The following is a 57,671-nucleotide window of genomic DNA, read 5'->3' on the forward strand; positions in this document are numbered from 1 at the left end:
GACACACGTTGCAGATGGCGCAGGTGATCCAGGCGCAGCGCGATGACCGGCGTGCGTCAGGCTCGCCATCGAGGACCAACCAGGGCGAGGCAGCACGTCCGAAGGAGCGCAAGGTGGGCACCCGCAAGCAGCGTGAACTGACGCTTGAAGACCTGAATGCAGCGGTCCTCAGAACTGCCGGAACGCGGGCAGGCTCGGTGTTTAAAAGCCCTTGAAAGTAGAGATTTCTGAACCTCAAAACCGGACATTTCTAAAAAGTCCAAACCCGGACATTTAAAACCAGCCTCGACATTGGGTGTTAGTCCAAAGTTCAGATGTCGTGTTTCCGCTAAATTGAAATGTCGTGTTTCTGAACGCTGGCATGCTGGTCGGTCCGTTGCGAGATTTCGGAGTCGACCATGTGTCCAGCCACACTGCATCGGGTTCGCCGTCGCGCACGAACCGTGGTGAGGCGGTCCAGCCCGACCAGCGCAAAAGTGGCACGAAGAAGCAGCGCGAGTTCACACAGGCCGATGTTGATGGTGTGATCGTGCAGTTGGCGCAGTAGCACGGACAGACACACAAACCACCAGCCAACCAGCAGGCGCGAACGCCAGATGTGCGGCTTTCGCAATGCGCGTCGCACGCAGGCATTCCTCTCATACTTCGGGCCCATCCGGCAGTACTTCGCGCTGCCCAGACATCAGATGAACGCGGCATGTCATCGTGTCGTACTCCACGAACGCTTCGTCACATGGAACGGTTGGACTGTCACTGCCGCATCCGAGAAAGCTATCTAATAAGGAAAACTACTCTTTTACCAAACAGGTAGTCTGCAGCCGTCAACTTGACAAAGCCGGACCGCGTCATCTAATGGCGCGTTTGCCTCAGCATCGCCGTATCGTAACCGAGCACCGCAACCCGCCTTACCAGTTCAGCACGCAGTACCGGGTCGGGGTGCTCGGCACGCGTGAGAATCCAGAGATAGCGGCCACTGGGCTCGCCGACGATCGACCAGCTATAGTCGTCCGCATGGTCGAGCACCCAGTAATTCCCCAGATAAAACGGTCCGAAGAACGACACCTTGAGTTTGGCGTTTGCCGAATCCGGCACGATCTTCGCGCGTCCTTCTGAAACGCGGAGTGGTCCGTCTGTACCGCCGTCGCGGCAACGGTTCGTTACGGCAATCAGTCCGTCGCTGCGCTTTGCGTACTCCGCGGTCACGCTTTCACAGCCCTTTTCGAAGCGGTTTTCATAGCGCGCGAACTCGTACCATCGGCCTGTGTAGCGATCCAGATCAACTGGCTTCGCGGGCTGCGGCACCTGCGCATTGCCACTCTTGCCGCCGGTGAGCGATGCGCACGCGGCCAACAGTCCAAGCGCGCAAACAGCGAGGACCGTTGCGGCGATCGCCGTTGAGCGGCGCTGCTTCGGTCGCGTCGAGGGGCTCTGATTTTGCGTTTCTGGTTGCATCGGGAGGGCTGGCTCAGGTTTATATCGGGTCATGTTCATTTAGACCGGTGCATGCGCTGCGTCGATCGTGAGAATTTTATTCTTCACGCCGTGCTCGTGCGGTTCGCTTCGGGTATCGACCGGCCGCGCTCACATTTTCGCTCCGGCACGCGCGGCATGGATGTCGCCAGTTTTTGGCTCAGTCGAATAGTCAGCATTCGACGTGGGAACGGTCGTGCCTTCGAGCTGTACTTTGAGAAAGCTCAGTGCTCGCCGTATCCACGACTTTGCGGTCCCGACAGGAACATTCAGTGTATCGGCGACTTCGGCGTGGCTTTGCCCGCGAAAATAGGCGAGAGCAATCGCTTGGCGTTGCATCGGGCTGAGCTGCTGCACTGACGCGCAAAGGCGCGCGATATCAGTCGCCCGCTGCAACTCCGCGTCAGGCCCGGCGTGTTCAAGCTCGCTATCCGCCTCGAAATCGTCCGGCAGTTCGTCTGTTGGCGGCAGCCGGCGCAAGTGGTCGAGAGCCTGGTTTCTGACAACCGTCGCCATCCAGGTCATCGCCGACGAGCGGTTCGGGTCGTAACAGTGGGCGAACCGCCATACCTTGATGAAGCTGTCTTGCAGCACATCCTCTGCCCATTCGCGCTTTCGCGTGACACGCAGCGCGACCCCAAACAACGTCGGCGCGCAGACGCGATAGAGCTTGCCAAGTGCGTCGACATCCCGTTCCGCAACGTGCGCCAGCAAGCTGGCGACATCCGTCTGCCCGCACTTTTGGAGTGGATATACGGCCTCTTCTGCGTTTGAATTCCGATCCTGCATCACGAGACTCTCCGTAAGCATCATCATGCTGCGCGGCGCCTCTGATCAGCACGTCTCGCTTTGCGAGCAGCATGCGCTCGCTGCCGCATTTGACTGACTCAGCTTCTACCGTATAGCAGCCAGCAGACTTAACGCGCCGACCGTCGTCAGTACGATACGCATGCGCACATACCACCCGGGCAATGCGTTGCGACGCCCCGCGCTACGCCTCTGGATTGTCGTTCGCGTGAAAGCGCACGCCGGCGCGGCGCAGCCGCTGACGAATCCGTTGCGACAGCGGCACGCCGACGTCGGAGTCGACACGCTCTGGCACTTCATGCAATCCGGTTTCCATACGTCACTTACCCCGTGGTTTGATCAGCCCCATCGGGTCTTCAACTTCCTCAAATCCCCGAAGGTGCGTGCGAGCGCGAGCGCGCTATTGCTGTGAACGTCTGACGTGAAACGTTGCACGCTCGCGTCAGTCATCGAGCCGCTCCTGTATGAGACCCTCTTCGTTTGCGATCCGCGCGAGCGCCGACTCGAACATCGCGAGCGCGCGGTTTGCCACGTCGCCCAGATTCCGGTGCAGCAAAATGTCTTCGACTGAGCGCGATCCGCACTCATCGCTGTATTTCTCGAACGCCGACAGTTTCATGATGAGTTCGGCCAGGTGCCGCGGACACTCGCACGCAATGGTCGACGAGCGCGCGACCATTCCGGTCAGCGTCTGGTCGTCGAAGCGGCGCGCCGCACGCAGCCATAGGCCGTCCTGCGCCGAGGCGCCCCAGCCTTGGGCCATGCGGGCCAGTTCTTCGAGCACCTGTCGCAACTCGAAGCGGCTGTCGGGCTCGCGGTAGAGCCGCACGCCGGATAGCCGCAGCATCTGGATAGCCCGGCCTGTGCCGAACCCATAGGCCACTGCGATTGCCCTCGCCTGACACGCTTCGCCAAGACTCAGGACTTGCGAGGCCACGTCTTCGTGCAGTGACGTGACTGTGATTATGAGAATGTCCGCCGGCTCGATGGCCGAGCGCGAGGATGCCTCGTCCAGACTCGCAAAGCGCACCATATTGACCACGCCTGCTTCTGCCAGGTCGACATGTTCCGACTCGAGGCGCTGCAAGAATGCGTCGCCGATAACCGCGAGGGAGATGCCGACGGGCAGCGGCGCCGGCCCCGAGGCGATCTGGGTGAACTCCCTGCCGGAGCGACCGAGCGCAAGCTGTTCTAGCTGCGCCCGATCAAGCTTCGCGATCGTGCCGATCGGATGACCGCGTTGCACGAGGCCCTTGAGCAACGACAGCCTGCGCACGTCGTCTTCCGAATACAGGCGCTGCCCCGATTCGCTCTTAGGCGGCGCCACGACCCCATAGCGACGCTCCCAGATACGCAACGTGGTAACTGGCATCTTTGCCAGACGTGCTGCGTCGCCGCTTCGGTAACGCTTATGTGTCTTGTCATCTGTCGCGGACGCCACTGCAACTCCTTTCTCCTAGCATCTGTCTCAAGATGCTAGACGATTTATGGGACATAGTGAATCGATACTTAACAAAATTACGAGTCACTGAAACGATATAGATCCGTTATACGAGACAGTGAAGGCAATCCTGGCGCAACCTGCTGGCCCAGGGAAAAAACCAGTGGACTGGCCGTTCTCATGGTGTAGCATCCAACCGTTACATCAATCAATGTAACAATAAAAAATGTCATCGTGATGGGCCGCCAGACGCCCGTCGGACAGCATATTCGGGAGGCAGGTATGGGTGAGAAGGTCATTCCAGACGTCAACGTGGACGAATTGGCACAGTTCCGCGAAGTCCAGCAACTGGCCTATCAGTGCGTCGAGAGCGTCGGCAATATGCTCCGGCTGGGCATGACGGAAAAAGACGCCGCCCGGCTGCTGACCGAATGGTTGCAGGATCACGGCGTGCGTGACTGGTTGCACAAACCCTTCGCCTGGTTTGGCGACCGTACCGCTTTTGAGGGCTTTTCCGGGCTGTCGCACATGGCCGGCTTTAACCTGGCTTTCTTCCCGAGTTCACGCCGGCTGGAAGAAAACATGCCGGTCATTCTCGACGTGGCACCCGTACTGAATGGTGTGATCGCCGATGTCGGCTACGCCACCTGCATCGGCACGAATCCCATTCTCGAGCAACTGAAAGACGACCTCGCCGAACACCGCGAACTGATAGTCAACATGGTGAAGCAACGGCGCACGCTTGCCGATGTGGCGCGTGCGGTTGACCTGTTGTGCAGGAAACAGGGCGTGGAGCCGCGGCATAAGGCCTATCCGTTCAAGGTGCTTGCCCATCGCGTCGCGAAACTGCACAACCCCGCCAAGCCGCGCTTCGTGGCGCGTTTCGGCCTGAACGCGACGCGCAACCTCGTTCTCGACCAGGTTAGCGCAGGCAAGAAGGAAGGCTGGTCGCCTTTGTGGTCGATCGATCGCCGCTCCGATCATGCACCGACGCCCGGCCTGTGGGCCGTCGAGCCGCATCTCGGCTTTCAGGGTGTGGGCGCCAAATTCGAAGAGTTGCTGGTCATCACCGATGACGACGCCTACTGGCTCGACGACGATCTGCCGCATGTGCGCCGCTGGGCGCAGCGCGGGCGGGCGTTGGTCGCGGCATGATGGAGGCGCACATGCAGCTTTTAACCGACTCCGTATCGTCCACGTTATACGAGGCGCCGTCCGCCACGCATCGCACCGATTTCACGGTGCGCTCAGGCGACGTGACGCTTGCCGCCAAGGCATGGGGCGACCCCGCCCGGCCGACTGTAATCCTGGTGCACGGCTACCCCGACAACAGCGAAGTCTGGGACGCTCTGGCCGGCTTGCTGGCACACGATTTCCATATGGTCGCCTACGATGTTCGCGGTGCGGGGCGATCCACCGCCCCAACCGGCACGAAAGCATATCGCTTAGGAAAACTCACGGACGACTTTGTCGCCGTCATCGATGCCGTCAGCCCCAATCGCGCAGTCCATCTGGTCGCGCACGACTGGGGCTCGATCCAGGGCTGGGAATTCGTCACCGAAGAGCGGTTGCGTGGGCGCATTGCATCGTACACGTCGTGCTCGGGCCCTTGCCTCGACCATGTCGCTTACTGGATGCGAGCGCGGTTGCTGCGTCCCACGCCGCGGTCCATCGGCAAGGTATTGGGCCAGTTGGTACGCTCCTGGTACGTGCTGCTGTTTCACATGCCGGTGCTGCCTGGGTTGACCTGGCGCTTGTGGCTCGGCCGCGCGTGGCCGCGGGTGTTGCGTCGTGTCGAAAAGACCCAGATCGCGCCGCGCCCGACGCAAACGCAGGACGGTATACGCGGTGTGTCGCTGTACCGCGCCAACTTCATCCGCTGCCTGTTCACGCCGCGCAAGCGTTACGCGCACGCGCCGGTCCAGGTGATCGTGCCGACGCTGGACAAATACGTCAGCCCGGCGTTGTCCGAAGATCTTTCTCGATGGGTGCCGAAGTACTGGCGCCGTGAACTGACCGCACGGCACTGGGTGCCGGTCACCCACCCCGAACAGATGGCTCAGATGGTGCGTGAACTCGTCGACCACACCGAAGGCGGTGACGAACCGGACACCCTGCAACGCGCCCGGATGGACTCGGCACGCAACCCGCTCAGTGGCAAGCTCGCGGTCGTGACCGGCGCGGGCAGCGGCATTGGACGTTGCATCGCCCTGGAGTTCGCGAAGCAAGGTGCCGCGGTGGTCTCGGTCGATATCGACACCGCGAGCGCGGAGCGTACCGCTACGCTGGTCAGGTTATTAGGCCCTAACGCATACGCGCGCAAGATCGACGTCGGCAGCGCCGAACAGATGGAAGCGTTGGCCGACTGGATCGGGACGGAACTGGGTGGCGCCGACATCGTGGTCAACAACGCCGGCATTGGCATGGCAGGCGGTGTACTCGACACCTCGGCACAAGACTGGGAACGCATTCTTCACGTCAACCTGTGGGGCGTGATTCACGGCTCACGCCTGTTCGCGCGACAGATGGTAAAGCGCGGCAATGGCGGTCACATCATCAACACGGCGTCAGCCGCGGCCTTCGCCCCCTCGCGCGACCTGCCCGCCTACGCTACGACCAAGGCTGCCGTACTGATGCTCAGCGAGTGCATGCGCGGAGAACTCGCCGGTCTCGGTATCGGTGTCAGCGCAATCTGTCCAGGATTCGCCGAGACCGGGATCATGGCGGCCACTCAATACGTCGGCGCCAGCGCTCAGGATCAGGACCGCATGCGCCAGAAAGCCACCCAGCTATACCAGTTGCGTGGCCTGCAACCTGAGACGGTTGCGAAAGCCGCGCTTAGCGCGGTATTGCGTAACAAGCCTGTCGTCGCCATCGGCATCGAGGCGCATTCAATGCGGTTCATCTCGCGCTACATGCCGTGGCTCAGCCGCGTGATCGCTCGCATCAGCATGGCGCCGCGCTGAACTCACTCAACCGGACGCCGGAGACCGTTATGACCCAAGAGCAATCCCAATACAAGATCAAGGCACGCCATGTGAAGTTCGACTGGAGCCAAACGCCGATTCAGTGGATTCCGGGCGACCCGTCGAGCACGCACGTCATCAACGTGTTGAACCTGCTGTTCCCCGCCGGCGAACTATGGTTCTGCCGCGTCTACAACAAGGCGTTGCCCCTGATCACCGACCCGGCGTTGCGCGACGACGCAGAGGGGTTTCTCAGGCAGGAAGCGGTCCATTCGCGCTCGCACGGCGGTGTGCTCACGCACTACTACAAGGCCCACGGCATCGATACGCAGCCCTTCACAAAGAAACTCGACTGGCTGTTTGGCAAGCTGCTTGGCGAACAACCATTTGGGCTGAAGAAGATCGGCAAAACGCGCTTCTGGCTGCGTCAGCAGCTTGGCGTCATCGCCGCGCTGGAGCACTTTTTCGGTTACCTCGGCAATTGGGTGCTCAATGCCGACGGGCTCGATGCAGCGCACGCGGACCCAACCATGCTTGACCTGCTGCGTTGGCACGGTGCCGAGGAAGTCGAGCATCGCACCGTAGCCTTCGACATCTTCCGGCATATGGGCGGCACCTACTTCGAACGCTGTTTCCACATGCTGTCGACCGTCATGCTTCTGTTGTATTTTCTGACGCGCGGCGCGCGCTTCATGCACCAGCGCGATCCCGATGCCGGTAAGTACCGAGGCTTTATCCTCGCCTGGCGCGCCGGGGCGCGGCGCCGGTGCCTGCCGTCGTTCTGGAAAATGATTGCGGCAGCGCTACGCTATTTCAATCCGCGCTACACACCGCATCACGAAGGCTCCACCGAACAGGCGCTTGCCTATCTTGCCACCTCACCCGCGGCGCAGGCCGCGGCACATGGGGGCAACTGGGTTCGTAATGCGAGTTGATGTGGGCGGGGTGTCTATTGCCAGCGCGCCTTCTTTAAAGCGCGTGTAGCCGCAGCTTTCATTGGTCCGACAAGTACGAGGCCGGCGACGTGGTACATTCACCAACCAATTTATGGTCGACACCCCCGCCACGAACGGCCGATCACATCAGTGCCATGCGCAACACCGATTCCGACACATCGCTCGACCTGCCTGCGCACAGTTCGCCGTGGGCGCTCTTCTGCATTTTTCTACGGCTCGGCCTGACCTCGTTCGGCGGCCCTGCCGCGCATCTCGGCTACTTCCGCGACGAGTTCGTCAAACGCCGCGGCTGGCTCGACGAGCACACCTTTAGCGACGTGGTCGCGCTGTGCCAGTTTCTGCCCGGCCCGGGCAGCAGCCAGGTCGGCATTGCAATCGGCCGGTTTCGTGGCGGCATCGCCGGTGCGCTGGCGGCCTGGCTCGGCTTCACGTTGCCGTCGGTGGTGTTGATGATCGCGTTCGCCTACGGGTTCACCCATCTGGCGGATGCGAGCGCGCTTCACCTGGTGCGCGGCCTCAAGCTGGCGGCGGTCGCCGTTGTCGCGCAGGCCGTCTGGTCGATGGGACGCACGCTCTGCCCCGACCGCGCCCGCGTCACGATCGCAGCGGCATCGGCCATTGCGGTGATCGTATTCGGTGCGGCTTACGGCCAGATCGCGTCGATCGTGGTGGCAGGCATCGCCGGCGCCCTGCTTCTGAAATCGTCAACCGAGGTGCCGCGCGCGCCACTCGGCATGCCCGGCACGAGGACCGGCGCCCTCCTTTGCCTCACCATCTTCGGGCTTCTGCTGTTCGGCCTGCCTGCCGCCGCTGCTTTGTTGCATGCGTATCCGCTCGACCTTTTCTCTGCCTTCTACCGGGTCGGCTCGCTGGTGTTCGGCGGCGGTCATGTGGTGCTGCCTTTGCTGGAAGCGGTCGTGGTGCCGCGCGGCTGGCTCTCGGCCAATTCTTTCATGGCTGGCTACGGCGCAGCCCAGGCGATACCGGGACCGCTGTTCACATTCGCGGCATTTCTCGGCGCCGCCAGCAACGGTTACCCCGCAGGCATCGCCGGTGCGCTGATCGCCACCCTGGCAATTTTTCTGCCGTCGTTTCTGCTGGTCGGCGCGGCGTTGCCGCTGTGGGGCGAATTGCGGGCGTTCGCGTCGATGCGCCGGGCGATGGCCGGCATCAACGCTGCCGTGGTCGGCATTCTGCTCGCTGCGCTCTACGATCCGGTGTGGACCAGCGCGGTGCACAGCGGACGTGATTTCGCGCTGGTTGTTGTGGCGCTCGCGATGCTCGGCTGGTGGCGCGTGCCTTCATGGGCGGTGGTACTGCTCACGGCGCTGCTCGCGTGGTGGGTCGTCTGACCCAACGGGTGGCGTGAGCGGCTCGAGCGTTACACACAGCGCATGCGCACGGAGGATGTGCCGGGCGCGGAATCTGCTACTCGATAGACCCGTTGATGGTGTGGGCTGGATTCATAGGCTGCAACGCCAGTCTGGGCACGCGACTTCAGCAGTTCGATCGTGGCGACCGGTAACGCTTTCCATGGCAGGCAAGCTTGTCCGTCTGTCGAACGAAAAAGGAGAAAGACGATGACCCTGCTCATTTATCTTGCAGGCTGGATCATTCTGATAGGCGGCGTGGCGTGGGGATTGATGGCGCTGCATGTCGCACAACATACGATCGCGATCGTCGCGGTCATCATGCTCGGCGTCGCGGTGATCACGGGCGCCACCCGCGCACGTAACCGCGACCGGCCATAAAAAGGTTCTGGCTCCCCTTCCCGCTCGACCGCGCGGGGGGAGTTCCAAATGGACCAATACCGTGTCGCTGTCCGGCAGCCATACGCAGTCGCTCAAACCGACCCGACGACCGCGCCGCTCGCCTCCGGCGTGACTGAGCGGGGCGAAGAGAAGGAATCTATAACGTACGGGCAGGTCACGTCAGCGAGTGCGAGCGTGAACGTACCGAACAAATCGGTGATGCCTGACCGGACAAGGACGCTACAACACGGGCCGCCGCACCGAGTAAAACTTGAGTGTAAAAACGTAGCGAGTGGTTTTATGAAGCCCGCTTCGGCGCGCGCAGCGCCGCCGGAAGAATGACACCTTTGTCACTAGCGCCGAATGTGGGAGAACACAGATTCCAGATGCACCACTACCCCTAGCAAGCTACGGGACCCGCTTAGTATTGGCGGTTTTAGCCGCTTTCTTTGCTTATCTTTCTTTGCGGCGGCAAAGAAAGTAAGTGCCCCCCGCACAGGGGCGACGCTAATAGACCAATAACAAATCAAGAAAAGGCCAACGCCGCAGGCGAACAAACAAACCAAGAAAACGCCACCACCGCCGGCAACCACCCCCAGCATCAATTAGCCCCCACCCCACCCCCCGCAACCTGCGCCTCCGCCGTCTTAACAGCGCCAGCGCCCTCCCCCCCATGCTGAATGGCATAAATCTCCCGATTCCGAGCGATCTCCGCGTCCGTAGGCGGATAGTCACTATTAGGCGCCGGCACGAGCCCTTCAGCCTGAGCCTGCTGCAACTGCGCCATGACATCGGCGCGCGTCAGACCTGACGGATTAGATTGAGCGAAAGCATTCGCGCCGAACGGCAAACTAAGTGCAGCAACAGCGATAGCGGTAAGCAGTTTCATGATGTCTCTCCGATGGTGAGCAAGAAATGAGTGGCCTGAACCACGCTTCCCATTGTTGTCATTTCAGCTGTCGGAGCACTGACCTTCAGATTACCGTTTTGTTATCTACGCACCGCGCTTAAACCAAACCAAAAAACCCAAACTAAAAAACCCAAACTAAAAAACCCAAACCGAAGATAACAGAACGGTAATCTACCGGACCACCACCGGTAAGCGCCACCCCCCCACACTCCTGACTTACGAAGAAGCCCGCGTCACGCGCCGCCAGGCGCCGAAACAAGACCCGCGCCTCCATCTGCCACTTTTCAGGAAATCGTCATGTGGATCGTCAAGCTCGCGCTGCGCCGCCCATATACATGCGTGGTTCTCGCGGTGTTGATCTTTATCGTCGGTCCGCTCGCGATACTCCGCACGCCCACCGATATCTTTCCGAACATCGACATCCCGGTGGTCAGCATCGTCTGGACATATAACGGCTTTTCCGCCCAGGACATGGCCAACCGCATCACCTCGAATTACGAACGTGCGCTCACCTCCGACGTCGACGATATCGAGCATATCGAGTCACAATCGCTGAACGGCGTCTCGGTGGTGAAGATCTTTTTCCACCCGGGCGCCGACATCAATCGCGCGATTGCGGAGGCCGCCTCCAATTCCGCGTCGATTCTGCGCGTGCTGCCGCCTGGCACGCTGCCGCCGAACATCATTACGTACAACGCGTCGACGGTGCCGATCCTGCAACTCGGACTCTCCAGCGACACGCTGTCCGAACAGCAACTCTACGACCTCGGCAACAGCCAGATCCGCACGCAACTGGCGACGGTGCAAGGCGCGTCGGTGCCGCTGCCGTTCGGTGGCAAGGTGCGGCAGATCATGGTCGATATCGATCCGCACGCGCTGCAGGCCAAAGGCCTTGCCCCGCTCGACGTGGTCAATGCCGTCAACGCGCAGAACCTGATTCTGCCGGGCGGCACCGCCAAAATCGGCACGAAGGAATACAACGTGCAGATGAACGGCAGCACCGACACGGTGGCCGCGCTGAACGACCTGCCCATCAAGACGGTGGCCGGCGGCGTGGTCTATGTGCGCGACGTGGCTCATGTGCGCGACGGCTATGCGCCGCAAACCAACATCGTGCGCAACGACGGCAAACGCGCCGCATTGCTCACCGTCGAAAAATCCGGCAGCACGTCCACGTTGACGATCATCCAGCAGGTCAAGGCGATGCTGCCGCATATTGCGGCGGGTTTGCCGAGCGCGTTGCATATCACTGCGCTGTCCGATCAATCGGTGTTCGTGAAGTCGGCGGTCGTGGGCGTGGCGCGCGAGGCAGTCATCGCCGCTGCGTTGACCGCGTTGATGATCCTGCTGTTTCTCGGCAGCTGGCGCGCCACGCTGATCATCGCGGTGTCGATTCCGCTCGCGGTGCTGACCTCGCTGATCGCGCTTTCCGCGCTCGGCCAGACCATCAACATCATGACGCTCGGCGGCCTTGCGCTCGCGGTGGGTATTCTCGTCGACGATGCCACCGTCGCGATCGAAAACATCACGCATCATCTGGAAAACGGCGAGCCGCTGCACGACGCGATTCTGAACGGCTCGGGTGAAATTGCCGTGCCGACTTTTGTCTCGACACTGTCGATCTGCATCGTGTTCGTGCCGATGTTCCTGCTCTCCGGCGTGGCGCGCTATCTGTTCGTGCCGCTCGCCGAAGCGGTGGTGTTCGCGATGATCGCGTCGTACTTCTTCTCGCGTACGCTGGTGCCGACCCTCGCCATGTATCTGATGCGTGCGCGCAGTAACGCGCCAGTCACGGGCAACGGCCCGATTGCGCGCCTGATCCGCTTCCAGGCCGCCTTCGAACATCACTTTGAGAAGTTGCGCGAACGCTATCGCGGCGTGCTCGGCTCGGCGATCGCGAGACCGCGCCGTTTCATCGCAATCTTCCTGCTGCTGTGTATCGGCTCGCTCGCCCTGGTGCCGTTTGCCGGCCGCGATTTCTTCCCCGCGGTCGATACCGGCGAGATCCGCCTGCATCTGCGTGCGCCCACCGGTACGCGTATCGAAGACACCGCGCGCATCACCGATGAAGTCGAAGCCCGTGTGCGCAGCGTGATCCCGAAGCAGGAACTCGCAGCCATGCTCGACAACATCGGCGTGCCGGTGAGCGGCATCAATCTGACCTACGATTCATCCGACCCGATCGGCCCGGAAGACGCCGACGTGCTGATCACGCTCGCAGCCGGCCACAAGCCCACCGCCGCCTATGTGGCGACGCTGCGCACCACGCTCTCCAGGGATTTCCCCGGCGTCACGTTTGCCTTCCTGCCCGCCGATATCGTCAGCCAGATTCTCAACTTCGGCCTGCCCGCGCCGATCGATATTCAGATCGTCGGCAACAAGCTCGACGCCAATCGCGTCGTGGCGAACCGCTTGCTCGCACAACTGCGCGGTGTGCGCGGCCTCGTCGATGCGCGCATCCAGCAACCGGGCGACGCACCCGCGATCAACGTAAATGTCGACCGTACGCGGGCGATTCAGGCGGGCCTGTTGCAACGTGACGTGTCGCAGAACCTGCTGATCGCGCTCTCAGGCAGTTCGCAGACCTCGCCGAATTTCTGGCTCGATCCGCGCAACGGTGTCAGCTATCCGCTGATGGCGATGATGCCGCAGTACGACGTCAATTCGCTGCAGGCACTGGCCAATATTCCGGTCGCGCAGAGCGGTGGCGCAGGTGCGGGCATGGTGACGGCGTCTGCTGCGGCGAACGGCAACGGCCCCGCCCCGCAGAACCTGCTCGGTGCGCTCAGCACGCTGACACGCGGCACCCAGCAAGCCGTCGTCTCACACTACAACGTGCAGCCGGTGCTCGATATTTTCGCGTCGGCGCAAGGGCGCGACCTCGGCGGCGTGGCAGCCGACGTGACCCGGCTCGTCGATCAGATCCGGCCGCAATTGCCGCCGGGCGCGTCGATCGTGGTGCGTGGCCAGGTGCAGGCGATGCACGATTCGTTCAGCGGTCTTGCAAGCGGCCTTGTGTTCGCGATCGCCCTCGTCTATCTGCTGATGGTTGTCAATTTTCAGTCGTGGCTCGATCCGTTCATCATCATCAGCGGCTTGCCGGGCTCGCTCGCGGGGATTGCGTGGATGCTGTTCAGCACCGGCACGAGCCTGAGCGTGCCGGCACTGACCGGCACCATTCTGTGTATCGGCATTGCCACGGCCAACAGCATTCTCGTGATCAACACCGCGCGTGAATTCCACCACGGCGGCAAGCCGCCGCTGCAGGCCGCGCTCGAAGCGGGCTTCAGCCGCTTCCGTCCGGTGCTGATGACCGCGCTCGCGATGCTGATCGGCATGCTGCCGATGGCGCTCGGCCTCGGCGACGGCGGCGAACAGAACGCGCCGCTCGGCCGCGCGGTGATCGGCGGTCTCGCACTCGGCACAGTGTCTACCTTGCTGTTCGTTCCGGTCGTCTACGGCATGGTGCACGCGTGGCTCGACAAACGCCGCGCGGCTCGCACCGACACACAAGAATCCGGCGTTCCCGCCCGCACACATTGATTCCGACGAGAGCCTGCTCATGAACAATCCATCACTTCCGCCCGATCTTGGCGACAGGTCTGAACCGGCCGTCGAGGCGACCCGCTCAGCCGACATGACCGCAAGCCCGAAGCCGCGCCGCCGCCTATGGCCGCTCGCGTTGACCGGCCTCGCCGCGGCGTTGCTGATCGTCGGCATCGTGCCGCGGCTGCATGCAAGCGCCGCACTGACGCAACAGACGCAAGCGCAAAGCATGCTCAGCGTTGCCGTGGTCACGCCGCGCCCCGCGCCGGCCGTCCACGAACTGCTGCTGCCCGGCGCGGTGACGCCGTTCGCCGAAGCGTCGATCTATGCGCGCACGAGCGGCTATCTGGCGCACTGGAACACCGACATCGGCGCCCAGGTGAAAAGCGGCCAGACGCTCGCCACGATCGACGCGCCCGATCTGGATGCGCAACTGCGCCAGGCCCGTGCCGACGAAGCTACCGCGCAGGCCAACTTCGATTTCGCAAAGACCACCGCGCAGCGCTGGCAGGAGATGCTGAAAACCCAATCGGTCGCGCAGCAGGATGCGGATACGAAAGTCAGCGACATGGAAGCGCGTCGCGCGATGCTGGCGTCGGCGCAGGCCAATGTCGCGCACCTGGCCGAGCTGGTGTCGTACGAGAAGATCACCGCACCGTTCGACGGCGTCATCACTGCGCGCAACGTCGATGTCGGCGCACTCGTGACGGCGGGCGGCACGCCTGGCGCGGCGGGTATGTCGGGCGAGCTGTTTCATATTCAGCAGACCGGCGTGCTGCGCGTGTTCGTCGACGTGCCGCAGAACGACGCGCCCTACGTGACGCCCGACACCGGCGTGTATCTGACCGCCCAGCAGTATCCCGGGCGGCACATCGCCGCAAAGGTGGCGCGTACGACCGGCTCGATCGATCCGTCGAGCCGCACGCTGCGCGTCGAGGTCGACGTCGATAACAAGGATAGCGCGCTGATGCCAGGCGCTTACGCGCAGGTGCATCTGCAGTTGCAGTCGGCCACACCGGCGCTCGATCTACCGGTGAGCGCGCTGCTCTTCCGTCCGGATGGCGTGACGGTCGCCGTGGTCGACGGCAACGGCCGTGCGGCGCTGAAGACGGTGCACATCGGCCGCGATTTCGGCACGCATGTGGAAATCACCACGGGTCTTGCGGCGACCGACCGCGTGATCGATAACCCCGGCGATTCGCTGAGTACCGGCCAGCTTGTGCAGATCGCGCCGGCTGCGAATAGCTGAGCGCCAGTCATCGAAAGGATGAGCCGAATGTCTTCAATGTCTCTTTCACGCCCGTTGCTGCGCCGTTCGTTTGTGGTCACGCTGATCAGCGCACTGCTGAGCGCCTGCTCGACACTGCCGCCGTACCAGCGCCCCACCGCCAAGATCCCTGCGCAGTATGCCGGCGCGGCACCCGGCTGGGCCCAGGCCACCCCTGCCGACACAGCGCCGCGTGGCCCCTGGTGGACGATCTTCAACGATCCAGTGCTGAATCAACTCGAAGCGCGCGTCGACGTCTCGAATCAGACCGTGCGCAAGGCGGTTGCGCAGGTCCAGCAGGCGCGTTCGATGGTGGATTATCAACGCGCCGGTTTTTTCCCGACGATCACCGCCGGTGCCGCACAGGACCGCTCGCGAACGTCGCAGAACGTCGAGGGCAAATCGCTCGCGGGCAAGACCGTGCCGGATTATTCGGGCGGCGTGTCCGCGAGCTGGGAGCCGGATCTGTTCGGCCGCGTGCGCGACACTGTGACCGGCGCGCGAGCCGATGCCGATGCGAGTGCGGCGGATCTCGAAGCCGTGCGCCTGTCGATGAGCGCCGATCTCGCCGTCGACTATTTCGCCCTGCGCTCCCTCGACACGCAAAAGAAGCTGCTCGACGACAGCGTGAGCGCCTACGGCGCTGCCTTGAAGCTGCTGCAGCAGCAACTGAAAGACGGCGCGATCGATGCCTCCGCGGTCGCCCAAGCCACCACCCAACTCGAGGCGACGCGCACGCAAGACACCGACATCGACGTGACGCGCGCGCAGATGCAGCATGCGATTGCCACGCTGATCGGCGAGCCGGCCTCGACCTTCACCCTGCCGCCGAACGGCTCGGCTGCGATGCCGCCGGCGATTCCCGTTGGCGTGCCGTCGCAACTGCTCGAACGACGCCCCGACATCGCCGCCGCCGAACGGCGCGTAGCGTCGGCGAATGCGCAGATCGGCGTGGCGCACGCGGCCTTCTTTCCCGATCTGGTGCTGTCGGCGAGCGCGGGGCTGGAAAGCACCTTCTTCGCGCCGTGGCTAAGCGCCCCGAGTTTGTTCTGGTCGCTCGGCCCGCAACTCGTCGGGACGCTGTTCGACGGCGGCAAGCGCACGGCCAGCCTGCATGGCGCGACCGCGCAGTACGACGGCGCGGTCGCGGATTACCGGCAATCGGTGTTGGTGGCCTTCCAGCAGGTCGAGGACAATCTGTCCGCGCTTCATTCGCTCGCCGACGAAGCTGCCAGCCAGCAGCGCGCGACCACGGCTGCGGATCTGTCGTTGCGGCTCACGACGAACCGCTTCAACGCGGGCGCGGTCAGTTATCTCGACGTGGTGACCGCGCAGACGATTGCGTTGACGAACCAACGCACTGCGGACCAGATAGCAGCGCGGCAGCTGGAGTCGAGTGTGTTGTTGTTGAAGGCGCTGGGCGGGACCTGGCATGACCAGCGCGATGGCGCGACGACGCCGGATGTGGCGGCTGCGAGGACCGCTACAGGGCCTGTCACCACGTCCGCCGCTGAAGCCAGCACCACGCTCGCTACTGAGCCCGCCGCTCAGCCAACCCCTAAACCCGCCGGAACGTAAGAACGAAACAGGTGCTCTGCGCGTCGCTTTCCGCATGCACCGTGCCGCCATGCAACTCCATGATCGTGCGGACAATGGCAAGCCCGAGGCCCGTCGAACCGGTGGACGCTTGCGACAAGCCGGACGAAGGCAAGGAACTGCGCGACGGATCGATTCGATAGAAACGGTCGAAGATCCGTTCGAGATGCTCCGGGGCAATCGGCTGCCCCTGGTTCGACACGGTGACGCGCACCGCGTCGGCCGAAGCGTGAGCATCAAGCGCGATCTCGCCGCCGCGCGGCGTATAGCGGATCGCGTTGGCGAGCAGATTGCTGACGGCGCGGCGAAACAGTTCAAGATCCGCCGTCAGCGTTGCCGCACCGGTGACCTGCAGCCTGACATCCGCATCGTCAGCGATACCTTCGAAGTATTCGGCAATCCGCGTCAGTTCCTGACCGGCATCGAACTCGCGCATGTGTTTGACGAATTGTGGATGCTCAGCGCGTGCAAGAAACAGCACGTTTTCGATCATTCGTGAGAGCCGGTCGCACTCTTCCAGATTCGATGCGAGCACGGATTCATATTCGTCTGCAGAGCGTGGCCGGGCGAGTGCGACTTCGGCGGCGCCGCGCATGTTGCTAAGCGGTGTGCGCATATCGTGCGCGAGGTCGGCGGTGAAACGCGAGAGGCGCTGAAAGCCGCGTTCGACGCGTTCGAGCATGGCATTAAGCGCGTTCACCAGTGCTTCGAGTTCGCTCGGCGCATGCGCCACCGGGATCCGCGTGTTCAGGCGATTGACCGTGACGAGACCCGCACTCGCCGCGATATCGCGCAACGGCCGCAAGGCGGCGCGAATCAGCAGATAGCTCAGCAGCATTGCCAGAATCACGCCGGCCGCACCGGCTAGGTTGAGCTTGTCGCGATAGCGGTCGAGCAGCCGCCAGCGGTCGCTCATGTTGCGCGCGATCAGCACGGTCGCCGTGTCGCCGTCGTGCAGCCGCGCGTCCGCGAGAATGCCGCGGATCGGGGCGCCGTTGTGGCCGGTCCAGGCGCCGATATCCGTATCGGTAATGCGCGCCGAAGCGGGAATACGCGTGAGCGGCGGCAACGCGGCGATCGTCTCGACGCCACCAGCTTCAGCGGTTTCGCCGGGATCCTGAGTATCGCTTGTTACGCTCGTTTCGCTTGCCGCATTGAGTGCAATGGAGGCACCGGACGCATTTGAGGCTGTAGAAGCAGCGCTGCTTGCCGCGCCACCCTGCGCTGCGAACGTTTCCCCCGCGTTGTGCTCGATCGCCATGTGCCCATCGGGACCGAATACCTCCATCGACATCGCTTCATTGCCCAGCACGATGCTGGTCAACCGGTCACCGTGTTCACGAATCCCTTTCGATGTATCGAGTTCCTGGGCGAGCCGCCGTGCATGACGTGCGGCGAGCACGATGTCGAGGTCGTCCTGCGCCTTGATCTGCTTCTCCAGCGCGAGGTACAGAAAACTCCCGACAAGCACGAAAACCGCGAGCGTGGTGACACCGAAGGCAAGCGCGAGCGTCGCGGCGAGCGAGCGGCCGCGCATCAAGCGGCGTCCTTCAGTTCGAGCACATAGCCGACACCGCGCACCGTGTGAATCAGCTTGACGGGAAAGTTATCGTCGATCTTGGTGCGCAGCCGGCGGATCGCGACTTCGACGACATTGGTGTCGCTGTCGAAATTCATGTCCCACACATAGGACGCAATCTGCGTGCGGCTCAACACTTCGCCCTGGCGGCGCGCAAGCAACTGCAGCAGCGAAAACTCGCGCGGCGTGAGATCGATACGTGTGCCGGCGCGTTTCACGCGCCGGCGATTGACGTCCATTTCCAGATCGCCGACCTTGATCAGTTCGCTTTCGCGCGGCGGTCCACGGCGCGCCAGCGTGCGCACCCGGGCCAGCAATTCGACGAAGGCAAAAGGTTTGACGAGGTAATCGTCCGCGCCGAGTTCGAGACCGCGCACGCGGTCGTCGACGTCGTCGCGGGCGGTGAGGAACAGCACCGGCGTGGTACGCGTGCTGCGCAAGGTCTTGACGATGGTCCAGCCATCCATGCCGGGCAGCATCACGTCGAGCACGATCACGTCGTATTCTTCTTCCTGCGCGAGAATCAGCCCTTGTGGGCCGTCGCTCGCGACATCGACCGCGTAGCCGGATTCTTCCAGGCCTTTCTTCAGATAAGCAGCTGTTTTGAGCTCGTCCTCGATCACCAGGATTCGCATGGGAGTGCTCCGCTGTGCTTGATCGTCAAATCATACCGGCAAGCGGAGCGCGTCGTGATTACGATCCGGTAATGTTGGCTGCGCACGCCATGCTGATCGCAAGGGCCTCCGGTCCGATGACCGCCGATCCGGCGACTTGCCGTGGACCCGGCTCGCACCCGGCCGATGGGTGCGCAGTTCGCCGGTTGGGGGACCGGCAAACGTCGCACTCGCCTACTCGACGTTATCCGCCACGTCCGTCATCCGGATCATATGCGGCTTGACGACATCGTCTTCCTCGTCGGCGGCGGTCGTGGGCGGATGAATCAGCGCTTCGAGCCGCGCCTTAGTGGCCAGAAATTCCGCCGACGTGACCTGCGAATAATCCCGCGGACGCGGCACCGGCACCTCGATCAATTCCTGCACCTCGCCGGGATTTGCCTTCAGCACGAGGATGCGGTCGGCGAGAAAAATCGCTTCGTCCAGATCGTGCGTGATGAACAATACGGTCACATCGATATTGCGCCAGATATCGAGCAAATGCGTCTGCATCTTCGCGCGGGTCTGCGCATCGAGCGCGCCGAACGGCTCGTCCATCAGCAGAATGCGCGGCCGGTTCGCGAGCGCGCGAGCAATCGCCACACGCTGCTTCATCCCCCCGGACAATTGATGCGGATACGCATTGGCGAACCGCGTCAGGCCGACCAGATCGAGCCATTGCAGCGCTTCACGCTCGGCGTGCATGCTGCTGTGGCCGTTCATCTTCAAACCGAACATGACGTTTTTCTTGACTGTCAGCCACGGAAACAGCGTGTAGCCCTGAAACACCATGCCGCGATCGGCGCCGGGCCCCTCTACCGGCTTGCCGTCGAGCAGCACGCTGCCGCTCGTCTGCCGTTCGAGGCCCGCGAGAATGCGGATCAAGGTCGACTTGCCGCAGCCCGACGGTCCGATCACGCAGACGAACTCGCGTCGGTGCGTTTTGAAGCTGATGCCGTTCAGCGCGGTGCACTCGCCCTGTGCGCTCTCGAAACGCTTGTCGAGGTCGCGAACTTCGAGGATCACCTCGCGCGACTTCAGACGGTCGAAACGCTCGCGCACCGCTTCGGACTGGATGAGGTACGACGGAATCGGTTGCGGATTTAGCATGATTGAATCCCTTGAGTGCGGTGCAGTGTGGTGCTGTGCAGTGCGATGGTTGGCGACAGGCTGTGGCGCGAACGGTCTCGCTACGCTTTGAGCGTGCGGTCCCACGGAAACAGCTTGCGGCCGACATAAGCCAGCACGAGATCGGTGCCGAGTCCGATGATCCCGATCATCATGATTGCCGCGTAGACGTTCTCGAAATGCTCATAGCGCGCCTGCTGCGTGATGTACCAGGTAATGCCGGAACTGGTGCCGACCAGTTCCGCCACAATCAGATACGTCCACGCCCAGCCGAGCAGAATGCGCTGGTCGCGGTACAGGTCGGGCAGGATGCCGGGAATCACTACATGCGTGAGCAGCTTGAATTTTTTCGTGCCGAGCGTCATGGCCGCTTCGAACAGGCCGTACTCCAGCTTGCGCGTGGTGTTCGCCACGATCAGCACTTGCTGGAACAGCGTGCCGATCACGATGATGGCGATCTTCGGACCGTCATAAATGCCGAGGATCGCCACCATCAGCGCGCCGAACGCAGGCGCCGGCAAGTAGCGGAAGAACTCGAAAAATGGCTCCTGCAGCCGCGCGATCGCGCTGTAGGTTCCGCAGACGATGCCGATCGGCACGCCGATCACCGACGACAGCACGAAGCCCCAGAAGATCACCTGGATGCTGTGCCACAGGCTTTGATGCAACCACACGCCGTCGCGCGACGCGGGGGGCGTCGTGAACGCGGTGTAGAACGCCCGCAGCACTTCGTGGGGCGCGGGCAGATAGACCGGATTGACCGGCTCGCCCGTCGGCAACGCGGTATGGCCCGCTCGCGCATGGCTCAGCTCGTCGGCGAACACGTCCTTGTCGACACGCATGCCGGGCTGGAAATAGTCGACGCTGCCCGGACTCTCGATCAGCACCTGCGGATGCCAGACAAACGGCACGTAGCTGACGATGCACCATACGAAAAGCGGCAACAAAAACGAGCCGAAGCCCAATAGCCACTTGCCGCGTGCGGAGAGTTCGCGGCGCACCGCGAACCAGTCGCTCCTGTTAATGACGGTCATGGGGTTCTCCGAGGCAAAGTTCGGTGCCGAAACTCGATCCGCCTGACGCGCAGCGTGCCTGCAGCGCCGCAATCGACATCGATTCGAACAGATCGTCGTGTTGTTTCATTTGCACGTAGCCTCCTCTGTGGCGTCGGCCGCAACGCCCGCACGCATCACCATCAACCGCTGACCTGCGACGACTGCCGCGCCGGCTGCACAATCGATCGTTTCGATCACGCCGTCTTCCGTGACGGCAACGGACACTTCCATCTTCATCGATTCGACGATTGCCACCACCTGCCCTTCGCTCACACGCTCGCCCTCGCTGACGAGCAGTTTCCAGACGCTGCCCGAGACGTCGGCGACGATGCTCTGCTGACCTGCCGCCAGCGCGTCGTCCGTGCCGTTGCCGGTAGTCGAACCGGCGTCGCTGCCCGGCTCGCCGACGTACTCTGCGTGCCCCGCGGCATTCCAGCGCTCGCGCTCTTCGTCGAACGCTGCCTGTTGCGAGCGCTTGAAGGTGGAGATCGATTCGGCTTCGTCCCTCAGGAAACGGTTGTATGCGCCGAGGTCGAACGTCGACTCCTCGATCTTCAGACTCGCGCGTCCCGCGATGAAGTCGGCGCGCAGCTCGGCCAGCTCGGCCTCGCTGACTTCGTAGAAGCGGATCTCGTCGAAGAAGCGCAGCAGCCACGGTTTGCCGGCTTCGAACTCGCGCGTGGTGCGATAGCGGTTCCACATCTGTACGGTGCGGCCGACAAACTGATAGCCGCCCGGCCCTTCCATGCCATACACGCAAAGGTAGGCACCACCGATCCCCACCGCGTTCTCCGGCGTCCAGGTGCGCGCGGGGTTGTATTTGGTCGTGACGAGCCGGTGACGCGGATCGAGCGGCGTCGCCACCGGTGCGCCGAGATACACGTCGCCGAGACCCATCACCAGGTAGCGCGCGTCGAACACGATGCGCTTCACGTCGTCGATGCTATCCAGACCGTTGATGCGGCGAATGAACTCGATATTGCTCGGACACCACGGTGCATCGGGCCGCACCGATTGCATGTAGCGTTCGATCGCGATTCGTGTCGATGGGTCGTCCCATGACAGTGGCAGATGCACGATGCGATTCGGGACGCGCATATCGTCGACGGCGGGCAATTCGCGCTCGGCCTGCTGAAGATGCGCGAGCAAGGTGTCGTGCGACAGCGTGCGCGGATCGAAATGCACCTGCAGCGAGCGGATACCCGGCGTGAGATCGATGATGCCAGGCAGCCGATGCGCGTCGAGCCAGTTCATCAGCGCATGCACGCGAAAGCGCAGGTTGAGGTCCAGCATGAGCGGGCCATATTCGACCAGCACGTTCTGGTCACCCGAGCGGCGGTAGACCACGCCTGTGCCCTCGCCTGCGGATGGATCGCTGTAGAGAATGCAATCGTGCGCGCTGAGGTTCGCGCTCACCGCAGATACGACAGGTACGGCAGATACCGCAGATACCGCAGATACGGCAGGTACAGCCGATGCCGCAGATGCCGTCAGCGACTGTTGCGCACGCGCTGGCTCGAACCGCACCGTATCCCCCGGCCGCAGTTGCCCGAGCTTCCACAACTCGTCGCCCACCACCGTCACCGGACAGACGAAACCGCCCAGGCTCGGACCGTCCGGACCGAGGATCACCGGCATGTCGCCGGTGAAATCGACCGCGCCGACGGCATACGCATTGTCGTGAATATTCGACGGATGCAGCCCTGCTTCACCGCCGTCCGTGCGCGCCCATTGTGGCTTCGGACCGATCAGCCGTACCCCTGTGCGGCTGGAGTTGTAGTGGACCGTCCAGCGCGTGCCGTACAGCATCGCGATGTCATCGGGCGTGAAGAAGTCCGGTGCACCGTGCGGACCGTCGAGCACGCCGAGGGTCCAGTCGTGCGTCAGCACCGGCACGCGCGCCGGATCGAGATGCGCGCCCACGTCGCCACGGCCTGCGTCGGTGGCGAGATGCAGCACGTCGCCCTTGCGCAAGGCGCGCCCCGCGTGGCCGCCGAACTGGCCCAACGTAAAGGTCGCTTTGCTGCCGAGATAGTCCGGCACCTGCAAGCCGCCCTTGAGCGCGAGACAGGCACGCATACCGGCGCCGGTCACGCCGCCGAGCTTGAGCACCGAACCCGCCGGTGCGCGCGTGACCTGCCACAGCGCGACCGGCTCTCTGTCGAGTGTCGCGGCGAGCGGCGCGCCGCCGAGCACGAACAGCGTCGCGGTGTTAAAGCGCAGCGTCGCGCCGACCATCGCGCATTCGAGTCCCGCCGCGTCGGCCGGATTGCCGAGCAGTTCGTTGGCGAGCCGGAACGACAGATCGTCCATCGGACCGGACGGCGGCACGCCGATGTCCCAGTAGCCGACCCGTCCCGGCGTTTGCTGCACGGTGGTCTGGACACCGCCGTCGAGCACGTCGATGGTGTGCGGCGCGAACATGAAGCGTGCGAGGAAGCCGGTGGTTTGCTCGCCTCGCGCGAAGGTTGCCGAACCGGCGATGGCGCGCAGATAGTCGAGGTTCGTCTCGATGCCATAGAGCTGGGTTTGCTCCAGCGCGGCGCGCATGGCAGCGAGCGCGGCTTCGCGTGTGTCGCCTTTGACGATGATCTTGGCGAGCAGCGGATCGTAGAACGCGCTGACTTCGGTGCCGGCGTCGACCCATGTGTCGACCCGCGCATCGGCCGCGAAAGCGACATGCGTCAGCACGCCCGCGCTCGGCTGAAACTGCTTGTGCGGATCTTCCGCGTACAAGCGGACCTGGATGCTCGCCCCGCTGGGCGTCGGCACAAGCGTGTCGAGCGGCGCAAGCTCGCCCGCTGCCTGACGAATCATCCACTCGACCAGATCGACGCCCGTCACCTCCTCGGTGACGCAATGCTCGACCTGCAACCGCGTGTTCACTTCGAGGAAATAGAAGCGCCGCGTGTCGGCATCGAAGACGAATTCGACAGTGCCGGCGGATTCATACTTCACGGCCTGCGCGAGGCGCACGGCGCTCGCGTGCAGTGCCGTGCGTTCCGCCTGTGTCAAACCCGGCGCGGGTGTTTCCTCGATCACCTTCTGATTGCGCCGCTGCACCGAACAGTCGCGTTCACCGAGGGCGATCACGCCGCCACGGCCGTCGCCGAAAATCTGTACTTCAATGTGGCGCGCGTTCTCGACAAACTTCTCGATATAGACACCCGCGTTTGCGAAGTTGGCCTCACCGAGCCGCGCAACCGATGCGAACACGCTCTCCAGTTGCGCCGCATCGCGGCACAGTGACATGCCGATGCCGCCGCCGCCCGCGGTGCTCTTCAGCATGACCGGATAGCCGATCGATTCGGCCTCGCTTAACGCGGTTGAAACATCGGGCAGCAAGCCGGTACCCGGCAGCAACGTCACGTCGTTCGCCTTCGCGATCTCGCGTGCCGTGTGCTTCAGGCCGAATTCGCGCATCTGCGCGGGGCGCGGCCCGATGAAACGGATGCCCGCGTCTTCACATGCCTGCGCGAAGGCCGCATTCTCGGAGAGAAAACCGTAGCCGGGATGCACGGCATTTGCGCCGGTCGTGCGCGCCGCCTCGAGAATCGCCGCGCTGTTCAGATAGCTGGCGGCCGCCACCGCCGGGCCGATGCAGACCGCTTCGTCGGCGAGCATCACATGCATGGCGTGGCGATCGGCTTCCGAATAGACCGCCACCGATGCAATGCCGAGGCGCTTGAGCGTGCGAATCACGCGGCAGGCGATTTCGCCGCGATTGGCAATCAGGACTTTGTCGAATTTCATTGCGCATCCCAGATGGTCAGCCGCACGGGCGTCGGGTTGTAGCCGTTGCAGGGATTGTTTAGCTGCGGACAGTTCGAGATCAGTACCGTCACGTCCATCTCGGCGCGCATTTCGACGTATTTGCCCGGCGCCGAGATGCCGTCTTCGAAGGTCAGTTTGCCGAGCGGCGTCACTGGAACATTCATGAAGAAGTTGATATTGCTGACGATGTCGCGTTTGGTGAGCTGCGTGCCCACGCCACACGTGCAATGCGTGAGCGCGTGCAGGAAGCTGTCGCGGCAGCTATGCATATGGCGTTTGTCGAGCGCATAGCGGACCGTGTTGCTCTCGGCCGCACAGGCGCCGCCGAGGGTGTCGTGGCGCCCGCATATGTCCGCGACGATGGTCAGCATTGGCTTGCCGAGGTTCGACATCAGCACGCTGCCCGCGGACAGATAGAGGTTGCGTTGCGCGCGAATCGTGTCCTGCGCGCTGTAGCGTTCGAGCGGATCGGCGCTGTTATAGAACAGCGTGTCGACGGCCTGATTGCCTTCCAGGTCGAGAATGCGGAACACTTGTCCGCGCTTGACTTCATGCAGCCACGGTTCGCCGGACGGCAACGTGAGGTCGTAGACCGCGTGACGGATGTCGAGCTTGCTTTCGATGATGGGCATCGCGGGTCTCCTTAAACGAACAGACGATCGGTGTTGACGAAGCCGCGCTCATTCTCGGGACAGGCGCAACGGCAGGGATCGTCGGCCGGTACGGAGGCATCGGCGGCATACGCGCGGTACGCGATCAGCTTGACGGGCCTCGGTTCGTATTCGGAGGAAGGGTTCAACGGATGCGGTGCGCTCGAAAACGCGGCGAGCGTGTCCATTTCGAAACGCAGATCGAACGCTGCGCCGGCTTTCGAATGAGCCGTCACGAAGTTAAGCGAGCCGTCCTCGCCGATCGCCAGCTTGCTGAAAAAGTTGATATTGGCGACGAGGTCGCGCGCGCCGAGACCGTGCTTGGCCAGTTCGACCAGCAGGCTGTCGCGGCCGTTGCGGATCATCGCATTGCGATGTTGCTGATAGCGGGCCGCACCGTACTTGTCCGCGAACAGTTCGGCATCGCCGAGGCCGCCCAACGGATCGTGCCAGCCGAGGGTGTCGGCCGTGATCGAGGCGAGCACGCGGCCCATATCCGAATAGAGCACGTGACCGCGCGTCAAATGCGCGGTGTGTTGCGCCTTCAGCGTATCGGCCATGTTGTAGCGTTCGAGCGGTTCATCGTGCCGGTAGAACACGGCGGCCAGATTAGCGCCGCCCTCGGGATCGACGATGCGCAGCGCAACGCCACGGCGCAATACGCCGGACCAATGCGTACCGGCAGGAATCACGGTTTCCCACAGCACATGCGGGATCGGTGCGAGATCGACTGGGAGTTGCGTCGACATGGAGGCTCCAGGTATCGGTTGGGAAAAAGCATGAGAGGGCGATTGACCGACATCGCGACCTCCCGGGCTTTTATCCCTCCGTGGAGCCTCGCCGGCGCCTTGAAAGAAGGTGAACGGCAAGACCGGATTGCTCTCGGACCAGACATCGTCTGCGCGCTTCAAAACCTTCTAAAAGTTTTTAAAGCGGTACGACCGGAACCCTAGCGATCCTGAAGATGATGCAAATTACTTCGCACCTCTCGCTGCGTAGCTAAGCGAGTTGCGTGCCAGCGTGATGGTACGGAGGCCAAAAGTGCATCGTGACAAGGGAATGCTGTCGGTGGCGCAATGCGGCGGGCTGGCGGTTGATCGGGTTGATGCCCCACGCACCACGGCTGAGGGCGAATCGGCACCAGTTGAATGCGCGAAGCACCATGATTGGGCTGCGTGCTCACGTGTCTCACGCAGCGTAGGGGCTCTGCACGATGGCACGGTGTGTGCAAGATAAGGCGCCACATTCATTACCTCCCTTATCCGACTATGCTCACGCTTGCCACGCTTCGCCGCACGCTCTACACGCTGATGTCGGCACGGTTTATCGAACTGCAAAAGCAACGGCGCCGCTCGTAGACGAGGCCGAGGGGGCGCCGTGATCGTGGACCTCTCATGCTTTGCGCGCAGGTTCCAATTATTTAGCCTTTACCAAGCGGCCTCACCAGTCAGCATCCCGCTCGGCGGCGGCTAGCGCGCCTGTTAGAGCGGCCGCCCATGTCGCCGAACCATGGGTCAACGCGACTTCACTAAGCAACATCCTGCTCAGCACCCGCATACCGAGCCTGTTGCCCAAAGCTCGCCAAACCCTTCGACCCCTCCGGCAACACCAGCTCACCGCGTTCGAGACGCTGCTTCAAATAGGTAAAGCTCTGGGCCGTCTGTGCGAACAGATGGTCGCCCGCCGATACCGGCGGGTATTTCGCCACCGCCTCGGGGGTCGCGAACTGCGGCAGCGGTGCGACCACCGTGTGGTAGTCGCAGGCGAAGAAGAGCGGAAACGAGTAGCGCTCTTCCCTCACCTTGCGCACGCGATGTGACGTCGCCACGTACGTGCCGCCCGTCCATACCTCCAGCATGTCGCCGATGTTCACGACGAACGCGTTGTCGACCGGCGGCGCGTCGATCCACTCACCCTCGCCGTTCATCACTTCGAGACCGGCGGCTGTCGGCAGCAGGATCGTGAAGCACTCGTAGTCGGTATGCGCGCCGATGCCAGGCCGGTCTTCCGCGGACGGGTCGAAGGGATAGTGAAGCAGGCGCAACTGGCTCGGCGGCTTCTGCAAATACCTGTCGAAATGCGTTTCCGGCAAGCCGAGTGCGAGCGAGAAGCCACGGAACAACGCGCGGCCGAGCGCGAACGCCGCGTCGTAATAGCCGCCGATCGCTTCACGAAAACCTGGCTGGTCAGGCCACATATTGGGCCCAAGCATCGGCGTGCCGGCTTTGACGTCGGGGTCGTCGGGCGGCAGCTCCCGGCCTGTGTCGAACCCTTCCTTCCTGTCGCGCTTGCCGCCCGCGAAAACTTCTTCACCTTCAGGCACATAGCCGCGATGTGCGGTCGATTTGCCGATGTAATAGCGCATCTTCCAGTCGTCGGGGGCGGCGAAGAACTGCTTTGCCTGTTCGATTAGCGCAGCTTGCTGTGCGCGTGAGACCTGATGGCCGGTGACGTAGAAAAAGCCTGCGTCACGCGCTGCGCGGTCGAGTTCGCGCGCGGTCGCAAGACGCTGGTCCGGGTCATCGCTAAAGAGGCCGCTGACGTCGACGACAGGCAGGCGGTCGAAACGGGTGTGGATTTGTTGGCGCATGAGGTTTGCCTATATGGGCTGCGGTTCGACGGGCGATTGAGTCGGCGAATGCATTTGCGTTGGGTTACGCATTTGCGGTTCGGCTTGCAAGCCGAACCGCGCCACGCGCCTCGCGTCCCGCAAGAAACGCCGCGAGATGGCGTCGCTCTTCACGCCCCATCCACGTATTGATCTCCCACAGATCGGCCACCGGCGCATTCGTGAAAGGCAACGTGTGCAGATAGCCATCGGGGCCGAACTCGGGTGTCATCGTCGTAGTCGTGTAGCCATTTTCGATCTGTGCGCTCCACAGCGCCTCCCAGATCCGCTGGTGCGAGGCGAGGCAGTCCGCGTATTCGGGCGCTGCCGGATGCGGAACCTGCGGACCTTGCGGATAGCCTACACGCCCGTGCAGGTGATGCGCATGTGGCGCAAGCTCGAGAATCGTGTCCCACTCGCCGTCGAGCAGACGCTCGCACACCGACACCCAATGGCTGAAGTCGCATGTCAGCTTCAGTTCTGGCACGACGCGCGCGACATCGCGGGTAATCCATGGGTTGTAGAACGAGCGGCCGCGATGCGTCTCGAAGCTGCAGATCACCTCGTGCCTCGCTGCGATCTCAACGGCACGCGCGAAGAAGTCCACTTGCGTGGCGGCCGGCCACGCGTCGCAGCCTGCCATGACGTTGAAGAAGCGTGGCTTGAGCGGCTTGCCCCACACGATCTTTTCCTCGAAGTCGCGCAGGTGGTCCGCCGGCGTGGCGGACCGTTCCGGCACATAACTGCCCGCTGTCGTGATCTCCGCGATGAACGGCAGGCGCTCGTCGGCAATGGCCAGCGCAAAAGCTTCACGCTCAGCGCCGCCCGCCGGAACCGGCGCTTCGATTCCGTCGAAGCCGGCGGCGCGCACCAGCGGTGCGGCATCATGCGGACCGCCTTCGAATCCCCAGAACGTCTTGAACAGTTCGAATTTCATCGTCTCTCCAATTACATGCAAAATTGCATGCAATAGTACACACGAAATTCCTTAGTCAATAAAATATCTTTGCGTCGCCATGCATAATCCAGGCGCGCCCGATTTCCGGCGCGATTAGCACTTAAACTGTGCATCCCTCCTCCTCGTGGTGAATCGATGAAGAAGAAACTTGCGCGTCACAAGGGGCAAGCTGTCGCGCGCGCCATTCTCGACATGGACTGGCAGTGGTCCTCGCATTTCGGCGACTTGGGGCTGAACGACCTCAACTACAGCGATCTGTTTTGCCGGATGTGGGTCGAGCCGGAAAATGACTTCGCCAAGACGGCGCTCTACGACTTCATGCCTGGCGTGAGCCGCCGCACCGCGGTTCGCTACGTGCAGGAGCTGATCGACGCCGGCTGGCTGCTGGAGACGGGTTCCGAAGCGGATCGCCGCATCAAGCAGGTCAGTCTTGCGGCCTCGATCGAGGAACGCCTCGAGCAGTTTCTCGCCTACGTCCATCAGCGTTTCGCCACGCTGGATTGAACCTTTGAGGCCATGTTTGCGCTGAAACATTCGCATAACAGCGGTTCGAAATATCGACCACTCCGGCTGGCATATTTCTCGCTAGATTAATTGCCGAGAGGTGCGGCAGCGTCGCATCTTAGGGATGCTAGGGTTCCGGTTCGCAAGAATGTCTGGTCCGAGAGCAGCCCGGTGCACCGGTTCGTTCGATTCGAGCGTGACTCGAAGGCGAGCGCCAGTTGCACTACACGGCGGGACAAAAGCCCGGGAGATTGGCGATAGCAATGTCTATCGTGCCTCTCCGTGGCCGGCTTTTGTCTCCCGCAGTTTTCGCGCAGTGTCCGCACCGTTCGGATTCTCGCGGGAACCGGTCATGTTGTTTTATCGCGCAGTCGCCGCGCGATCCAACTCAACAATCGCAATTGACCGGTCTCCTGGAGAAAACGATGAAACGCTTCGAATCCGCCCGTAAGTCCCTCACCCCATTGAACAGCCTTGCCTCGTCGCGCCGCGTGCGTGGCGCGATCGCCAGCGCTGCCGCCGCGCTTGCTATTGGTTTCACCGGTTTCGCTGCTGCACCCGCTCAAGCGGCCGCGCCCCTCGCCATCGGCTATAGCGACTGGCCCGGCTTCGTCGCCTTCCAGATTGCCATCGACAAAGGCTGGTTCAAGGAAGCCGGCGTGGATGTCAATTTCCAGTGGTTCGACTACTCGGCCTCGCTCGATGCGTTCTCCGCCGGCAAGCTCGACGCGGTCGGCGCGACCAACGGCGATGCGCTGGTCACCGGTGCAAGCGGCGCCAAAAACGTGATGATTCTCCTGACCGATTACTCGAGCGGCAACGACATGATCGTGGCCAAGCCGCCCATCCGCACGGTCGATGGACTCAAGGGCAAAAAGGTCGGTGTCGAAATGGGTCTGGTCGATCACCTGCTGCTGGACACGGCGCTCGAGAAGCATGCGCTCAAGGAATCGGACATCCAGCTCGTCAACGCGAAGACGAACGAGTTGCCGCAGGTGTTGGCGTCGTCCAACGACGTCGCCGCAGTCGGCGCATGGCAGCCGAACGCGGGCGAAGCGCTCAAGCGCGTGCCTGGCTCACGTCCGATCTTCACCTCGGCGGACGCGCCGGGCCTGATCTACGACGCGATCACGGTCAACCCGGTCAGTCTGCAGTCGCGCAAGGCCGACTGGGCCAAGGTGATCAAGGTCTGGTATCGCTGCGTGGCCTACATCAACGATCCGAAGACGCAACCGGATGCCGTGAAGATCATGTCCGCGCGCGTCGGCCTGACGCCGGCCCAGTATCTGCCGTTGCTGAAAGGCACGCACCTGCTCGACGCGGCGGCGGCCAGGAAGGCCTTCGTCAAGGGTGATGGGCTGGACTCAGTGTACGGTTCGAGCGTGAACGCGGACAAGTTCAACGTGCGCAACGCGGTCTACAAGCAGGCGCAGAACGTCAATGCCTATCTCGACCCGGCGCTGACCAACGCGCCGTAAGGCGCTCGCGGCGGCCTGACTGCGCCGGCAGTCAGGCCGCTCCAGTCAGACACGGTAATATGAGCGGCAGCACGCGCCGCCGCTTAACACACGCGATTCGTTGCGGCGCAGGAGGACGGCCACAAGGAGGCAATCGTGTATAAAAACCGCTCTTGCTATCGCCCCCTGCGCGCCCTGCTCACGCTGGCGCCTTTGCTGGTGCTTGTGCTGCTGGCCCAGCCACGGCCCGCGTCAGCTAGCGAGGACGGCGCCAACGGCAGCGCGGAAGCCGCGGGCCAACGTGCCCGCTTCGCCAAAGAATTCTGCGGAGGATCCGCGCAGGACGTGGCCGAGTACAAGGAGAAACTCAGAAAGGTTCTCACCGAAGCCAGCCAGTTCGATACGCGCTGGCAAACGGGCTGGCGGCGCGGGGATAGCGATGCGATCCAGATGCGCTCGCTGCAACTCAGTTCCCCGTCGGAATTCGCGGTGCGGGTCAAAGGCAATTGCGAACGCATCAAATGGCAGGCCGATAACTCGCTCCGGGTACGCCCGCCCAAGTAGGCCTCCGCGCGAAACTGTTATTCTTCCCCCTCTCCCGACCGTCAACCGGTCGCCTGCCGCCTCCGGGCGGCATTCCCAAGCGGCGCGCTCGCGCGCCCGGCATCAGCGAGACAGGAATTTGCATGTTTGGTTTTCTGCGCGGCTATTTTTCCAACGACCTGGCAATCGACCTCGGCACGTCGAACACCCTGATCTACATGCGTGGTAAGGGCATCGTGCTGGACGAACCCTCGGTGGTCTCGATCCGTCAGGAAGGCGGCCCCAACGGCAAGAAGATCATTCTGGCCGTCGGCAAGGAAGCAAAACAGATGCTCGGCAAGGTGCCGGGCAATATCGAGGCGATCCGCCCGATGAAGGACGGCGTGATCGCCGACTTCAACATCACCCAGCAGATGATCAAGCGCTTCATCCAGATGGCGCACGAGTCGCGGATGTTCGCGCCGTCGCCGCGCATCATCATCTGCGTGCCGTGCGGCTCGACTCAGGTCGAGCGGCGCGCGATCAAGGAAGCCGCGCATAGCGCGGGCGCCTCGCAGGTCTACCTGATCGAAGAGCCGATGGCCGCGGCCACCGGCGCCGGGTTGCCCGTCTCCGAGGCGACCGGTTCGATGGTGGTCGACATCGGCGGCGGCACGACCGAAGTGGGCGTGATCTCGCTCGGCGGCATCGTGTACAAGGGTTCGGTGCGCGTGGGCGGCGACAAGTTCGACGATGCGATCGTCAACTACATTCGCCGCAACTACGGGATGCTGATCGGCGAACAGACCGCCGAGGTGATCAAGAAGGAAATCGGCTCCGCCTTTCCGGGCTCCGAAGTCAAGGAGATGGAGGTCAAGGGCCGCAACATGTCCGAGGGCATTCCGCGCAGCTTCACGGTGTCCAGCAACGAGATTCTTGAAGCGCTTACCGATCCGCTGAATCAGATCGTCTCGGCGGTGAAGATCGCGCTCGAACAGACGCCGCCGGAACTGGGCGCCGACATCGCCGAGCGCGGCATCATGCTGGCGGGCGGCGGCGCGTTGCTGCGCGATCTGGACCGCCTGCTTGCGGAAGAAACCGGCCTGCCGGTGTTCGTCGCCGAGGCGCCGCTGACCTGTGTGGTGCGCGGCTCGGGGATGGCGCTGGAGCGGATGGACAAATTCGGCGGGGCGTTTTCGTACGAGTAAGCTCGCCTCGCGAACGACGGCTTACGAGGCCGTTTTTCCGCCGTTGATCCTGATGATTTCGCCAGTGATAAAGCTCGCCTTGTCGGACGCGACGAACACGATGGCGTCGGCTATCTCTTCAGGCGTTCCCGCGCGCTTGAGCGGAACGTTCGTGAGAAAAGCGGCTTTTCGCTCCGCGGTGCCGGTTAGCCGCTCGAGCATCGCGGTCTCGACCGGACCCGGAGCAATGGCGTTGACGCGCACGCCTGAAGCGGCACCCTCGATCGCCGCTGATCTGGTCAGACCTTCCACCGCGTGCTTGCTTGCCACGTAAAGAGACGCGTTCGCCGCGCCGCGCGAACCCATCGTCGATGAAATATTACTGGAGCCGGCGTCAGTGCCTGATGCGGCTGTCCGGCTCAACCAGGCATGCTGAACGAGAGCGGGACACGCTGTCCCGTGCGATCCGATTCCACGATCTGGTCCATCAGTTCATGCATCCGGCTCGCGTCAGCGAAAGTGGGCGCAAGCGTTGAACCGGTTTTGACGTCGCGTGCATGGGCGGCGTACAGGTTCGCCAATTCCAGCACACTCGCGCCAAGTTCGCTTGGCGGCAGCCAGTCATATTCCGCTGGGATCGCCAGCCCGGTAAGCGCCTGGCGGTCGCCCCGCGCGATTTCAATGTGGTTGAAGGCGTCGCCGAAGCTGGTGGTGTTCCAGATTTTCAGGTCGCCCTTGCTGCCTGTCACGTCGAGCTGCATACCGAAGTTATTGCGCTTTCCCGCCTCGATATGGACCGTCAGCACGGCGCCGTTGGCGAAAGTCCCTGCCAGCACGACCTGGTCAGCGTTGGTATGCGGGAATGTTTCTCCGGTCTCCACCAGCGTAACTTCCTTGAACTGGTTGACAGTCAGCGCCGACAGGCTCTGAGGATAACCAACCATTGTCGTGAACAAGGCGTCCAGGAAGTGGCCGCCGTAGATAGACAGCAGGCTGGAGAAGTTCTTTTCGGGGATCGTGAAGTACAGGGAAGCGGGCCGTTCACGCTGGAAGTACTCGACGCTCACATGCAGGCGCACCGAACGTACTTCGCCGATCTCGCCCTGCTCCAGCAGATCGCGCACATAACGGTAGCCCGGATTGAGGCGCCGTTGCAGACCGACGATGGTGCGCACGCCCGCCTTGTCGGCCAACGCGAGCAACTCGCTCGACAACTCCGTGCTCGGCGTCAGCGGCCATTCACAGTAGACGTCTTTACCCGCCTCGATGGCCGCGCGAATGCCCTCCTCGTGCTGGAAAGCCGGCGTCAACACAAGGACGAGATCGACTTCCGGATGCGATACCAGTTCCTGCAATGAGGTTGCCGCGTATTTGAATCCATGGCGCGCGACCAGCGCTGCCGCTTTTTCCGGGCTGCGGCTGTACACGGCAGTCAGTTCATATTCCGGCAGCAGTTTCAGCGAAGGCAGGTGCCCATATTCCGACCAGTTGCCGAGCCCAATAACCCCCACCCTGATTTTGCCGGAGCCTGTAGCTCGACTGACGATACTGTTCACAAGAACTCTCCAGTTTGACGCTGTGCAGACCATCTGTGCAGCGACAGGGCCATAGTAGAGTCCAGGTGATTGGAGATAAACAGGCTGAGGTTCCGATCATTTCGGACATTTCAGTCCTGTGTCGCGGCTTTTAGCCGATTCTTTGCCGCCCCTGTCGGGTCAGATCCGCAGATTCTGGCTGACGTAGTCGATAAAGACGCGCAGCTTCGGCGAAGCGTAACGGCTTGCCGGCCACAAGATCCAGAAGGTGACGGTCTGGTCGATAAAGTCGTCGAGCACGATCTGTAACGCACCGCTCGCCAGCGCATCGCGCACGAGGAAGGTCGGCACGAAGGCAAGCCCCTTGTTCTGAAGCGCCAGAAAGCCCAGCACTTCAATGGTGTTGGCGACGAAGGTTTGCGGCAACTCCGGCTCCGCTTCCGACGCAGCGAGCTGAAACGGCCAGCGTTCCAGCTTGCCGCTCGCGGGGAATTTATGTAGCAGACAGGCGTGCTTAACGAGTTCGGACGGATGCTTAGGTACGCCGTACTTCTCGAGATAGCCGGGCGAAGCGACCAGCACCTGACCGCAGGAACCGAGGCGCCGCGACATCAGCCTCGAATCGTGCTGCTCACCCGTGCGTATGACCGCATCGAAGCCTTCTTCGATGATATCCACCATGCGATCGGAGAGATCGACGTCGAGTTCGATGTCCGGGTATTGCAGCATGAAACCGTCCAGCGCCGGCATGATCAGCTCGGACAGTTGCGGCGTGCTGATCCGCAGTCTGCCGCGCGGACTGCCGGCGGCATCGGACAATTCGGCTTCCGCCGCTTCGAGTTCGCCGAGGATGCGCCGGCATCGTTCCAGGAACAACGCCCCTTCGGCCGTCAGCGTGATGCTGCGCGTGCTGCGGTGAAAGAGCCGTACGCCGAGGCGCTCCTCGGTGCGCGCAACGCTTTTGCCGACCGCCGAAGACGATACGCCGAGCAGCCGTCCCGCCTCGGTAAAGCTGCGAGTTTCCGCCACCTGCACGAACACCGAAATACCGCTGAGGCTGTCCATTGCCGCTTCCCGAGGCCCGAGGCCGATTTGTGCCAGCCCGGCGACGCAGGCAAGCGTTCGAACCCCGGCTGCGGCTCGCTCTGTAGCAATGAACGAGTCGATTGCGGACTTGCTTGTCCGATATATTCGGAACCTTAGCCTATTTTTCTTATTGCCGTCCGTCCATACACTGCTCCTCAAGGTCGAAAGCCCGCTGTTGATCAGGCGTCACCAGCCACCCAATCTCGAGGAAGTCATGTCCAAACTTCATTCCGCAGTCAAAGTCGGTCCCTACCAATTTGCCCATCGCGTCGTGCTGGCACCGCTCACCCGCATGCGTGCCGAACAAGGTGCCAGGCCCGGGCCGTTGATGGCCGAGTACTATGCGCAGCGCGCGTCAGAAGGCGGTTTCCTGATCGGTGAAGCCACCATCGCCGCACCCAATGGCAACGGCTACCTCGGTGCACCTGGCCTCTACGACGACAGCCAGATCGCCGGCTGGAAGCAGGTGACGCAGGCCGTGCACGCTAAAGGCGGCCGCATCTTCCTGCAGCTGTATCACGCCGGGCGCCAGTCCAACAGCCAGTTGCAGCCAGGTGGCGTGCAGCCGGTGGCGCCCTCCGCCGTGCCGCATGGCGGCGTTGCCTACACCGAAGCGGGCTGGATTCCGAACACGCCGAGCCGCGCGCTGACCATCCCCGAGATCGCCGAGCTGGTGGAGAGCTTTCGCACGGCCGCGATTCGCGGCAAGAAGGCCGGCTTCGACGGCGTCGAACTGCACGCCGCCAATGGCTACCTGTTCGATCAGTTCCTGCAGGACGGCAGCAACAAACGCACCGACATCTACGGCGGCTCGTTTGAAAACCGTGCCCGCTTCCTGATCGAAGCCACCCAGGCGGTCATCTCGGTGTGGGGCAGCGAGCGCGTGGCCGTACGCCTTGGCCCGAGCGGCAGCTGGGGCGATATGTCGGACAGCAATCCGGAAGGTCTCTTCAGCTACGTCGCGCAAGAACTGGCGAAACTGAACCTGGCCTACCTGCACCTGATCGAGCCGCGTGTATTGGGCAACGTCGACGACGACAGCAAGGACCCGAACCCGGTCGCCGCGCAACTGATCCGCAAGCACTACAAGGGCGTCATCATCGCCGCCGGCGGCTTTAAGGCCGCTACCGCCGAAGCTGTTCTGCAGTCTGGCGACGCCGACCTGGTCGCATTTGGCCGCGACTTCATCGCCAACCCGGATCTGCCGGAACGCCTGCGCCTTCAGTTGCCGCTGAATCCGTATGACCGCCCCACCTTCTTCGGCGGCACCGACGTCGGCTATACCGACTACCCGTTCTACAGCGCCGAAACCACGGACGCTGTAGCAGCGTAAGCGGAGTACACGATAGACAGCACCACCCAGCCAACTTCCCTGGCGCCGCTTTACTGGCTGGCGTTAGGGACATTCGCGGTCGGCACCGAGAGTTTCATGATTGCCGGCTGTTGCTGAACGCTTCGTTCATGTATCTCGGCTTTTCGCTCGGCGCCGCGCTCGGTTCCGTGACCTTGAGTTTCACCTCGGTGAACAACCTGGGTTGGACCGCCGCTCTCTGCGAAGTCGCGGCGTTGATCCTGACGGCCAGCATCGGCAAGCACCAGGTTCGGGTGCAAAAAGGCGCGGTCACTGCCGCATAAGGTGAGACATGAAGCAGCGCCAGTTCACCGCTACGCCAATTGGATTCGACATTCATCAAGGATTGACGATGACCAGACTCTTCTCGCCGCTTCAATTCGGCCCTTACACATTGAATCATCGCGTGGTGCATGCGCCGACCACGCGCCTTCGCGCCAACAGCGACGACAGTCCCAGCGAGATGATGCTGGAGTACTACAGCCAACGCGCCTCCGCCGGTGGCCTGATCATCACCGAATCGACGCACGTGTCTTACGACAGCCGCGGCTACCTCGGTGCACCTGGCATCTATGACGACTCACACATTGCGGGGTGGAGAAAAATCGCGGACACCGTCCATGCGAAGGGCGGCCGCATCTTCATGCAGTTGGGACACGACGGGCGCCAGTCGCACGTCGACCTGACAGGCGGAGCGGCGCCGATCGCACCATCCGAGGTGCCGTTCGAAGGCGAAGCGTTGACGCATAACGGGTGGGTACCGGTTTCGATGCACCGTGCGATCGATGTCCCCGAAATCCGGACCGTGATCGAGTATTACCGGAGAAGCGCCGAGCGCGCATTGGCTGCCGGCCTCGATGGGGTTGAACTGCATTCGGCGAACGGCTACCTGGCTGATACATTCCTGCAGGACGGCACCAACAAGCGTACAGATGCGTACGGCGGCACCATCGAAAAACGCGCGCGCTTCCTGATTGAAGTCGTCACCGCGTTGGTTTCGGTGTGGGGGGCGAACCGCGTGGGCGTGCGCTTATCGCCAAGCGGACAGTGGGGTTCAATATCCGACTCCAATCCCGAAGCGACGTTTACCTATGCGGCAGAGCAATTGAACAGGTTTGGAATCGCCTATCTACACGTTATCGAGCCACGCATCAAAGGCGTCGAAACGCTCGATGAGCATCAGAAGCCGGTGGCGGCTGCCCTGCTACGCCGCGCTTTCGACGGCCCAATCATTGCCGCCGGCGGCTTCAATGGCGATAGCGCGGAAGAAATCCTGCGCAAGGGCGATGCCGACCTCGTCGCATTTGGCCGGTACTTCACGTCTAATCCCGACCTGCCACGCCGTTTGCAACATAGGCTCCCCCTCACTCACTATGATCGTTCGACATTCTGGGGCGGCACGCATGTCGGTTACACCGACTACGCGTATTACCAGGACGAGGAGCACAGGCGCTCCGCCTGATTGAAATGCTGACGAGGGCGCGGAAGTTTCCCTGCCGCAATCGGATCTGCTCACGGCGGAATATCTTGGCGAGCGTGGGGCAAAGGTCGCTCTCCAATTCGCTCGGGGACGTGTGGTTGCGTGATAGTTCTAGAGCAGAATTCGATGGCTTCCGGGCGGATTTTACTGAGGTCACTCAGGACACAAACGGCAACTTGCTATCGCGCGCCGCCGCCAGCATCGACAGCGTGATCTTGCGCACTTCCAGCTTGCTCTGCGTGATATGTGCGCGCAGCAGGATGATCGCTTCCGTCACCCGGTTGCGTTCGATCAGGTTCAGCATGGTCGAATGTTCGTCGTAGGTGGCGCTCGTGCGGTGCGGCTTCAGAAAGTCCAGCCGTCGTACGATGCGGATGCGCTCGGTCACTTCGTTATGCACGCGCAGCATCTCCGCGTTGCCGGTCGCGGCGACCAGTTGACGGTGGAAATTCTCGTCCATGCCGAACATCTTCACCGGGTCGCTCTCGCGCAATTCGGGCTCGACGCACCATACGGCCTTCAGCGCTTCGACGGCCGCATGCGCGGCGTCGCCGCCCGCGCCCACGCGTTCGACGGCCGCCACTTCCAGCACGATGCGCAAATCGTAGAGCTGATCGAGTTGGTCGAAATTAATCGGCGCCACTTTCCAGCCGCGCCGGAAGCCGACTTCCAGATACCCCTCGCGTTGCAAACGAAACAGGCCGTCGCGCATCGGCGTGCGTGACACGCCGTAGTGTTGCGCGATGCCGTTCTCCGAAAAACGGTCGCCGGGAAACAGGCGGAAGCTGAAGATATCGTTCTTCAGTTGCTGGTACACCTGCTCGGCCAGCGGATTGGCCGCGGCCGGCACGCCAGGCATGCCCTGCATGCCCGTGGAGCCAGGTGCGCCAGGTGCGCCAGCCTCAGCGGGAGTGTCGAGCAGATTCGTCGGGTCGTCGTTCATTGATGCCACATCCCCTTTTTTCTTATTATCGGCGTTTCATGGCATAACGATAAGGCTGACGTGCGCCGCGACGATCTTCCAGCCGTCGGCGGGACCGAGCCTTGCCCACGTCTGCATTTGACGGCCGAGCAAAGGCGTCGCGTCGCTGGTGAATTCGGTGCTGACGGTGGCGAAGTCGGTGCCGAAGGTCGTCACCACGGTTCGATGCAGCTTGCGCGACTTTGGCACCGGCTCGCAGGTCTCGCGCCATGCGCGGATCGCTTCGCCGCCGTGCTGGATTTCGGCGATGCCGTAGCGGACCGTCTCCGGCGTATGCCAGAACAGCGCGTTCATCGCCGCGACGTCGTTGTCGACCAACGCCCGCTCGTATTCGACAAATGCTGCCTGCACCTGAGCTACCACGTCGGGCTGATTTATTTCCATGCCGGGATCGTCTCGTCGAGTTTCGTCAATGAAGAAAACGGTGCGGTCCAGCCGACAATGCCGCCTTGCGAGCGCACCATGTCGAGCGTCGCCTGCTTGAACGCAGGAAAATAACTGGCGGTGGCGTCTTCGATCAGCAGACTGTCGTAACCGCGGTCGTTGGCTTCGCGCATCGAGGTCTGCACGCACACTTCGGTGGTCACGCCTGCGAACACCAGATGCGTAATGCCGCGCATCGCGAGCTCTTCGCCGAGCCGCGTGGCGTAGAACGCGCCCTTGCCGGGTTTGTCGATCACCAGTTCGCCGGCAAGCGGCGCGAGCGGTTCGATGATCGCATTGCCGGGCTCGCCGCGAATCAGGATGCGCCCCATCGGTCCGGCGTCGCCGATGCGGGCGTTGGGTGCGCCTCTGAGCCGTTTTGCCGGCGGGCAGTCGGACAGATCCGCCGCATGCGATTCACGTGTATGCACGACAAGCCATTGGTGCCTGCGCGCGAAGGCCAGCAACGCCGCGACGGTCGGCACGATCTCAGCCAGCAGCGACACGTCGTTGCCAAGCGATTCGCCGAAGCCGCCCGGTTCGATGAAATCGCGCTGCATGTCGATCACAATCAGCGCGGTTTTCGTGGGCGCGAGGCTGAACGGGCCAGGCTGGGCGTCGATCGTCAACTCGGTTTGCGGTGTCATCCGATGGCTTCCTTGATTGTTTCAACGGGCGCAGCGTGATGCGCCGGGGCGTCGCCATGCCCTGCCATATGCTGACCCAGCACGGTCCGATCCGCGCGCGCCGCGGGCGTCTCGAACACCAGTTTGCCCTCCGCGATCACCACGATGCGGTCGGCCAGTTCGAGCAGTTCGTCGAGGTCTTCGCTGACCAGCAGCACCGCTGCGCCGGCATCGCGTGCGGCCATCAGACGGGCATGAATATCGGCGACCGATGCGAAATCCAGACCGAACACAGGGTTTGCGACGATCAGCACATCCACCGGCTGTCCGAGTTCGCGCGCCAGCACCGCGCGCTGCACATTGCCGCCCGACAGCGTGCCGATCGCGCGTTCCGGCAGCGGTGGACGCACATTGAATTCGCCGATCAACTGTGCGGCACGCTCGCGCACGGCACGCCGGTCGAGCCACCAGCCGCCGCGCCGCAACGGCTCGCGATCGAAGTCGCGCAGCGCGAGGTTTTGCGCCACGCTCATCGCGGCGACGCAGGCGTTTTTCAGCGGCTCTTCGGGTATCGCGAATACGCGCCTTTGGGTCATCTCTTCGCGGCTCGCATGATAGGCCTTGCCGGCCACCTGCATGTCGCCGGTTTTCACGCGACGTTGACCGACCAGCGCTTCCACCAGTTCCTTCTGACCATTGCCGGACACGCCCGCCAGTCCGAGGATTTCGCCCGCGCGCACGGAGAGCGTCGCGTGCTTGACCGCCGTGTGGCCGCGATCGTCCTCGACCGAAACATCGCGCAGGGCGAGACGCACTTGCGCCGTGTCGTCCACTGGCTTGCGCGGCACGCGTTCCATCGTCATCGCGGCCATCACCGGCGCATCGTTCCCCACGGGGACTTCCTTCTGGATGCCCCCCAAGGGGACTTCCTTCGGGGCGTGCGTGGCGACGGTGCCCATCATCCACGCGGCGAGTTCGTCACGGCTGGTGTTGGCAACCGCGCTCGTGCCGACTTGCCTGCCCTTGCGCAATACGGTGACGTCGTCGGCGTAGGCCATCACTTCGCGGAACTTGTGCGTGATCATCAGCACGGTCAGCTCGCCGCGCGAAGTCAGCTCGCGCATCAGGCCGAGCACTTCGTCAGCTTCTTGCGGCGTTAGTACCGAGGTGGGTTCGTCGAGAATCAGGAAGCGCTGCTGCAAATAAAGCTGCTTCAGGATTTCGAGTTTCTGCTTTTCGCCGGCGGCGAGCGTGGCCACCGGCGCGTCGAGCGGCAAGCGAAACGGCATGCGCTGCATGAATGCGGTAAGCGCGGCGCGCTCGCCCTTCCAGTTGATTTTCCACGGCATCTGCCCGCGCGCGAGCAACAGGTTTTCTTCGACCGACAGGCCGGACGCCAGCGTGAAATGCTGATACACCATGCCGATGCCGAGCGCCTGCGCATCGCGCGGGGACGTGATGTGGACCTCACGGCCATCGGCGGCGATCTGTCCGTCGTCGAGCACGCCATAGCCGACCAGCCCTTTCACGAGCGTGCTCTTGCCCGCGCCGTTCTCGCCGAGCAGCGCGTGGATCGTGCCGGCCTTGACCTTGATCGAGACGCTATCCAGCGCGCGGAACGCGCCGAACGATTTGCTTGCGTTCAGCACTTCCACGCCCAATGCCTTCGGAGCGGTCGACATAATTTATCTGCCTGAAGTGGCCAGCGCCGCTGCCGGCGCCGCCATTATGGCCAGTAGCGTAGCCAGCAGCGCGTGCGAGTCCGACACCGTGCCGAACACGCCGCCTTGCATGGTGATCATGTGCAACGCGGCGTCGTGATTGCTCTTGTCGGTCGCGCCGCAGCAGTCGGCCAGCACCGTGCATTCGAAGCCGCGATCGTTGGCTTCGCGCATGGTCGTGTGGACGCAGACGTCAGTGGTGATGCCGCTCAGCACCAGATTGACGATGCCGCGCGTACGCAGGATCAGTTCGAGATCCGTCGCGCAGAAGGAGCCCTTGCCGGGTTTGTCGATGATGATTTCGCCCGGCAGCGGCGCCAGTTCGTCGATGATTTCCCAGCCCGGTTCGCCTCGCACGAGGATCTTGCCGCATGGGCCGTCATCGCCGATGCCTACGCCGTCAGTGCCCGCGCGGCGGCTGCGCCAACGTTTGTTGGCGGGCAGGTCGGAGAGGTCCGGCCGATGCCCCTCGCGCGTGTGAATGATCGTGAAGCCCAGCTCGCGCATCGGCTTCAGGACGCTTTTGATCGGCTCGATCGGCGCGCGCGTCAGCGACAGGTCGTAGCCCATTTTGTCGACATAGCCGCCGTGGCCACAGAAATCCGTCTGCATGTCGATGATCACGAGTGCCGTGTTGTCCGGCCGCAGGTTACCGTCGTAGGGCCACGGATAGGGCTTTGCTTCGATGAATCGGTTCATGGTGGTGAGATCCTTAACTGGTCCTTGAAAGCACGCAAGGCAGGGCAAAATCAGTGTGGCTAGCTCGGGCTCGGCGAGTCGGTTCGGCGGTTCATCGTCAACTAGCCACGTTCAACGGTTCAATCTCACCGATTCAGATTCTTTGGCTCAAACTCGGCGAGTCGGATTCAGTGAGCAGCCGTTCAGCGGGTCAAGCTCAGTTCCCCCGGCGCACCAGCCAGCGTCCGATCCGGACGGCAATTGACGATCATGATCGCGAGCGTCAGCACATACGGCGCGGCGTTGTAGAGGTAGTAGCCGCTCGTCACGCCAATCGCCTGCAATGCGGGCCCGAGTGCGCCGGCCGCGCCGAACAGCAGTGCGGCCCACAGACAACGCAACGGCTGCCAGCGCGCGAAGATCACCAGCGCGACCGCCATCAGTCCTTGTCCGCTGGAAAGCCCTTCATTCCAGCTGCCCGGATAAACCAGCGACAGATACGCGCCGCCAATACCCGCGAACACGCCGCCCACCGCCGTCGCGGCGATGCGCACACGCGTGAGCGGATAGCCCATGGCGCGCGCCGTCTCGGCATGATCGCCGACGAGCCGCAGCACCATGCCCCAGCGGGTATTGCGCAGACCCCATTGCAGTGCGAACGCCAGCACCACGCCAATCACGAACAGCAAGTTGATATGCAGCGCGTTATGCAATTGCGGCGACGAGGTCCACGTGCCGAGATCGATGAACGGCAGCATCGGCGCCTGCGGTTCGATGAAGGGCTTGCCGAGATAGAACGCGAGCCCGGTGCCGAGCAGCATCAATGCGATGCCGAACGCAATATCCGACACGCGCGGCAACGAGCACACGAGGCCATGCAGGCAGCCAAGCAACAAGCCGACGAAACCGGCCGCAAGCACACCGGCCCACGGCGAGCCGGTCAGAAAAGCACCGGCATAGCCGCTCATCGCGCCGGACACAAGAATGCCTTCGAGACCGAGATTCACACGGCCGCCCTTCTCGGTCAGGCATTCGCCGAGACTGACGAACAGATAAGGCGTGCTGACACGGATCGCACCGGCGAACAACGACAGCAACAGGATCACAATGGGCGAATGCATATCAGGCATGGGTCTGCTCCAGTTGCACGGGAAGGTCGGTCTGCGCGGCGGCCTGCAATTTGACGCGCCATGCGGCGATGCGCCCGCCGAGCGCTTCCCATGCAAGCAGGTTCGCGAACAGGAGGCCTTGCAAGACGAGCGTGGTGGCGTCGGGGAGATCGAGCCGCCGTTGCAGCAGAGAACCACTCGCCTCGATGCCGCCGATCATCAGCGCGCACGCGATGATCGCGAGCGGATTCTGGCGTGCGGCGAACGCGACGAGAATGCCCGCGTAGCCATAACCCGCCAGCAACGATGCATTCGCGCTGCCCTGCACCGCCGCGACTTCGAACATGCCGCCGAGTCCCGCCGCAGCGCCGCCCAATACGCACGCGGCAAGAGCCAGCAGATTGACCGGCAAGCCGACCAGACGCGCGGCGCGATTGCTGCCGCCCACCACGCGCATCGCGAAACCCTTGGTGCTGAACTTCACGAACACCCACGCCGCGATGCACGCGACGACGCCCCAGAACAGTCCCCAATGCGTATCGAGTCCGGGGATCGAACCGATCATCATCGCGTCGGGTACCGGATAGGTGGACGGTTTATTCAGGCTCGCGGGGTCGCGCAACGGCCCTTCCACCAGATGCTTGAAGAGGGCGATCGCGATATACGACATCAACAGGCTGCTGATCGTCTCGTTGACGCCACGCCATTGCCGCAGCGCGCCGACCGCGCCGATCCAGATGCCGCCGGCCAGCATGCCGGCTACCGCCATCAACGGCGTGGCGAGCAGCCAGGGCGTGCCGTGCGGCAGCATCTGCGGGACGATCGCCGCGCACATGCCGCCCAGCGCGAGCGCACCCTCGCCGCCGATCACGATCAGTCCGACCTGGGCGGGCAGCGCGACGCACAGCGCGGTCAGCATCAGCGGCGAGGCGCGCAGCAAGGTGCTCTGCCACGCGAACGACGAGCCGAATGCGCCTTCAAAGATCAGCCCGATCGCATCGAGCGCCGGCTGCCCCTGCACCAGCAGGAACAGCGAGAACAGCAGCAGCGTGCCGAGCACCGCCAATGCGGTGGGCAGCGCGGGCAAGAGCGACAGCATCACTCTCGCGGTAGGGGCATTGGGGCGCATCAGGGTTCCTTCTTTCATGCCAACTCACGCACACTCATACAACCACGCAGGCCGCCATCAGATCTGGCCGACGACGCCCGCCACCAAATAGTTCATGCTTTCGAGCGTGTAGTCGGTCTGTATATGGCTCGCGCCGGAGGCGATTGCTGTGCCGCCCTTGTTGTCCTTCATCGGGCCTTTGAAGATAACGAAATTGCCGGCCACCATGCTGCTTTTGATCGAGTCGGCGTTCTGCTTCGCCTGCGCGGTGACTTTCGCGCCATACGGCGACATCTTCACGAAGCCTTCTTTCAACCCGCCACGCAGCACATTGGGTTGCGGCGTGCCGACTTGCGCGCCCGTGACCAACTGCTTATACGGTGTTGCCCAGTCCCATTCCGCGCCGGTCAGATAGCCTTTCGGCGCGAGCGCTGCCTGGCTCGCGTGATAGCCGCAACTCATCGCGCCGCGCTTTTCCGCCGTCTCCACGACGACCTTCGGACCGTCGACGTGACAGGTCAGCACATCGCACCCCTGATCGATGAGACTGTTGGTGGCTTCCGCTTCCTTCACGGGCATCGACCAGTCGCCCGTGAAAATCACCTGCGTGGTGATCGACGGATCGACGGACTGCGCGCCAAGCGTGAACGAATTGATGTTGCGCAGCACCTGCGGAATCGGTTTGGCGGCGACGAAGCCGAGCTTTTTGCTCTTCGTCATATGGCCCGCGACTACGCCGTTCAGGTACTGGCATTCGTCGATATAGCCGAAGTAGCTGGTGATGTTCGACGGGTTGCCCTGCTTCCACAAACCGCCGCAATGCGCGAAACGCACCTTCGGATATTTAGCCGCCATCTTCAGCACATGCGGATCGAAGTAACCGAACGAGGTCGCGAAAATCAGCGTGGCGCCGTCCTGTTCGATCATGGCTTCCATGGTCTTCTGCACGGCGATGGTTTCCGGCACGTTCTCCTCTTCCACCACCTTCACATCGGGCATCTTCTTGATGACGGCGGCGGCCGTTGCCTGAGCCTGGTTGTAGCCGTAGTCGCTGCGCGCGCCGACGTAGATCACGCCGACCGTCGTCTTCGGCGCGGCGAACACCGATTGAATCGGCAGGATATTGCCGAGCGTCAACAGGCTGGCGCTCTTGATGAAATTCCGGCGGCTGGTCATGATGTCCAATTCCTGGTTGGGGGTTGAGGAGCGTTGGCGTTCAGTTGACATTCAGGCTGTCGAGATAAGCGCGCCAGCCGCCGAACGAAGTGATGTCGGTTGCGCCACTGCTGTCGCTCACCGCCGACGGCTCGCAGATGAAGCCTTTCACAGTGAGGTGGTTGGCGAGTTGCACGGTGCCGATGCCGAGCGGTGCGGGCACGTCGGCGACGAACTTGCCGAAGGTGCGCAGCGGCACTTCCCAGACTTCCACGGCGATGGGCGCGCCTTGCTGGTCGGATACTCGCACAAGCCCTGGCTTCGGCGGTTGCGTGTTGGCCAGCGCGTAAAGCGTGTAATCGGGGGTGGTTTGGGTCGCCACGACAAAACGTGCGCCGGCTTCCTGAAGTTGCCAGTTCAGCGGCTGGCCACGCAGATGCGCGCCGACCACGGCGAGCGTAACGCTCGGCTCCTGAAACGGCAGCGGTTCGATCAGGTTCGCCGTGCCTGCGGTCCCCGTTCTGGTTGTCGGTTCGGCTGCGGCAGCGGTCTCGCCCCGAGGGCGGTTGGCGCTCGCGAACAGCGCCTGGATCCGCGCGCCCAATTCGGCGAGACGCCGGTCCGCGCCGCTCGGTGCGATCAGGGTGACGCCGGCTGACAAGCCGTCATGGCGACGCTGGCACGGCACGGCCAGCGCGCACAGATCGAGCAGATTGACGAAATTCGTGTAATAGCCAAGCTGACTGTTCAACTCGACAGGATTGGCCTGCACGTCGGCGATCAACGGATGCGTCGGTGTGGTCGGAACGACCAGGATGTCGATTGCCTCGAAAAGCTGTTCGGCATGGCGCTTCAGGTCGGCGAGTGCGTACTGGCCGTTGAACGCGTCAGCGGCACTGAAGCGGTCCGCTTTGCCGATCACGGTTGCGACCACCGGGTCGATCGCTTCGTGATTCGTCTCGAAGAATGCGCCAAGCGCGGCGCGCCGTTCCGCCACCCACGGGCCGTCGTAGAGCAGCGCGGAGACTTGCCTCAGCGGCTGGAAATCGATCGGCGTGGGATCGAGATGCAGATGCGTCGAGAGCGTATCGAGTGCGGCGGAGAACGCCTGATTCGCCGCTGCGTCGCCGAAGAACTCGAGGTGATCCGGCACACCGATCCGCGGCGCGCCACGCAAGAGGCCGAGACTCGGTACCTTGCGCGAGTAGCCGTCGAGCGGATCGAAACGCGCGATTTCACTAAACACGCGCCACGCATCGTCGACGTCGTGAGCGAACACCGAGATCGTGTCGAGGCTACGGCACGCCGGCATGACACCGCGCTTGCTGACAAGTCCGAGCGACGGCTTCAGGCCGACAAGCCCGTTGAACCCGGCCGGCACGCGACCCGAGCCGGCAGTGTCAGTGCCGAGGGAAAAGGCCACGCAACCCGCGGCCACGGCAACCGCCGACCCGGAACTCGACCCGCCGGACACGCGCTGTGGAAACTCGGTGTGCCGCACCGCGCCAAAAGGCGAACGCGTGCCGACGAGGCCGGTCGCGAACTGGTCGAGATTGGTCTTGCCGATCAGGATCGCGCCGGCGTCGATGAGGCGCTGCACAGCGAATGCCGAGGTGTCCGGCGTATAGCTGAAAGGCTCGCACGCGGCGGTGGTCGGCAAGCCGGCGACGTCGATATTGTCTTTGACCGCGAACGGCACGCCGAACAGCGGCATCCGTTCGAACACGGCGCTGCCCTGCTCTTCGTAAAGCGCTTCGAGCGCATGGGCGCGGGCCTGCACGTCCGCTGTGGGCACACGCAAGATCCAGACTTCCGGCCGGTCGATTTCGACGATGCGAGCAAGCGCCGACGCCACGACTTCAGTGGGTGTAAGACGTTTGGCGGCATACGCCGCGAGGAGACTACGGACCATCAGGGGCGAAGAAATAGACACTGGTTTTTCCTTGAGTTCAATCTTGAATACAAGTTTGGACTCAAATTAGCAGGAGCTATGCCAGGTGCATTCCAGGTTCGTCCGAACCTGCTATCAGCCTTGCCAGGTTTGGCTTTGGGACGATTTTCCGGCGACGAGGCCGGCCCGCGCTGCCGCCCTGTGAGCAAAGCGTCATGGTGCACCGCTCCCCAACTCGGGGCTCCCGCGCCCTGCATTCGCGCTTCGCGCGCACGGTGCGTCGCGATCGTAGGCAGTTGGGAAACACAATCCTGTCGACGACGCGCAAACGACCGGTAGTACGCCGCGCAGCACATCAAACCAAACCAGCTAAGCAAGCGAAAAAACGTGCTAAAGCGCGCGGGCAAAGCGTTCAATAATCGCCACTCATCACGCGACGCAACCCAAGCCCTAATCTCTGGAGACCGATCATGAGCGAGTCCGCATCCGCCAACTGGCGCCTCGAAACGATTGCGGTGCACGGCGGCTATCAGCCTGACCCGACCACCCGCGCGGCAGCCGTGCCGATCTATCAGACCGCGGCCTTCGCCTTCGACGATACGCAGCACGGCGCCGACCTGTTCGATCTGAAGGTGCCCGGCAACATCTATACGCGGATCATGAATCCGACCCAGGACGTGCTCGAGCAACGCGTCACCGCGCTCGAAGGCGGCGTGGGCGCGCTGGCGGTCGCGTCGGGCCAGGCGGCGGTCACCTATTCGATCCTGACGATCGCCGAAGCCGGCGACAACATCGTTTCGTCGAGCACGCTGTATGGCGGCACCTACAACCTGTTCGCCCATACGCTGCCGCAATACGGCATCACCACGCGTTTCGCCGATCCGCGTGAGCCAGCTTCGTTCGAAGCCCTGATCGACGAGCGCACCAAAGCGATCTTCGTCGAGTCGGTCGGCAATCCGCTTGGCAACATCACCGACATCGCGGCGCTTGCCGAGATCGCGCATCGTCACGGCGTGCCGCTGATCGTCGACAACACCGTGCCGTCGCCCTATCTGCTACGGCCGTTCGAGCATGGCGCGGACATCGTCGTGCATTCGCTCACCAAGTATCTCGGCGGCCACGGCACCAGCATCGGCGGCGCGATTGTCGACTCGGGCAAGTTTCCCTGGGCGAAGCATGCCGAACGGTTCAAGCGTCTGACCACGCCAGACGTGAGTTATCACGGCGTCACCTACACCGAAGCGCTCGGCCCGGCTGCCTATATCGGACGCGCGCGTGTCGTGCCGCTGCGTAACATCGGCGCGGCCATCTCGCCGTTCAACGCGTTCCAGATCCTGCAAGGCATCGAGACGCTCGCGCTGCGCATGGATCGCATCAGCGAGAATGCGTTGAGGATTGCGCGGCATCTGCAGGAGCACAGCAAGGCCGAGTGGGTGAGCTACGCCGGGCTGCCTGGCCATCCGGACCATGCGCTTGTGAAGCGCTACCTGTCGGGACGCGGCCCGGGCATCCTGACGTTCGGCGTAAAGGGCGGCCGCGCCGCGGGGGCGAGCTTCCAGGATCGACTGAAACTGTTCACGCGCCTCGTCAATATCGGCGACGCGAAGTCACTGGTTACGCATCCGGCGTCGACCACGCATCGGCAGTTGTCACCAGAAGAGCTGGCGCGCGCGGGCGTGCGTGAGGAGACGGTGCGGCTATCCGTGGGTATCGAACATATCGACGATCTGCTCGAGGACCTGGATCAGGCGTTGGCATCGCTTTGAGCGCAGCGCACAACGCTGCTTAGCGCACGTGAGCACGTGAGCACGTGAGCACATGAGCACGTGAGCACGTGAGCACGTGAGCACATGAGCACATGAGCACATGTGCTCACGCCGCGCGATTCATGCTCGTGCGCGGTGTTGACTGCATATTGCCGCTGCGCGCTGATTTACTTCGGCACGGCGTGCGAACTTATACTCGATACTCCGACGAGCTCACTCACAGCTCATCCCCAGCAGCGGAGTAGCGATGCACGATATAAGACTCGCCAGCAGCGCCGGCGGCATGGTCACCAGCCCGCATGCAGTTGCCAGCGCCGCGGGCCTCGACGTATTGCGCGCGGGCGGCAATGCGATCGAAGCCGCGATCGCCATCGGCGCGGCGCTGTGCGTGACGTATCCGCATTTTACGGGACTCGGCGGCGACGCTTTCTGGGTGATCGGCGACCGGCAAGGGATGTTGCGCACGGTATCGGGCATCGGCCAGGCCGCGGCGCAGTTGCCTGAGTTCGACGGCGCTATTCCTCTGCGCGGGGCGGCGTCTGCGATCACCACGGCCGCGACCGTCGATACGTGGAATCAGGCGTATCAAATCAGCCGGGCGTCATGGGGCGGGCGGCAATCATGGGCATCGCTGTTTGATCGCGCGCTCGAATATGCAGCGGATGGATTTCCGGTCACGCCTTCGCAGCATTTCTGGCAAACACTTCGCGCGAATGAATTGCGTTTGCTGCCCGGCTTTGCGGCGACTTTTGCGCCGCATGGCCGCATTCCCGCCATCGCCCAACGCTTCTCACAGCCCGCGCTGGCGAAGAGCATCGAGCGGATTGCCCGCTTCGGCGCGCACGAATTCTATGAAGGCGAGCTTGCAGAGCGGATCGCGCGTGGTTTGCGCGAGGCCGGCTCGCCGTTGACGTTGAGCGACCTGGCGCGAACGCAAGCGCGTGATGAAGTGCCCTTGCGTGTCGCCTATCGTGGCGGCGAACTGGTCAGCATGCGGCCGCCGACTCAAGGTGTGACGACACTGCAGATCATGGGCACCCTCGATCGTTTCGATTTTGAGCAGATTGCAGAAGGCAGTGCCGATTACTACCATCTGCTGGTGGAAGCCGTGAAATGTGCATTCGTGGACCGCGACCGCTTCGTGTCCGATCCTGAGTTCAACAGCGTGCCGGTCGACGACATGCTCTCGCCCGCTACGCTCGATGCGCATGCACGCTCGATCAATCCGCGTGAAGCGCGCGCCTGGCCCCATGTGTTTCGCCCGGGCGACACGGTGTTTATCGGCGCGACGGATAGCGAAGGCCGCAGCGTCAGTGTTCTGCAAACCGTTTACTTCGACTGGGGTAGCGGCGTGGTGGCAGGCGATACGGGGATTCTGTGGCACAACCGCGGCGCGTCGTTCAGCACGAATCCCCTGCATCACAACGCCGTGCAGCCGGGTAAGCGACCGTTCCATACGCTCAACCCCGGCATGTATCTGAAGGATGGCCGGCCGCACCTGCTGTTCGGCACACAAGGCGCCGACGGTCAGCCGCAAACGCTGGCCGCGATCCTCACGCGCCTGATCGACTACGGGATGGACCCGCTCACTGCCCTCGCCCGTCCGCGCTTTCTGCTTGGCAAGACCTTCTCCGACACGCGCGATGCCTTGAAGCTCGAAGAAGACGCCGGCGCCGACGTGTTCGCGGCGCTTGCCGCGCGTGGGCATGAAGTCAGCGCCATCCCGGCGCAGAGTCCTTTAGCGGGACATCCCGGGGTGATCCGCATCGAGGCAGATGGCTTGGCCTCAGGCGCTCACGATCCGCGCAGCGATGGCCGCGCGCTCGGGGTCTAGCAACGCGGCGATTGGTTTCGCGCCGGCTGAGAGCGGACCCGCACCGGTATTCGTTTCGAAGTCGATTTCCACGTTTGGAAGCCTAGGTTCGAGTGGCGTAGCCGGTGATGCCGAGCAACTGGCCGAGGCTTTTCTCGCCACGCATCCTCGAGGTTTCGATCCGCTCTTCGATATCCCGAAGATGTGCTTCCATATGGCCCATTGCACCCGCTGCATCGCGTGCCTCGATGCAATCGACGATCGCCGCATGCTCTGCGTGCTCGCACGGCGCATGCCCCGGTGGTTCATACACGCCGACAATCAGCGAGCAGCGCGAAACCAGTTCCTTCAGATAGTTTTGCAGAATCGAGTTGCCCGCCAGCGCGGCGATGCGCATATGAAAGCCACTGGCGAGCGTGGCCCACGAAGGCTGGTCGAAGCGATGCATCGCCTCGTGCTCGCTCGCCAACTGCTGGCGCAAGGCGTTGATGTCCCCGGCACTCGCGCGCTGCACGGCAAGCTCGACCAGCATGCGTTCGACCGAGCGCCGCGCCTCGAAGATCTCGCGCGTTTCTTCGGGCGTCGGCTCGGCGATCACCGCGCCTTTGTTCGGCCGCAGCACGACGATGCCGTCGTAGGCGAGCTTTTCCAGCACTCGCCGCACGATCGCGCGGCCCACGCCGAACAGTTGGCATAACTCGGGTTCCGGCAGCTTCGTGCCGGGCGTCAAACGATGATTCAGCACGCCGTCGAAGATCGACTGATAGATGCGCGCGTCGACGTCCGCCTCCTCTTTCGGCGTTTTTCTGGCGGTGGCCGCGCCGGCGTTCGGGCTCATGCTCATGCGACCTCGGGGCGCAGCACGCCGTCCCGCTCCAGTTCGTCCATGTGACGCGCGATCGCGCCTGGCGTCGTCATCCACACATCGCCGGTCGCTCGTGCCGCGGCGATATGTTCGAGCGCGCGGCGCAGATGCCGCAGTCTGTAGGGCTGCCCCACCAGATAAGGATGCAGCGCGATGCCCATGACGAGCGCCTGGGGCTGCGTGCCGCGATTGGCCTGTTCGAGCATCTCGTCGAACTGATCGATGATCATGTCGGCGAACGCGCGGCCGTCCATATGGCGGCCCACCATCATCGGCAGATCGTTGAGTTCCTGCGGGTACGGAATCGACCATAGCGGGCCGCCACGTGTGGCCATGCGCACCGGACGATCGTCGTGACACCAGTTCAGCGTGTAGCGATATCCGGTCTCAGCCAGCAGATCGGGCGTCAAGTGTGATTCCGATATCCAAGGCGAGAGCCAGCCTGCCGGCGGCGTGCCGGACGTTTCGGCGATACGTTCGCGGCAATGCAGAAGCAGCTCACGTTCGCCGTTTTCGTCGAGGTCGCTTTGCCGATGCGCATTGGTGTGCCCATGGCCGATCAGTTCGTCGCCACGCGCCACGCATGCCTCGATCAATTCCGGGCAATGGTCGTAGAGCGCGGTATTGATGAGCGTGCCCGCGGGCATGTCCAGTTGGTCGAACAGTTCGATGCAGCGCCACGCGCCCACGCGGTTGCCGTATTCGCGCCAGCTATGGTTCAGCACATCCGGTTGCGGGGAGATCGGGCCCAGTGCGGCGCCGAGTCCCTCGCCGAACGCAAAGTGTTCGATGTTGAAGCCGAGGTAGACCGCGAGTCCACTATCGCCGGGCCAGCGGAACGCGTCGCTGTCCGTGATCGGGCGATACGTAAAGCGGCCATGAGTGGTGATCAATTGACGGGCGCGGGTCTGTGCTGCGGGCATGTTCCGTGTGTCGTTCATGTAAAGAAGCCGTGAGTGGCGAAAAGCGACGCGTGGCGCCCCGGATGAACCGAGTTGGCCGGATCATGCCCCGGGACGGACCGAGGACGCACCGCGATCGCGCAAAAAAATCTCTTTAATCGCTGACGATCGACGCTGCAGATCGTTTGCAATATGTGAGCCAACTCGTCGACGTTAAGCACACCGGCGCGTTTGCAATTGGCGAGCGGCACGATGCGATGGGTGGCACATGTCTTGCATTTGGATCGTTTCGCATAGGCATCGCGTGTGATTTTTCGCGTGCCCGCTCTTTGCCGTTCACGAGGACACCCACTTAATGATTCAGCCTGCTTCAACGGTACTCGAAACCAAAGCCGCCGATATCGAACTGGTGCATGTGTCGAAGCAATACGGCGACTCGCTTGCCGTCGACGCCATCGATCTGCGCATTGCCGGCGGTCAGTACTGCTGCCTGCTCGGGCCGTCGGGATGCGGCAAGACCTCGACCTTGCGCATGATCGCCGGGCATGAATCGGTCACCGAAGGTGACATTCTGATCGCGGGCCGCAACGTCACGCGTGAGGAACCCGCTGCCCGCGGCACGGCCATGGTGTTTCAGAACTATGCGCTGTTCCCGCATCTGAGCGCGCTCGACAACGTCGCGTTCAGCCTGAAAATGCGCGGCATCACGAAGGATGTGCGCCGCAAGCGTGCCGGCGAACTGCTGGAGCTGGTCGCGATGTCCGCGTATGCCGAACGCAAACCGGCGCAGCTATCAGGTGGTCAGCAGCAACGTGTAGCGCTCGCGCGTGCGTTGCTGAATCAACCGGGCTGTCTATTGCTCGACGAACCGCTGTCCGCGCTCGATCCCTTCCTGCGCGTGCAGATGCGAGCGGAACTCAAGCGCTGGCAGAAAGAACTCGGCATTACGTTCGTGCACGTCACGCACTCGCAGGAAGAAGCGATGGCGCTTGCCGATCTGGTGGTCGTGATGAGCCACGGGCGGATCGAACAAAGCGGCACGCCGCACGAAGTCTTCAACCGTCCGCGCACCGAATTCGTCGCGCGGTTTCTCGGCGGTCACAACGTATTCAACGCGAACGGCCGCTCGTTTACCGTGCGCGCCGATCATCTGCGGGTGGTGCCGCACGGCGTCACGCCCGTCCAAACGGCGACCGGTGAGAGTGGCCTGACCCGAATCGGCGGCGTGCCCTGCAAGGTCCGTGAAGCGGAGTACCAGGGTACCCATTTGCGCATGACACTCGATCCGCTCGACGGCTCGCCTGAACTGATCTCTCTGGTGAGCGACAGCGACTATGACCCGGCGCGGCTCGGCCCCGACGCACGCGTGGTGGTCTGGTGGAACGAGCAGGACGCGCATCCGCTGGCCGCCTGAGCGCTTGCGCGACACTAAAGTGGCATGGCAGCGAAGAGTACGTCTGAACGAGAAGCTTCAACCGAACGACAAACAAGCGTTGATTAAAGATCAAGCGAACGTCAAGCGAACGTCAACTGAGGAGAAGACAATGAGTGAAGCGAACGAGAGCCCGGCAGCGGCCCCATCCGACCTGACGGAAAAAGGCCTGTCGCGCCGCACGTTCATCAAGGGCGCCGTGGCGGCGGCCGGTATTGCCGGTTTTCCGTACGTGCATGCGCAGGAGAAGATCACGTTGCGCTACCTCGGCACAGCGGTGAATCAGAGCGCCGACATCGCGAAGAAATTCAAGGAAGACACGGGCATCGACATCCAGTACGTACCGGTGACGACTGACGATGTGGCCAAGCGCATCATCACGCAGCCCAACTCGTTCGATATTGTCGACACCGAATATTTCGCGCTCAAGAAACTGATTCCGGCCGGCACGCTCGCGGGCATGGACGCGAAGCGCATCAAGCTCGCCGACAAGATCACGCCAGTGCTGACGCGCGGTGAAGTCAACGGCAAGAAGATCGGCGATCAGGGCACCGCGCCGAAGAAGGTGATGTTCCTGACCGGTCCGCGCTCCACCGAATTCTCCGCGACGCCGACCGAATGGATGACGCTGATTCCGACCACGTACAACGCGGACACGCTCGGCATTCGGCCCGACCTCATCAAACGCCCGATCGACAGCTGGGCTGAACTGCTCAATCCGCAATTCAAGGGCAAGGCTGCGCTGTTGAACATTCCCGCGATCGGCATCATGGATTCGGCAATGGCGATCGAGGCGATGGGTCACGTGAAATACGGCGACAAAGGCAACATGACCAAGGCCGAGATCGACCAGACCATCAAGATCCTGATCGAAGCCAAGCGCGCCGGCCAGTTCCGCGCGTTTTGGAAAGACTTCAACGAAAGCGTCAACCTGATGGCCTCGGGCGAAGTGGTGATCCAGTCGATGTGGTCGCCGGCCGTGACCAAAGTGCGCACCATGGGCATCGCCTGCAAGTTCCAGCCGCTCAAGGAAGGCTATCGCTCGTGGGCGTCGGGTTTCGGCTTTCCGCGCTCGCTGCAGGGCAAGAAGCTCGACGCTGCGTACGAGTTCGTCAACTGGTTCCAGGACGGCTGGGCCGGCGCCTACCTGATGCGTCAAGGTTATTACTCGGGTGTGCTCGAGACAGCGAAAACGCACATGCAGCCCTACGAATGGGACTACTGGATCGAAGGCAAAGCGGCCGCGCAGGACATCAAGGCGCCCGATGGCCAGCTGCTCGAGAAAGCCGGCACCGTGCGCGACGGCGGGTCCTACAACCAGCGCATGGGTGCGATTGCCTGCTGGAATGCGGTGATGGACGAGAACATCTATATGGTTCAGAAGTGGAACGAGTTCATCGCGGCTTGATCGCGGCTTGAGCGTGGCTTGAGCGACTGAATCGCATGCCGGACTGCCGGTGCATGACAGGCCGGCAGTTCTTCAATGGCGCAGCAAATCCGCCGCGTAGTGCTTCCACAGATATCCGCCCATGGCAACGATCGACCTTCCCTCTCACGCGCAGGACGAACCCGTCAAACACCGGCGCGCGCCGGCATGGTTGCAGGCGACGCCGCTTTCGCTGACGTTCCTGCTGTTTTTCATCGTGCCGTTGGTGATTACGTTGATCGTCAGTTTCTGGGACTTCAACGAATACCAGATCATTCCCGCCTTCACGCTGAAAAACTACGCGGCCATTTTCAACGGCTGTTCGTCGATGACGGACGTCTGCGTGACCTTCAAGACGTATTGGTCGACGCTCACATTCTGCGCGATCGTGTGGGCCGTGACCTTGCTGCTGGGCTTTTCGATCGCTTACTTCCTCGCGTTCCACGTGCGCACGACGAGCATGCAGACGATACTTTTCCTTGTCTGCACGATTCCGTTCTGGACGTCGAACGTGATTCGCATGATCTCGTGGATGCCGCTCCTTGGCCGTAACGGCCTCGTCAATCAGGCGCTGCTGGGTGCGCATCTGATCGATCAGCCGCTCGAATGGTTGCTGTATTCGAACTTCTCGGTCGTGCTGGCGTTCGTGCATCTCTACACCTTCTTCATGATCGTGCCGATTTTCAACGCGATGATGCGCATCGACCGCTCGTTGCTCGAAGCCGCGCGCGATGCCGGCGCGAGCGGCTGGCAAGTGATTCGCGACGTAGTGTTGCCGTTGTCGAAGACCGGCATCGTGATCGGGTCGATCTTCGTGATCACGATCGTGATGGGCGATTTCCTGACCGTCGGCGTGATGGGTGGGCAGCAGATCGCATCGGTCGGCAAGATCATTCAGGTGCAGACCGGCTACCTGCAATTTCCCGCAGCGGCAGCCAACGCGATCATTCTGCTGGCGGTGGTGTTGATGATCGTGTGGGGTTTGACGCGGGTGGTCGACATCCGCAAGGAGCTGTGAAGATGCAGGCCATTCGTCACAAACATCGGGAGCATCGACCGGCGAGCTTTTACTGGCTCGCGCTGCTGTTCGGGCTGTTCGTCCTGTTCCTGTATGGACCGGTGATTACGATTTTCATTCTTTCGTTTCAGGGCCCCGAGGGCGGATTGACGTTTCCGATGCGCGGTGTGTCGCTGCATTGGTTTGCCGTGCTGCGCGATGGTGTCGGCGATGTCGATATCTGGGCTGCGTTTGGTCGATCCGTGCGGCTCGCGTTGGCGGTCACCGTGCTGACCGTTCTGTTCTCCGTGGCGGCGGGGTTGGCTTTTCGCCGGCGATTTCGCGGGGATACAGCGGTGTTTTACGTGTCGGTTGCCAGTCTGATCATGCCGTCCATTATCGTTTCGCTTGGGATCGGCTTGACGTTCCGGTTGCTGGACAACGGTGTGAAGTATCTTGCTTCCGCGTGGGGGTATCAGTCTTTTGCCGATACCTATACGACTTCGATGGGCCTGTTCACGTCGGCGCTGGGCGCGCATT

The 57,671-nt window shown here is 62.7% G+C and carries 49 protein-coding genes, 3 pseudogenes and 2 riboswitches (1 of these 54 running past the window's edge); of the genes and pseudogenes, 24 read left to right on the forward strand and 28 right to left on the reverse strand.

Features of this window, described 5'->3' with window-relative positions; translation table 11 throughout:
- The 3 genes and pseudogenes from HHL24_RS21375 to HHL24_RS45325 form a co-directional block, all read left to right on the forward strand.
- Window positions 1-215: pseudogene (locus tag HHL24_RS21375) on the forward strand (ISNCY family transposase); the annotation flags it as partial.
- A gap of 128 nt (window positions 216-343) precedes the next feature.
- Window positions 344-547, forward strand: coding sequence for a hypothetical protein (locus HHL24_RS21380; protein ID WP_169487402.1), 204 nt, complete (start codon window positions 344-346; stop codon window positions 545-547).
- Window positions 548-563: 16 nt separating this feature from the next.
- A pseudogene (locus HHL24_RS45325) lies at window positions 564-779 on the forward strand (IS6 family transposase); the annotation flags it as partial.
- 70 nt (window positions 780-849) lie between these two features.
- Here HHL24_RS45325 and HHL24_RS21385 read toward each other — a convergent pair.
- The 3 genes from HHL24_RS21385 to HHL24_RS21400 form a co-directional block, all read right to left on the reverse strand.
- Window positions 850-1,452 carry a lipocalin family protein gene (locus tag HHL24_RS21385; RefSeq protein WP_169487403.1) on the reverse strand — a complete coding sequence of 201 codons (603 nt, stop codon included), beginning with the start codon at window positions 1,450-1,452 and terminating at the stop codon, window positions 850-852.
- Between the two features lie 129 nt (window positions 1,453-1,581).
- Complete coding sequence (locus HHL24_RS21390) at window positions 1,582-2,259, reverse strand: RNA polymerase sigma factor (protein ID WP_169487404.1); 678 nt, start codon at window positions 2,257-2,259, stop codon at window positions 1,582-1,584.
- Between the two features lie 460 nt (window positions 2,260-2,719).
- Window positions 2,720-3,718 carry a MerR family transcriptional regulator gene (locus tag HHL24_RS21400; RefSeq protein ID WP_329606716.1) on the reverse strand — a complete coding sequence of 333 codons (999 nt, stop codon included), beginning with the start codon at window positions 3,716-3,718 and terminating at the stop codon, window positions 2,720-2,722.
- 282 nt (window positions 3,719-4,000) lie between these two features.
- Between HHL24_RS21400 and HHL24_RS21405 the strand changes: the two genes are divergently transcribed.
- The 5 genes from HHL24_RS21405 (at window position 4,001) to HHL24_RS21425 (ending at window position 9,391) form a co-directional block, all read left to right on the forward strand.
- Window positions 4,001-4,873, forward strand: coding sequence for a M24 family metallopeptidase (locus HHL24_RS21405; protein ID WP_169487405.1), 873 nt, complete (start codon window positions 4,001-4,003; stop codon window positions 4,871-4,873).
- A gap of 11 nt (window positions 4,874-4,884) precedes the next feature.
- Window positions 4,885-6,684 carry an SDR family oxidoreductase gene (locus HHL24_RS21410; RefSeq protein ID WP_169487406.1) on the forward strand — a complete coding sequence of 600 codons (1,800 nt, stop codon included), beginning with the start codon at window positions 4,885-4,887 and terminating at the stop codon, window positions 6,682-6,684.
- A 29-nt stretch (window positions 6,685-6,713) separates the two neighbouring features.
- On the forward strand, window positions 6,714-7,619 hold the full coding sequence (locus HHL24_RS21415) for a metal-dependent hydrolase (protein WP_169487407.1): 906 nt from the start codon (window positions 6,714-6,716) through the stop codon (window positions 7,617-7,619).
- A gap of 155 nt (window positions 7,620-7,774) precedes the next feature.
- On the forward strand, window positions 7,775-8,992 hold the full coding sequence (gene chrA, locus HHL24_RS21420) for a chromate efflux transporter (RefSeq protein ID WP_169487408.1): 1,218 nt from the start codon (window positions 7,775-7,777) through the stop codon (window positions 8,990-8,992).
- A gap of 228 nt (window positions 8,993-9,220) precedes the next feature.
- On the forward strand, window positions 9,221-9,391 hold the full coding sequence (locus HHL24_RS21425; protein ID WP_169487409.1) for a hypothetical protein: 171 nt from the start codon (window positions 9,221-9,223) through the stop codon (window positions 9,389-9,391).
- Window positions 9,392-9,992: 601 nt separating this feature from the next.
- Here HHL24_RS21425 and HHL24_RS21430 read toward each other — a convergent pair.
- Window positions 9,993-10,280, reverse strand: coding sequence for a DUF4148 domain-containing protein (locus HHL24_RS21430; protein WP_169487410.1), 288 nt, complete (start codon window positions 10,278-10,280; stop codon window positions 9,993-9,995).
- 318 nt (window positions 10,281-10,598) lie between these two features.
- On the opposite strand from HHL24_RS21430, the gene HHL24_RS21435 reads away from it, so the two are divergent.
- The 3 genes from HHL24_RS21435 to HHL24_RS21445 are packed head-to-tail and all read left to right on the forward strand — an operon-like array spanning window position 10,599 to window position 16,692.
- On the forward strand, window positions 10,599-13,844 hold the full coding sequence (locus HHL24_RS21435; RefSeq protein ID WP_169487411.1) for an efflux RND transporter permease subunit: 3,246 nt from the start codon (window positions 10,599-10,601) through the stop codon (window positions 13,842-13,844).
- Window positions 13,845-13,863: 19 nt separating this feature from the next.
- Window positions 13,864-15,096 carry an efflux RND transporter periplasmic adaptor subunit gene (locus HHL24_RS21440; protein WP_169487412.1) on the forward strand — a complete coding sequence of 411 codons (1,233 nt, stop codon included), beginning with the start codon at window positions 13,864-13,866 and terminating at the stop codon, window positions 15,094-15,096.
- A 36-nt stretch (window positions 15,097-15,132) separates the two neighbouring features.
- A complete protein-coding gene (locus HHL24_RS21445) occupies window positions 15,133-16,692 on the forward strand; it encodes an efflux transporter outer membrane subunit (protein WP_169487518.1) in 1,560 nt (519 codons plus the stop codon).
- On the opposite strand, the gene HHL24_RS21450 is transcribed toward HHL24_RS21445, so the two are convergent.
- The 10 genes from HHL24_RS21450 to HHL24_RS21490 form a co-directional block, all read right to left on the reverse strand.
- The gene (locus HHL24_RS21450) at window positions 16,673-18,247 is read right to left on the reverse strand and encodes a heavy metal sensor histidine kinase (protein ID WP_169487413.1); all 1,575 of its coding nucleotides are present in this window, start codon (window positions 18,245-18,247) and stop codon (window positions 16,673-16,675) included. The genes HHL24_RS21445 and HHL24_RS21450 overlap by 20 nt on opposite strands.
- Window positions 18,247-18,924 (reverse strand): heavy metal response regulator transcription factor, encoded by a 678-nt coding sequence (locus HHL24_RS21455; protein ID WP_169487414.1) that lies wholly within the window; start codon window positions 18,922-18,924, stop codon window positions 18,247-18,249. Before HHL24_RS21455 ends, HHL24_RS21450 begins: the two co-directional genes overlap by 1 nt.
- 213 nt (window positions 18,925-19,137) lie before the next feature.
- On the reverse strand, window positions 19,138-20,052 hold the full coding sequence (locus HHL24_RS21460; RefSeq protein WP_169487415.1) for an ABC transporter ATP-binding protein: 915 nt from the start codon (window positions 20,050-20,052) through the stop codon (window positions 19,138-19,140).
- Window positions 20,053-20,132: 80 nt separating this feature from the next.
- Entirely contained in the window at window positions 20,133-21,104 is a 972-nt protein-coding gene (locus HHL24_RS21465; protein WP_169487416.1) for an ABC transporter permease, read from the reverse strand.
- A complete protein-coding gene (locus HHL24_RS44605; protein WP_268966729.1) occupies window positions 21,091-21,213 on the reverse strand; it encodes a hypothetical protein in 123 nt (40 codons plus the stop codon). The genes HHL24_RS21465 and HHL24_RS44605 overlap by 14 nt, the downstream gene beginning before the upstream one ends.
- Entirely contained in the window at window positions 21,210-24,878 is a 3,669-nt protein-coding gene (uca, locus tag HHL24_RS21470; RefSeq protein ID WP_169487417.1) for an urea carboxylase, read from the reverse strand. The genes HHL24_RS44605 and uca overlap by 4 nt, the downstream gene beginning before the upstream one ends.
- Window positions 24,875-25,531: an urea amidolyase associated protein UAAP2 gene (locus HHL24_RS21475; RefSeq protein ID WP_169487418.1), complete on the reverse strand. Its 657-nt coding sequence runs from the start codon at window positions 25,529-25,531 to the stop codon at window positions 24,875-24,877. Before HHL24_RS21475 ends, uca begins: the two co-directional genes overlap by 4 nt.
- A gap of 11 nt (window positions 25,532-25,542) precedes the next feature.
- On the reverse strand, window positions 25,543-26,298 hold the full coding sequence (locus HHL24_RS21480) for an urea amidolyase associated protein UAAP1 (protein ID WP_169487419.1): 756 nt from the start codon (window positions 26,296-26,298) through the stop codon (window positions 25,543-25,545).
- Window positions 26,299-26,355: 57 nt separating this feature from the next.
- Window positions 26,356-26,513: riboswitch (guanidine-I (ykkC/yxkD leader) on the reverse strand.
- A gap of 564 nt (window positions 26,514-27,077) precedes the next feature.
- On the reverse strand, window positions 27,078-28,139 hold the full coding sequence (locus HHL24_RS21485) for an isopenicillin N synthase family dioxygenase (RefSeq protein ID WP_169487420.1): 1,062 nt from the start codon (window positions 28,137-28,139) through the stop codon (window positions 27,078-27,080).
- A gap of 64 nt (window positions 28,140-28,203) precedes the next feature.
- Window positions 28,204-29,094 carry a sugar phosphate isomerase/epimerase family protein gene (locus HHL24_RS21490; RefSeq protein WP_169487421.1) on the reverse strand — a complete coding sequence of 297 codons (891 nt, stop codon included), beginning with the start codon at window positions 29,092-29,094 and terminating at the stop codon, window positions 28,204-28,206.
- 156 nt (window positions 29,095-29,250) lie between these two features.
- Here HHL24_RS21490 and HHL24_RS21495 point away from each other — a divergent pair, with 156 nt between their 5' ends.
- From HHL24_RS21495 to HHL24_RS21510, 4 genes are all read left to right on the forward strand, one after another.
- On the forward strand, window positions 29,251-29,619 hold the full coding sequence (locus HHL24_RS21495; RefSeq protein WP_169487422.1) for a helix-turn-helix domain-containing protein: 369 nt from the start codon (window positions 29,251-29,253) through the stop codon (window positions 29,617-29,619).
- 116 nt (window positions 29,620-29,735) lie between these two features.
- Window positions 29,736-29,871, forward strand: a riboswitch (guanidine-I (ykkC/yxkD leader).
- 173 nt (window positions 29,872-30,044) lie between these two features.
- On the forward strand, window positions 30,045-31,097 hold the full coding sequence (locus HHL24_RS21500) for an ABC transporter substrate-binding protein (protein ID WP_169487423.1): 1,053 nt from the start codon (window positions 30,045-30,047) through the stop codon (window positions 31,095-31,097).
- A gap of 135 nt (window positions 31,098-31,232) precedes the next feature.
- Window positions 31,233-31,640: a hypothetical protein gene (locus HHL24_RS21505; protein WP_329606717.1), complete on the forward strand. Its 408-nt coding sequence runs from the start codon at window positions 31,233-31,235 to the stop codon at window positions 31,638-31,640.
- A 122-nt stretch (window positions 31,641-31,762) separates the two neighbouring features.
- The gene (locus tag HHL24_RS21510) at window positions 31,763-32,806 is read left to right on the forward strand and encodes a rod shape-determining protein (protein ID WP_169487424.1); all 1,044 of its coding nucleotides are present in this window, start codon (window positions 31,763-31,765) and stop codon (window positions 32,804-32,806) included.
- A 21-nt stretch (window positions 32,807-32,827) separates the two neighbouring features.
- Here the strand turns inward: HHL24_RS21510 and HHL24_RS21515 are convergent.
- The 3 genes and pseudogenes from HHL24_RS21515 to HHL24_RS21525 form a co-directional block, all read right to left on the reverse strand.
- Window positions 32,828-33,166: pseudogene (locus HHL24_RS21515) on the reverse strand (SDR family NAD(P)-dependent oxidoreductase); the annotation flags it as partial.
- 38 nt (window positions 33,167-33,204) lie between these two features.
- Window positions 33,205-34,341 (reverse strand): Gfo/Idh/MocA family protein, encoded by a 1,137-nt coding sequence (locus tag HHL24_RS21520; protein ID WP_329606718.1) that lies wholly within the window; start codon window positions 34,339-34,341, stop codon window positions 33,205-33,207.
- A 159-nt stretch (window positions 34,342-34,500) separates the two neighbouring features.
- Window positions 34,501-35,385, reverse strand: a complete 885-nt coding sequence (locus HHL24_RS21525; protein WP_169487426.1) for a LysR substrate-binding domain-containing protein — start codon at window positions 35,383-35,385, stop codon at window positions 34,501-34,503.
- Window positions 35,386-35,620: 235 nt separating this feature from the next.
- On the opposite strand from HHL24_RS21525, the gene HHL24_RS21530 reads away from it, so the two are divergent.
- The 3 genes from HHL24_RS21530 to HHL24_RS21540 all read left to right on the forward strand — a co-directional run bounded on the left by HHL24_RS21530 (window position 35,621) and on the right by HHL24_RS21540 (window position 38,219).
- Complete coding sequence (locus tag HHL24_RS21530) at window positions 35,621-36,739, forward strand: alkene reductase (RefSeq protein WP_169487427.1); 1,119 nt, start codon at window positions 35,621-35,623, stop codon at window positions 36,737-36,739.
- 110 nt (window positions 36,740-36,849) lie between these two features.
- Window positions 36,850-37,041 carry a hypothetical protein gene (locus tag HHL24_RS21535; protein ID WP_169487428.1) on the forward strand — a complete coding sequence of 64 codons (192 nt, stop codon included), beginning with the start codon at window positions 36,850-36,852 and terminating at the stop codon, window positions 37,039-37,041.
- Between the two features lie 68 nt (window positions 37,042-37,109).
- Window positions 37,110-38,219 (forward strand): alkene reductase, encoded by a 1,110-nt coding sequence (locus HHL24_RS21540; RefSeq protein ID WP_169487429.1) that lies wholly within the window; start codon window positions 37,110-37,112, stop codon window positions 38,217-38,219.
- Between the two features lie 175 nt (window positions 38,220-38,394).
- Here the strand turns inward: HHL24_RS21540 and HHL24_RS21545 are convergent, their stop codons facing one another.
- The 9 genes from HHL24_RS21545 to atzF all read right to left on the reverse strand — a co-directional run bounded on the left by HHL24_RS21545 (window position 38,395) and on the right by atzF (window position 47,951).
- On the reverse strand, window positions 38,395-39,180 hold the full coding sequence (locus HHL24_RS21545) for a GntR family transcriptional regulator (protein ID WP_169487430.1): 786 nt from the start codon (window positions 39,178-39,180) through the stop codon (window positions 38,395-38,397).
- 36 nt (window positions 39,181-39,216) lie between these two features.
- Window positions 39,217-39,603: an oxalurate catabolism protein HpxZ gene (hpxZ, locus tag HHL24_RS21550; protein ID WP_169487431.1), complete on the reverse strand. Its 387-nt coding sequence runs from the start codon at window positions 39,601-39,603 to the stop codon at window positions 39,217-39,219.
- The gene (locus HHL24_RS21555; RefSeq protein ID WP_169487432.1) at window positions 39,594-40,289 is read right to left on the reverse strand and encodes a cysteine hydrolase family protein; all 696 of its coding nucleotides are present in this window, start codon (window positions 40,287-40,289) and stop codon (window positions 39,594-39,596) included. The genes hpxZ and HHL24_RS21555 overlap by 10 nt, the downstream gene beginning before the upstream one ends.
- On the reverse strand, window positions 40,286-41,950 hold the full coding sequence (locus HHL24_RS21560) for an ABC transporter ATP-binding protein (protein WP_206002963.1): 1,665 nt from the start codon (window positions 41,948-41,950) through the stop codon (window positions 40,286-40,288). The genes HHL24_RS21555 and HHL24_RS21560 overlap by 4 nt, the downstream gene beginning before the upstream one ends.
- A 3-nt stretch (window positions 41,951-41,953) precedes the next feature.
- Complete coding sequence (gene biuH, locus HHL24_RS21565) at window positions 41,954-42,688, reverse strand: biuret amidohydrolase (protein WP_169487433.1); 735 nt, start codon at window positions 42,686-42,688, stop codon at window positions 41,954-41,956.
- Between the two features lie 182 nt (window positions 42,689-42,870).
- The gene (locus HHL24_RS21570; RefSeq protein WP_169487434.1) at window positions 42,871-43,797 is read right to left on the reverse strand and encodes an ABC transporter permease; all 927 of its coding nucleotides are present in this window, start codon (window positions 43,795-43,797) and stop codon (window positions 42,871-42,873) included.
- The gene (locus tag HHL24_RS21575; protein WP_169487521.1) at window positions 43,790-44,905 is read right to left on the reverse strand and encodes an ABC transporter permease; all 1,116 of its coding nucleotides are present in this window, start codon (window positions 44,903-44,905) and stop codon (window positions 43,790-43,792) included. Before HHL24_RS21575 ends, HHL24_RS21570 begins: the two co-directional genes overlap by 8 nt.
- A gap of 57 nt (window positions 44,906-44,962) precedes the next feature.
- Complete coding sequence (locus tag HHL24_RS21580) at window positions 44,963-46,060, reverse strand: BMP family ABC transporter substrate-binding protein (protein ID WP_169487435.1); 1,098 nt, start codon at window positions 46,058-46,060, stop codon at window positions 44,963-44,965.
- Window positions 46,061-46,100: 40 nt separating this feature from the next.
- Window positions 46,101-47,951, reverse strand: coding sequence for an allophanate hydrolase (gene atzF / locus HHL24_RS21585; RefSeq protein ID WP_169487522.1), 1,851 nt, complete (start codon window positions 47,949-47,951; stop codon window positions 46,101-46,103).
- 449 nt (window positions 47,952-48,400) lie between these two features.
- On the opposite strand from atzF, the gene HHL24_RS21590 reads away from it, so the two are divergent.
- The gene (locus HHL24_RS21590) at window positions 48,401-49,696 is read left to right on the forward strand and encodes an O-acetylhomoserine aminocarboxypropyltransferase/cysteine synthase family protein (RefSeq protein ID WP_169487436.1); all 1,296 of its coding nucleotides are present in this window, start codon (window positions 48,401-48,403) and stop codon (window positions 49,694-49,696) included.
- 247 nt (window positions 49,697-49,943) lie between these two features.
- Complete coding sequence (locus HHL24_RS21595) at window positions 49,944-51,530, forward strand: gamma-glutamyltransferase family protein (RefSeq protein WP_169487437.1); 1,587 nt, start codon at window positions 49,944-49,946, stop codon at window positions 51,528-51,530.
- 82 nt (window positions 51,531-51,612) lie between these two features.
- Here HHL24_RS21595 and HHL24_RS21600 read toward each other — a convergent pair whose 3' ends face one another.
- Together HHL24_RS21600 and HHL24_RS21605 are read right to left on the reverse strand one after the other, a co-directional pair.
- Entirely contained in the window at window positions 51,613-52,347 is a 735-nt protein-coding gene (locus HHL24_RS21600; RefSeq protein ID WP_169487523.1) for a GntR family transcriptional regulator, read from the reverse strand.
- Between the two features lie 2 nt (window positions 52,348-52,349).
- The gene (locus HHL24_RS21605; RefSeq protein ID WP_169487438.1) at window positions 52,350-53,315 is read right to left on the reverse strand and encodes a polysaccharide deacetylase family protein; all 966 of its coding nucleotides are present in this window, start codon (window positions 53,313-53,315) and stop codon (window positions 52,350-52,352) included.
- A gap of 316 nt (window positions 53,316-53,631) precedes the next feature.
- On the opposite strand from HHL24_RS21605, the gene HHL24_RS21610 reads away from it, so the two are divergent.
- The 4 genes from HHL24_RS21610 to HHL24_RS21625 all read left to right on the forward strand — a co-directional run.
- Window positions 53,632-54,690 carry an ABC transporter ATP-binding protein gene (locus HHL24_RS21610; protein ID WP_169487439.1) on the forward strand — a complete coding sequence of 353 codons (1,059 nt, stop codon included), beginning with the start codon at window positions 53,632-53,634 and terminating at the stop codon, window positions 54,688-54,690.
- Between the two features lie 130 nt (window positions 54,691-54,820).
- On the forward strand, window positions 54,821-56,116 hold the full coding sequence (locus HHL24_RS21615; RefSeq protein ID WP_169487440.1) for an ABC transporter substrate-binding protein: 1,296 nt from the start codon (window positions 54,821-54,823) through the stop codon (window positions 56,114-56,116).
- A 121-nt stretch (window positions 56,117-56,237) separates the two neighbouring features.
- A complete protein-coding gene (locus HHL24_RS21620) occupies window positions 56,238-57,152 on the forward strand; it encodes an ABC transporter permease (protein WP_169487441.1) in 915 nt (304 codons plus the stop codon).
- 2 nt (window positions 57,153-57,154) lie between these two features.
- Window positions 57,155-57,671: the 5' portion of an ABC transporter permease gene (locus tag HHL24_RS21625; protein WP_169487442.1), read on the forward strand. Its footprint extends 389 nt past the window's final position; the window shows 517 of its 906 coding nt (coding positions 1-517); it begins with the start codon at window positions 57,155-57,157; its stop codon lies beyond the right edge, outside the window.

This window comes from Paraburkholderia polaris (genome assembly GCF_012927345.1).
GTDB lineage: Bacteria > Pseudomonadota > Gammaproteobacteria > Burkholderiales > Burkholderiaceae > Paraburkholderia > Paraburkholderia polaris.

Coding starts and splice junctions, on each gene's coding strand:
- HHL24_RS21485 (WP_169487420.1), bottom strand. CDS start 28,139: ATGCGCCAACAAATCCACACCCGTTTCGACCGCCTGCCTGTCGTCGAC.
- HHL24_RS21390 (WP_169487404.1), bottom strand. CDS start 2,259: ATGCAGGATCGGAATTCAAACGCAGAAGAGGCCGTATATCCACTCCAA.
- HHL24_RS21595 (WP_169487437.1), top strand. CDS start 49,944: ATGCACGATATAAGACTCGCCAGCAGCGCCGGCGGCATGGTCACCAGC.
- HHL24_RS21480 (WP_169487419.1), bottom strand. CDS start 26,298: ATGTCGACGCAACTCCCAGTCGATCTCGCACCGATCCCGCATGTGCTG.
- HHL24_RS21500 (WP_169487423.1), top strand. CDS start 30,045: ATGAAACGCTTCGAATCCGCCCGTAAGTCCCTCACCCCATTGAACAGC.
- HHL24_RS21490 (WP_169487421.1), bottom strand. CDS start 29,094: ATGAAATTCGAACTGTTCAAGACGTTCTGGGGATTCGAAGGCGGTCCG.
- HHL24_RS21495 (WP_169487422.1), top strand. CDS start 29,251: ATGAAGAAGAAACTTGCGCGTCACAAGGGGCAAGCTGTCGCGCGCGCC.
- HHL24_RS21430 (WP_169487410.1), bottom strand. CDS start 10,280: ATGAAACTGCTTACCGCTATCGCTGTTGCTGCACTTAGTTTGCCGTTC.
- HHL24_RS21465 (WP_169487416.1), bottom strand. CDS start 21,104: ATGACCGTCATTAACAGGAGCGACTGGTTCGCGGTGCGCCGCGAACTC.
- HHL24_RS21615 (WP_169487440.1), top strand. CDS start 54,821: ATGAGTGAAGCGAACGAGAGCCCGGCAGCGGCCCCATCCGACCTGACG.
- HHL24_RS21570 (WP_169487434.1), bottom strand. CDS start 43,797: ATGCCTGATATGCATTCGCCCATTGTGATCCTGTTGCTGTCGTTGTTC.
- HHL24_RS21410 (WP_169487406.1), top strand. CDS start 4,885: ATGCAGCTTTTAACCGACTCCGTATCGTCCACGTTATACGAGGCGCCG.
- HHL24_RS21445 (WP_169487518.1), top strand. CDS start 15,133: ATGTCTCTTTCACGCCCGTTGCTGCGCCGTTCGTTTGTGGTCACGCTG.
- HHL24_RS21425 (WP_169487409.1), top strand. CDS start 9,221: ATGACCCTGCTCATTTATCTTGCAGGCTGGATCATTCTGATAGGCGGC.
- HHL24_RS21525 (WP_169487426.1), bottom strand. CDS start 35,385: ATGGACAGCCTCAGCGGTATTTCGGTGTTCGTGCAGGTGGCGGAAACT.
- HHL24_RS21405 (WP_169487405.1), top strand. CDS start 4,001: ATGGGTGAGAAGGTCATTCCAGACGTCAACGTGGACGAATTGGCACAG.
- HHL24_RS21580 (WP_169487435.1), bottom strand. CDS start 46,060: ATGACCAGCCGCCGGAATTTCATCAAGAGCGCCAGCCTGTTGACGCTC.
- HHL24_RS21475 (WP_169487418.1), bottom strand. CDS start 25,531: ATGCCCATCATCGAAAGCAAGCTCGACATCCGTCACGCGGTCTACGAC.
- HHL24_RS21415 (WP_169487407.1), top strand. CDS start 6,714: ATGACCCAAGAGCAATCCCAATACAAGATCAAGGCACGCCATGTGAAG.
- HHL24_RS21450 (WP_169487413.1), bottom strand. CDS start 18,247: ATGCGCGGCCGCTCGCTCGCCGCGACGCTCGCGCTTGCCTTCGGTGTC.
- chrA (WP_169487408.1), top strand. CDS start 7,775: ATGCGCAACACCGATTCCGACACATCGCTCGACCTGCCTGCGCACAGT.
- HHL24_RS21540 (WP_169487429.1), top strand. CDS start 37,110: ATGACCAGACTCTTCTCGCCGCTTCAATTCGGCCCTTACACATTGAAT.
- HHL24_RS21530 (WP_169487427.1), top strand. CDS start 35,621: ATGTCCAAACTTCATTCCGCAGTCAAAGTCGGTCCCTACCAATTTGCC.
- HHL24_RS21555 (WP_169487432.1), bottom strand. CDS start 40,289: ATGACACCGCAAACCGAGTTGACGATCGACGCCCAGCCTGGCCCGTTC.
- HHL24_RS21510 (WP_169487424.1), top strand. CDS start 31,763: ATGTTTGGTTTTCTGCGCGGCTATTTTTCCAACGACCTGGCAATCGAC.
- HHL24_RS21605 (WP_169487438.1), bottom strand. CDS start 53,315: ATGAACGACACACGGAACATGCCCGCAGCACAGACCCGCGCCCGTCAA.
- HHL24_RS21620 (WP_169487441.1), top strand. CDS start 56,238: ATGGCAACGATCGACCTTCCCTCTCACGCGCAGGACGAACCCGTCAAA.
- HHL24_RS44605 (WP_268966729.1), bottom strand. CDS start 21,213: ATGAAACAACACGACGATCTGTTCGAATCGATGTCGATTGCGGCGCTG.
- HHL24_RS21600 (WP_169487523.1), bottom strand. CDS start 52,347: ATGAGCCCGAACGCCGGCGCGGCCACCGCCAGAAAAACGCCGAAAGAG.
- hpxZ (WP_169487431.1), bottom strand. CDS start 39,603: ATGGAAATAAATCAGCCCGACGTGGTAGCTCAGGTGCAGGCAGCATTT.
- HHL24_RS21590 (WP_169487436.1), top strand. CDS start 48,401: ATGAGCGAGTCCGCATCCGCCAACTGGCGCCTCGAAACGATTGCGGTG.
- HHL24_RS21575 (WP_169487521.1), bottom strand. CDS start 44,905: ATGCGCCCCAATGCCCCTACCGCGAGAGTGATGCTGTCGCTCTTGCCC.
- HHL24_RS21385 (WP_169487403.1), bottom strand. CDS start 1,452: ATGCAACCAGAAACGCAAAATCAGAGCCCCTCGACGCGACCGAAGCAG.
- HHL24_RS21435 (WP_169487411.1), top strand. CDS start 10,599: ATGTGGATCGTCAAGCTCGCGCTGCGCCGCCCATATACATGCGTGGTT.
- uca (WP_169487417.1), bottom strand. CDS start 24,878: ATGAAATTCGACAAAGTCCTGATTGCCAATCGCGGCGAAATCGCCTGC.
- HHL24_RS21560 (WP_206002963.1), bottom strand. CDS start 41,950: ATGTCGACCGCTCCGAAGGCATTGGGCGTGGAAGTGCTGAACGCAAGC.
- biuH (WP_169487433.1), bottom strand. CDS start 42,688: ATGAACCGATTCATCGAAGCAAAGCCCTATCCGTGGCCCTACGACGGT.
- HHL24_RS21460 (WP_169487415.1), bottom strand. CDS start 20,052: ATGCTAAATCCGCAACCGATTCCGTCGTACCTCATCCAGTCCGAAGCG.
- HHL24_RS21455 (WP_169487414.1), bottom strand. CDS start 18,924: ATGCGAATCCTGGTGATCGAGGACGAGCTCAAAACAGCTGCTTATCTG.
- atzF (WP_169487522.1), bottom strand. CDS start 47,951: ATGGTCCGTAGTCTCCTCGCGGCGTATGCCGCCAAACGTCTTACACCC.
- HHL24_RS21610 (WP_169487439.1), top strand. CDS start 53,632: ATGATTCAGCCTGCTTCAACGGTACTCGAAACCAAAGCCGCCGATATC.
- HHL24_RS21440 (WP_169487412.1), top strand. CDS start 13,864: ATGAACAATCCATCACTTCCGCCCGATCTTGGCGACAGGTCTGAACCG.
- HHL24_RS21545 (WP_169487430.1), bottom strand. CDS start 39,180: ATGAACGACGACCCGACGAATCTGCTCGACACTCCCGCTGAGGCTGGC.